Annotated in this window: 47 protein-coding genes (1 of these 47 cut by a window edge); 31 read left to right on the top strand and 16 right to left on the bottom strand. The window is 57.5% G+C overall.

What is annotated here, in order from left to right; genetic code table 11:
* The first annotated feature begins 136 nt into the window (after nt 1–136).
* Both G5149_RS05335 and G5149_RS05330 read left to right on the top strand, forming a co-directional pair.
* On the top strand, nt 137–286 hold the full coding sequence (locus G5149_RS05335) for a hypothetical protein (protein WP_005347375.1): 150 nt from the start codon (nt 137–139) through the stop codon (nt 284–286).
* A gap of 348 nt (nt 287–634) precedes the next feature.
* On the top strand, nt 635–1,177 hold the full coding sequence (locus tag G5149_RS05330; protein ID WP_236345457.1) for a metal-dependent hydrolase: 543 nt from the start codon (nt 635–637) through the stop codon (nt 1,175–1,177).
* Here the strand turns inward: G5149_RS05330 and G5149_RS05325 are convergent.
* From G5149_RS05325 to G5149_RS05285, 9 genes are all read right to left on the bottom strand, one after another.
* Entirely contained in the window at nt 1,164–1,490 is a 327-nt protein-coding gene (locus G5149_RS05325; RefSeq protein ID WP_236345455.1) for a hypothetical protein, read from the bottom strand. The genes G5149_RS05330 and G5149_RS05325 overlap by 14 nt on opposite strands.
* A gap of 122 nt (nt 1,491–1,612) precedes the next feature.
* Nucleotides 1,613–2,422, bottom strand: coding sequence for a hypothetical protein (locus G5149_RS05320; RefSeq protein WP_236345449.1), 810 nt, complete (start codon nt 2,420–2,422; stop codon nt 1,613–1,615).
* Between the two features lie 128 nt (nt 2,423–2,550).
* Entirely contained in the window at nt 2,551–3,762 is a 1,212-nt protein-coding gene (locus tag G5149_RS05315; RefSeq protein ID WP_236345446.1) for a hypothetical protein, read from the bottom strand.
* Between the two features lie 695 nt (nt 3,763–4,457).
* A complete protein-coding gene (gene trpA, locus G5149_RS05310; protein WP_236345444.1) occupies nt 4,458–5,264 on the bottom strand; it encodes a tryptophan synthase subunit alpha in 807 nt (268 codons plus the stop codon).
* Nucleotides 5,261–6,454 carry a tryptophan synthase subunit beta gene (gene trpB, locus G5149_RS05305; protein WP_236345434.1) on the bottom strand — a complete coding sequence of 398 codons (1,194 nt, stop codon included), beginning with the start codon at nt 6,452–6,454 and terminating at the stop codon, nt 5,261–5,263. Before trpB ends, trpA begins: the two co-directional genes overlap by 4 nt.
* Nucleotides 6,455–6,501: 47 nt before the next feature.
* Nucleotides 6,502–8,010 carry a bifunctional indole-3-glycerol-phosphate synthase TrpC/phosphoribosylanthranilate isomerase TrpF gene (gene trpCF / locus G5149_RS05300; RefSeq protein WP_421211915.1) on the bottom strand — a complete coding sequence of 503 codons (1,509 nt, stop codon included), beginning with the start codon at nt 8,008–8,010 and terminating at the stop codon, nt 6,502–6,504.
* A complete protein-coding gene (gene trpD / locus G5149_RS05295) occupies nt 8,010–9,038 on the bottom strand; it encodes an anthranilate phosphoribosyltransferase (protein WP_236345428.1) in 1,029 nt (342 codons plus the stop codon). Before trpD ends, trpCF begins: the two co-directional genes overlap by 1 nt.
* 10 nt (nt 9,039–9,048) lie before the next feature.
* Nucleotides 9,049–9,648 (bottom strand): aminodeoxychorismate/anthranilate synthase component II, encoded by a 600-nt coding sequence (locus G5149_RS05290; RefSeq protein ID WP_005347355.1) that lies wholly within the window; start codon nt 9,646–9,648, stop codon nt 9,049–9,051.
* Nucleotides 9,641–11,275 (bottom strand): anthranilate synthase component 1, encoded by a 1,635-nt coding sequence (locus G5149_RS05285; RefSeq protein ID WP_005347353.1) that lies wholly within the window; start codon nt 11,273–11,275, stop codon nt 9,641–9,643. Before G5149_RS05285 ends, G5149_RS05290 begins: the two co-directional genes overlap by 8 nt.
* 436 nt (nt 11,276–11,711) lie before the next feature.
* Between G5149_RS05285 and rnm the strand changes: the two genes are divergently transcribed.
* From rnm to rluB, 5 genes are all read left to right on the top strand, one after another.
* A complete protein-coding gene (gene rnm, locus G5149_RS05280) occupies nt 11,712–12,593 on the top strand; it encodes an RNase RNM (RefSeq protein ID WP_421211912.1) in 882 nt (293 codons plus the stop codon).
* A gap of 106 nt (nt 12,594–12,699) precedes the next feature.
* Nucleotides 12,700–13,320, top strand: coding sequence for an L-threonylcarbamoyladenylate synthase (locus G5149_RS05275; protein ID WP_005338129.1), 621 nt, complete (start codon nt 12,700–12,702; stop codon nt 13,318–13,320).
* Nucleotides 13,313–14,182 carry a segregation and condensation protein A gene (locus G5149_RS05270; protein ID WP_005347349.1) on the top strand — a complete coding sequence of 290 codons (870 nt, stop codon included), beginning with the start codon at nt 13,313–13,315 and terminating at the stop codon, nt 14,180–14,182. Before G5149_RS05275 ends, G5149_RS05270 begins: the two co-directional genes overlap by 8 nt.
* A complete protein-coding gene (gene scpB / locus G5149_RS05265; RefSeq protein WP_005350230.1) occupies nt 14,166–14,738 on the top strand; it encodes an SMC-Scp complex subunit ScpB in 573 nt (190 codons plus the stop codon). Before G5149_RS05270 ends, scpB begins: the two co-directional genes overlap by 17 nt.
* Before the next feature lie 134 nt (nt 14,739–14,872).
* On the top strand, nt 14,873–15,796 hold the full coding sequence (gene rluB / locus G5149_RS05260; RefSeq protein WP_005347347.1) for a 23S rRNA pseudouridine(2605) synthase RluB: 924 nt from the start codon (nt 14,873–14,875) through the stop codon (nt 15,794–15,796).
* Nucleotides 15,797–15,906: 110 nt separating this feature from the next.
* On the opposite strand, the gene G5149_RS05255 is transcribed toward rluB, so the two are convergent.
* From G5149_RS05255 to G5149_RS05240, 4 genes are read right to left on the bottom strand one after another with little or no spacing between them, the layout of a single operon-like run.
* Nucleotides 15,907–16,533: a bifunctional 4-hydroxy-2-oxoglutarate aldolase/2-dehydro-3-deoxy-phosphogluconate aldolase gene (locus tag G5149_RS05255; protein ID WP_216978359.1), complete on the bottom strand. Its 627-nt coding sequence runs from the start codon at nt 16,531–16,533 to the stop codon at nt 15,907–15,909.
* 14 nt (nt 16,534–16,547) lie between these two features.
* Nucleotides 16,548–17,510 carry a sugar kinase gene (locus tag G5149_RS05250; RefSeq protein ID WP_421211910.1) on the bottom strand — a complete coding sequence of 321 codons (963 nt, stop codon included), beginning with the start codon at nt 17,508–17,510 and terminating at the stop codon, nt 16,548–16,550.
* The gene (uxaC, locus tag G5149_RS05245; RefSeq protein WP_236345402.1) at nt 17,507–18,931 is read right to left on the bottom strand and encodes a glucuronate isomerase; all 1,425 of its coding nucleotides are present in this window, start codon (nt 18,929–18,931) and stop codon (nt 17,507–17,509) included. Before uxaC ends, G5149_RS05250 begins: the two co-directional genes overlap by 4 nt.
* A gap of 41 nt (nt 18,932–18,972) precedes the next feature.
* Nucleotides 18,973–20,421 carry a fructuronate reductase gene (locus G5149_RS05240; RefSeq protein ID WP_236345391.1) on the bottom strand — a complete coding sequence of 483 codons (1,449 nt, stop codon included), beginning with the start codon at nt 20,419–20,421 and terminating at the stop codon, nt 18,973–18,975.
* A gap of 316 nt (nt 20,422–20,737) precedes the next feature.
* Between G5149_RS05240 and G5149_RS05235 the strand changes: the two genes are divergently transcribed.
* From G5149_RS05235 to tesB, 4 genes are all read left to right on the top strand, one after another.
* On the top strand, nt 20,738–22,054 hold the full coding sequence (locus tag G5149_RS05235; protein ID WP_005347334.1) for an MFS transporter: 1,317 nt from the start codon (nt 20,738–20,740) through the stop codon (nt 22,052–22,054).
* A gap of 116 nt (nt 22,055–22,170) precedes the next feature.
* Nucleotides 22,171–22,914, top strand: a complete 744-nt coding sequence (locus tag G5149_RS05230) for an FCD domain-containing protein (RefSeq protein ID WP_005347333.1) — start codon at nt 22,171–22,173, stop codon at nt 22,912–22,914.
* Between the two features lie 27 nt (nt 22,915–22,941).
* Nucleotides 22,942–24,129 (top strand): mannonate dehydratase, encoded by a 1,188-nt coding sequence (gene uxuA, locus G5149_RS05225; RefSeq protein WP_421211907.1) that lies wholly within the window; start codon nt 22,942–22,944, stop codon nt 24,127–24,129.
* A 142-nt stretch (nt 24,130–24,271) separates the two neighbouring features.
* Nucleotides 24,272–25,138, top strand: coding sequence for an acyl-CoA thioesterase II (tesB, locus tag G5149_RS05220; RefSeq protein ID WP_019445657.1), 867 nt, complete (start codon nt 24,272–24,274; stop codon nt 25,136–25,138).
* A gap of 79 nt (nt 25,139–25,217) precedes the next feature.
* Here tesB and aceK read toward each other — a convergent pair whose 3' ends face one another.
* Nucleotides 25,218–26,945, bottom strand: coding sequence for a bifunctional isocitrate dehydrogenase kinase/phosphatase (aceK, locus tag G5149_RS05215; protein WP_421211905.1), 1,728 nt, complete (start codon nt 26,943–26,945; stop codon nt 25,218–25,220).
* 206 nt (nt 26,946–27,151) lie between these two features.
* Between aceK and G5149_RS05210 the strand changes: the two genes are divergently transcribed.
* The 4 genes from G5149_RS05210 (at nt 27,152) to thrC (ending at nt 32,853) form a co-directional block, all read left to right on the top strand.
* Entirely contained in the window at nt 27,152–27,859 is a 708-nt protein-coding gene (locus G5149_RS05210; protein ID WP_421211903.1) for a tRNA/rRNA methyltransferase, read from the top strand.
* A 250-nt stretch (nt 27,860–28,109) separates the two neighbouring features.
* Nucleotides 28,110–30,587, top strand: a complete 2,478-nt coding sequence (gene thrA, locus G5149_RS05205; protein ID WP_421211901.1) for a bifunctional aspartate kinase/homoserine dehydrogenase I — start codon at nt 28,110–28,112, stop codon at nt 30,585–30,587.
* A gap of 2 nt (nt 30,588–30,589) precedes the next feature.
* Nucleotides 30,590–31,582, top strand: coding sequence for a homoserine kinase (gene thrB / locus G5149_RS05200; protein WP_421211899.1), 993 nt, complete (start codon nt 30,590–30,592; stop codon nt 31,580–31,582).
* Nucleotides 31,579–32,853: a threonine synthase gene (thrC, locus tag G5149_RS05195; RefSeq protein ID WP_421211897.1), complete on the top strand. Its 1,275-nt coding sequence runs from the start codon at nt 31,579–31,581 to the stop codon at nt 32,851–32,853. Before thrB ends, thrC begins: the two co-directional genes overlap by 4 nt.
* 412 nt (nt 32,854–33,265) lie before the next feature.
* On the opposite strand, the gene G5149_RS05190 is transcribed toward thrC, so the two are convergent.
* On the bottom strand, nt 33,266–34,708 hold the full coding sequence (locus G5149_RS05190; protein WP_337072833.1) for a metallophosphoesterase: 1,443 nt from the start codon (nt 34,706–34,708) through the stop codon (nt 33,266–33,268).
* Nucleotides 34,690–35,622, bottom strand: coding sequence for a hypothetical protein (locus G5149_RS05185; RefSeq protein ID WP_421211895.1), 933 nt, complete (start codon nt 35,620–35,622; stop codon nt 34,690–34,692). The genes G5149_RS05190 and G5149_RS05185 overlap by 19 nt, the downstream gene beginning before the upstream one ends.
* 545 nt (nt 35,623–36,167) lie before the next feature.
* On the opposite strand from G5149_RS05185, the gene G5149_RS05180 reads away from it, so the two are divergent.
* The 16 genes from G5149_RS05180 to G5149_RS05105 all read left to right on the top strand — a co-directional run.
* A complete protein-coding gene (locus G5149_RS05180) occupies nt 36,168–36,506 on the top strand; it encodes a hypothetical protein (RefSeq protein ID WP_421211893.1) in 339 nt (112 codons plus the stop codon).
* Nucleotides 36,507–37,475: 969 nt separating this feature from the next.
* Nucleotides 37,476–37,979 (top strand): type VI secretion system contractile sheath small subunit, encoded by a 504-nt coding sequence (gene tssB / locus G5149_RS05175; protein ID WP_005347310.1) that lies wholly within the window; start codon nt 37,476–37,478, stop codon nt 37,977–37,979.
* A gap of 37 nt (nt 37,980–38,016) precedes the next feature.
* A complete protein-coding gene (gene tssC / locus G5149_RS05170; protein WP_005347309.1) occupies nt 38,017–39,498 on the top strand; it encodes a type VI secretion system contractile sheath large subunit in 1,482 nt (493 codons plus the stop codon).
* Nucleotides 39,499–39,504: 6 nt separating this feature from the next.
* Entirely contained in the window at nt 39,505–39,936 is a 432-nt protein-coding gene (gene tssE / locus G5149_RS05165; protein ID WP_005347308.1) for a type VI secretion system baseplate subunit TssE, read from the top strand.
* 3 nt (nt 39,937–39,939) lie between these two features.
* Nucleotides 39,940–41,706 (top strand): type VI secretion system baseplate subunit TssF, encoded by a 1,767-nt coding sequence (gene tssF, locus G5149_RS05160; RefSeq protein ID WP_216978371.1) that lies wholly within the window; start codon nt 39,940–39,942, stop codon nt 41,704–41,706.
* A complete protein-coding gene (gene tssG / locus G5149_RS05155; RefSeq protein WP_005347306.1) occupies nt 41,670–42,668 on the top strand; it encodes a type VI secretion system baseplate subunit TssG in 999 nt (332 codons plus the stop codon). Before tssF ends, tssG begins: the two co-directional genes overlap by 37 nt.
* A 39-nt stretch (nt 42,669–42,707) precedes the next feature.
* Complete coding sequence (tagH, locus tag G5149_RS05150) at nt 42,708–43,943, top strand: type VI secretion system-associated FHA domain protein TagH (RefSeq protein ID WP_005347305.1); 1,236 nt, start codon at nt 42,708–42,710, stop codon at nt 43,941–43,943.
* On the top strand, nt 43,943–44,458 hold the full coding sequence (gene tssJ, locus G5149_RS05145; RefSeq protein ID WP_236345367.1) for a type VI secretion system lipoprotein TssJ: 516 nt from the start codon (nt 43,943–43,945) through the stop codon (nt 44,456–44,458). Before tagH ends, tssJ begins: the two co-directional genes overlap by 1 nt.
* A gap of 2 nt (nt 44,459–44,460) precedes the next feature.
* Complete coding sequence (gene tssK, locus G5149_RS05140) at nt 44,461–45,795, top strand: type VI secretion system baseplate subunit TssK (protein ID WP_005347303.1); 1,335 nt, start codon at nt 44,461–44,463, stop codon at nt 45,793–45,795.
* Between the two features lie 23 nt (nt 45,796–45,818).
* Nucleotides 45,819–46,598 (top strand): type IVB secretion system protein IcmH/DotU, encoded by a 780-nt coding sequence (gene icmH, locus G5149_RS05135; protein WP_005347302.1) that lies wholly within the window; start codon nt 45,819–45,821, stop codon nt 46,596–46,598.
* Nucleotides 46,599–46,618: 20 nt separating this feature from the next.
* The gene (tssH, locus tag G5149_RS05130; protein WP_337072829.1) at nt 46,619–49,261 is read left to right on the top strand and encodes a type VI secretion system ATPase TssH; all 2,643 of its coding nucleotides are present in this window, start codon (nt 46,619–46,621) and stop codon (nt 49,259–49,261) included.
* A 2-nt stretch (nt 49,262–49,263) separates the two neighbouring features.
* Nucleotides 49,264–50,802, top strand: a complete 1,539-nt coding sequence (locus G5149_RS05125) for a sigma-54 interaction domain-containing protein (RefSeq protein WP_005347300.1) — start codon at nt 49,264–49,266, stop codon at nt 50,800–50,802.
* On the top strand, nt 50,802–51,407 hold the full coding sequence (gene vasI, locus G5149_RS05120; protein ID WP_005347299.1) for a type VI secretion system-associated protein VasI: 606 nt from the start codon (nt 50,802–50,804) through the stop codon (nt 51,405–51,407). Before G5149_RS05125 ends, vasI begins: the two co-directional genes overlap by 1 nt.
* A gap of 10 nt (nt 51,408–51,417) precedes the next feature.
* Nucleotides 51,418–52,845 carry a type VI secretion system protein TssA gene (gene tssA / locus G5149_RS05115; RefSeq protein WP_337072828.1) on the top strand — a complete coding sequence of 476 codons (1,428 nt, stop codon included), beginning with the start codon at nt 51,418–51,420 and terminating at the stop codon, nt 52,843–52,845.
* 41 nt (nt 52,846–52,886) lie between these two features.
* Nucleotides 52,887–56,378: a type VI secretion system membrane subunit TssM gene (tssM, locus tag G5149_RS05110; RefSeq protein ID WP_421211886.1), complete on the top strand. Its 3,492-nt coding sequence runs from the start codon at nt 52,887–52,889 to the stop codon at nt 56,376–56,378.
* Between the two features lie 44 nt (nt 56,379–56,422).
* A protein-coding gene (locus G5149_RS05105) for a VasL domain-containing protein (RefSeq protein WP_216978378.1) crosses the window boundary here: on the top strand, nt 56,423–57,671 show its 5' portion. The gene runs 182 nt beyond the window's last position; 1,249 of the gene's 1,431 nt are visible here — the first part of the coding sequence; the start codon lies at nt 56,423–56,425; the stop codon falls past the right edge of the window.

The raw sequence follows: 57,671 nt of genomic DNA, 5'->3' as shown, positions 1-57,671 counted from the left end.
TTTTAGATTGAATATTGCATATTCAATCGATTATTTAGTTGGGCGTTTGGGGGATGAGTGGTGTCTGAATAGGGGAGCAGGTTGGCCAATGCGCCGTCAGCCAGTCTTTAAGCGGTCATACAAAGGAGACACTCTGATGGAAACACTTGACCTTAACATCGACACCATGCGCGAAGAGTTCCAGCTTCAGGAGCGCAAAAAAGCCCAAGAGAAGTGGCAAGCCCGAGTCGATGAGCTGCAACAGTTGCGGGGTGGGGAGAGACAACCGGAGGAGCAGGAAGAGTAGTGCTCGCTCCCGGGCGAAAGTTGAGGTAGCGAACGCTTCGTATCGGCTACCCGTTATCTACCACCGATAAAAACCACCGACCTTTTGCAGGTCGGTGGTTTTTTATGGGTAGCCGCTGATTGGATGTCGTGGAGATGATCGGAGAGGGGGCCCCGTCTGGCTGTGCTCATCATCGAACAGGGATGCAATACCGGAGCTGCCATCCTTTGGGGAGTGGCCATGCAGTGGCTTGCCTGCACAGACCGGTTTTCTGATTTCCTTTTAAAGATCCATGTTACAGAGCACTTCACCTTCACTTCACCGAGCTGAGGTAGGGTTGCCTCACGTTTTCAGTTGGAGCTTTATCCTATGCCAACCATCGTCACTCACGCCGCCGTCCCTCTCTGCCTTGGGCTCGGGCTTGGCTGCCGGATTATCCCGCCGCGCCTGCTGTTGGCGGGGGTCGCCATCGCCATGCTGCCCGATGCCGACGTGCTCGCCTTTAAACTGGGGGTCGCCTACGGCCATGTCTTTGGCCATCGCGGTTTTACCCACTCATTGCTGTTTGCCTTTGTCCTGCCCACGCTGGCCATGCTGTTTCACCGCCAATATCGGGCCAGCGCCGCCACCGTCTGGTCGTTTCTGCTGGTCTCTCTGCTTTCCCACAGCCTGCTCGATTCGCTCACCACCGGCGGCAAGGGGGTTGGCTGGCTCTGGCCGTGGCGTGACGAGCGCTTCTTTGCCCCCTGGCAGGTGATCCGGGTTGCCCCTTTCAAGCTGCAGGCTTATCTCACCGCCCGAGGCGAAGCGGTGATCCTCTCCGAGCTCTACTGGGTCTGGCTGCCGGGGGTTGTAGTGATGCTGGTATTGATGGGGTGGCGGGTGTGGTGCAGGGGCCCTAGGGGATGCTGAGACTGGCGGCCAGGTGATGAAGATAGTCATAGCTGTGCCACTGGATGGCGCAGAGGGCGAGCAGGGCTGAGGCCTCCAATGCAACTCGATCCCGGTTCTGGAGTAATATCCACAAGGCATGCAGTATGCAGAGACCCAGACTCCCCAGATAAATGAGGGCTAACGCCACTTCAATCAAATCCGATATACCGTAGGGGTCATTCGGATTGTGATAAAGCTGGTCATAGCCAAAGGCGCGAAATCCGAGTCTTAACAGAAACAGGGAAAAGCAGATGATGGCCAGTCGTTTTGTTTTTCGGCTGATTTTTGTCATGCAACTTATTAAATATTCCAGTTTTTACTTATGGAGGAAGGCACAGTGCTATTCCTCTATCGTTTGTTGGAAACACGGAAACATCCACCATTATATGCTTTAATGAATTACAAAGTGTTCTGTTAGTTGAGAATCTCCTTACAGTAAATAAAAAATGTTAACAGTATGAAGAGGATAAAGCTGGCGACATCTCTGTATTCCTCCATGTTTTTTATTTTATTATTGTAGTTTTCAGCGCAACGGGTGTAAACAGTGTGAAGATCATCGAAAAGAGCAAGAAACTGATTAATTTCTTGTAATGCTTCAGTATTATCTTTTCTCACTGAAAGATACGGGTCTTGCATCAAATCTCGAATAATTTCTATTCTTTCAATTAGTCCATCGGCATTATAGTTTCCATGTTCATCTTTCATCGGCATTACATTATATATTCTCTGGTGTATCTTAATGATAGCTTCAGGCCTTTGATTTAATCTCTCTATTAGAGACGGATATTCATTGATTAAATTGTCAAAGGTTTTATTGGAGTTGTCAACCATTATGCATTGGTCTGAATTAGTATACTTGATTGATATTGCAATGTTTTCGTTCATCTTGTTAATTGACATTGCAACAGGCTTGGAAAGTATCATCCTATAAAGTTCCAGCATCTGTGCATGGTATTCTCGCAAAGTGAACATATAGGTGTCATCAACAGATTTTTGTCCGGTTTCAATACTTAACTGAGAGATTAAGTTTTTGTCATGTATATAGATATTCATATCCCTAAGATTTTTTTCTAGGTCACTTTTAGGTTGATAAAATTCAATGTCTTTATCCATCATCGGTTTTGGGATGTTAAAAAAGAATCGGTCTGTCATGAATTGTGCTATGCAGAGTGCAGCAATCCAACTAAGAAGCTTAATGCGTGATTTTTTCTTACTTCTTTCCATTTTTACAAGATGCTTTTTATATATGTCATGTATATGTCTAAAAGCAAAGTTGGATACCCACCCTTTTGTTGGCAGGTTACACCGCGTTTTGCTTAGAAAGATGGGGGGACCTGATTTATCTATCCCACTTATTCTTCTGGGCTATCATCATTTGTGCCCTTATCTTCGGGCACTACAGACACCCCAAAATCAACAACATTGTCAGGAAAAAGAACCCCGAGGCGATTGTTAGCCTTATTCCAGCCCAAATCGCGCTTCGCCATGAAGATCTCTACTTGCTCTCGGATTTTCGGCTCAATGCAAGATAATACATACTCAATGAAACCCTCTACAATTGAAATGTCATGGGATACTTTGTGAACGCCAGAGTGTTCAATAGATACCCCTACAGACTGCGCCCACATTGAACGATACTCTTTGAAAACAGGTACCTTACCGTTGAAGAAGACTTCATTGAACTTCAACTTACCAACCGCGAAATTGCCATGCAGTAAATCGTTTCGTTCATTAACAATGGAGTTGTATTTAGCACACTCTGGCGAAGACCAGTTGACCTCCGAGGTAAATCCTATGCAGTTGATATGAAGAGATTGAATCTTTACATCAATATTTGAGCGGACAAAGTTGTCGTAAAGACGTGAGTTATTTTTTATGTCGGGTCGGCAAAGTACGAAGATCAGTAAATTGATGAATGACTCAGCCAGCACCGGTACCATAAACCGAAGAGCCATGGATAGCCCTGTCCCGCGATCATAACGAGCTACTAGGCTGGCAAATTTTTCGTTGTAGGCCTGAAATTCGTCTGGTGACTTGGGGTCTGGCAGATTTTCCTGCTTGGGGTCTAACGCAAGCAAATCGAGCTCACCTTTTAGAGAGTCAATGGATTCTCTAAGGTTCTTGAAAGGGTTAACAAACATCTCCCAGTCTTCAAGAACCTCTTTGCGGATTCGTGACATCTCCTTCCCGTGTGATGCTAAGTCAGATTTAATTTCTTCAACAAAATCTTCAAGAGAGTAATTCCCCTTAACTGTCCACTCACCAATCAGATGCACCTCTGACCTGAGATTAAGTCCGAGAATCATTACCAATCCATGCTCACTTGCAAGGGTCCAATCCCAGTGAATAAGATTATCTGAATCGTCTGATCGAAAGAAATTCTGCAGCCCGTTCGGGGGCCCAAATTTGGCGTACAAGTAGCAGTACAAGTCCGATGGCTTGAGTTCATTTCCCAAGCGCCAGATAGCGCTGCCACCTCTTGGCAGTAGTCCTCCTGAAAGTATCTTGGCAATACATGCAGGGGCTATAGCTTCGCTGCCCTCAATAATTCTGTAATTTTTCAACGATAGCTCCTTAACCGCTAACAGTTATTAGATAGAAGGTAGTGCTAATCCGATAGCAGAGCCTTCCGTATAACTCTGCTCTGTCTTGATATCACGTATATTGGGCTAAGAATCGTAGGTTGGTGCTGAACGAAGTGAAGCCAAACGTTTACCGATAATATATCTGTAAATCGGTTTTACGGAGCTGCCATATCCATATTTATCCCGCTCTGATGGTGGCAATAAGGCTCGTCTGTTGGGCTTCGCTACGCTAGGTGCTAACCTGCAAAAACCACGCTACCGCCCCTGAGTGACAGCTCCCGGAATGCTGTTGTTAACCTGCGAGATAGCAACAATCGTTGTCATGGCGACCTTCCGAGAGGTTGATTGTCATTCGGGTATCATAAGGGGGTGGGGGGGACGTTGAGAAGCGTGTTTTGGCGGGAATCTGTGTTGGATCAATAAATTAGTTATTAAGGCGTGCGCAGTGTGAACAACCAGCTTGGCTGGGGGGGCACAATTCCCCTCACCCCAGCCCTCTCCCGGAGGGAGACGGAGCAAATGCCGCGAGCTGCAAACGGGTGCAAGCGAGATAAAAAGAAAGGGAGCCGGTCAGGCTCCCTTTGATGCAGTGATTGCAGCTATATCGCCATACGTGGTGTTGATACGCAAGCTGGACCATCAGGGCCACAGGCAGCTGACCCCATTATCCGACCTTATCGATTGGTCGCGGCCTTCATCCCTTCCACAAACTCTTTCAAACGAGTGAGCATATGCTCCGGGTTCTGGTGGTGGGTCTCGATGATCTTCACCACGGCGGAGCCGGAGATGGCTCCGGCGGCGCCAGCTGCAATCGCTTCACGCACCTGAGCCGGTTCGCTGATGCCAAAGCCGAGCAGGGCAGGGGGAGCATTGAACTCGCGCAGGGTGTTGATGAGACCTTCCACCGGCATGCCGGCCTTGGTCTCGGCACCGGTCACGCCGGCGCGGCTCACCAGATAGGTGTAACCGGAGCCCAGCTCCGCCACCTGTTTCAGGGTCTCGGCGTCGCCATTGGGCGGGGCGATAAAGATGCTGTCGATGCCGAACTTGTCGGCGGCCGCCTTGTAGGGGGCGCACATCTGCACCGGCACGTCGGCGACCAGCACCGAATCCACGCCAGCCTGCTGGCACTTCTCGTAGAAGCCGTCGATTTTGCGCACATAGACCAGGTTGGCGTAGACCAGCAGGCCAATGGGCAGCTGCGGGTACTTGGCGCGGATGCGGCCAAGCAGCTCGAAGCAGTCGTCCGGGGTGGTGTGGCTGGCAAAAGCGCGCAGAGCGGCGCCCTGAATGGTGGGGCCGTCCGCTACCGGATCGGAGAAGGGAATGCCGAGTTCGAGGGCATCGGCGCCCCCTGCGACCAGCGCATCGACGATGGCCAGTGACAATTCGGGGGAGGGGTCACCCAGCATCACGAACGGCACAAAGGCGCCCTGATTGGCCTCGTCCAGACGGGAGAAGAGTTGTGCGTAGCGATTCATGACAAGGTTCCTTCTTTTTCAAAGATGTCGGCAACGGTGAAGATATCTTTGTCGCCACGGCCGGAGAGGTTGACGATGAGCACCTGCTCTTTTTCCGGTTCACTGCGGGCCATCTTGAGGGCGTGGGCCAGCGCGTGGGAGGACTCCAGCGCGGGTATGATGCCTTCGGATTTGGCCAGCTCCTGGAAGGCGTCCAGCGCCTCCTTGTCGGTCACCGAGGGGTACTCGGCGCGGCCGATGGCGGCCAGGTGGGCGTGCTGCGGGCCAACGGAGGGGAAGTCGAGCCCCGCCGAGACGGAGTAGGACTCCTGAATCTGGCCCTGAGTGTCCTGCATCAGGTAGGAGTGCATGCCAAAGAAGACCCCCTTGCTGCCGTGACCGAGCGGTGCGCCGTGCTCGCCACTCTCGATACCGTGACCACCCGGCTCGACGCCGATGAGACGCACGGAAGGCTCATCGATAAAGTCGGCAAACATGCCGATGGCATTCGAGCCGCCACCGACGCAGGCGATCACCGCATCGGGCAAGCGTTCTTCTTTCTCGAAGCACTGGGCCTTGGCCTCTTCCCCGATCATCTTCTGGAACTCCCGCACGATGGTGGGGAAGGGGTGGGGGCCGGCGGCGGTGCCGAGCAGGTAGTGGGCGGTTTCATAGTTGGCAGCCCAGTCGCGCAGCGCCTCGTTGCAGGCATCTTTCAGGGTGCTGGAGCCGGAGTGCACCGGAATGACGGTGGCGCCCATCAGCTTCATGCGAAAGACATTGGGCTTCTGGCGCTCGCAATCCTTGGCGCCCATGTAGACCCGGCACTTGAGGCCGAGCAGGGCGCAGGCCAGCGCGGTGGCCACACCATGCTGACCGGCGCCGGTCTCGGCGATGATCTCTTTCTTGCCCATGCGCTTGGCCAGCAGCGCCTGACCCAGCACCTGGTTGGTCTTGTGGGCGCCGCCGTGCAGCAGATCTTCACGCTTCAGATAGAGGCGGGTCTTGGTGCCCTTGGTCAGGTTGCGGGTCAGGGTGAGCGGGGTCGGGCGACCGGCATACTCGGTCAGCAGGGTCTGAAACTCGGCGATAAAGGTCGGATCATCCTTGGCATCGACAAAGGCTTTCTCCAGCTGGAGCAGGGCCGGGATAAGGATCTGGGGCACATACATGCCGCCAAATTCACCAAAAAACGGGTTGAGCAGGGTCATGGCTTCTTCCTTGTATTAGCTAAATCGAAATATCGAAAAGGGTTGCGTTACAGGTCGCGCAGGGCGGCAAAGGCGGCCGCCAGCTTGTGCGCATCCTTCTGGCCCGGGGCATTCTCCACCCCGGAGTTGAAATCAAGGCCGAGGCAGCCCACTTGCGCCGCCTGCAGGGCGTTGTCGGGGTTAAGGCCGCCCGCCAGCATCAGTTTGCTCTTGTCGAGGGTGGCCAGCATGGCCCAGTCGAACGCCTGACCGGTGCCGCCGCTCTGGCTACCCACTTTGGTATCGAGCAGCAGGCGATCGGCTGGGTAGTCTAGGGCGGGCAGCGGCTCGCCGCTTTCTTTGCCGAGAGAGACGCCTACGGCCTTCCAGATCTGGCAGCCAGCTGGCAGCAGTGCGCGCAGCCCCTCGATATAGGCGGCATCTTCATCCCCGTGCAGCTGGACTGCCGCCAAGTTCAGAGCCTCCACCGTCTTGACGATGGTGGCGGGCTGGGCGTTGCGAAATACCCCCACATAGGCGAGCGGCGCGCCCGCCATTACGGCGCGTGCGGCGGGAATGTCCACATAGCGCGGGCTTTTCGCCACAAAAATCAGACCGCCAAACACCGCACCCGCCTGATGGGCGGCGGCGGCATCCTCGGCGCGGGTGAGGCCGCACACCTTGTTCTGGCCCAGTACCAGCTTGCGCACCGCAGCCTCCAGATCCGGCTCGGCCATGAGCGATGAGCCCACCAGAAAGCCCTTGGCGTGGTGGCGCAGATCCGCCACTTGGGCGCGCTGGTTGATGCCGGACTCGCTGATCACTACCCGATCGCTTGGAATGTCTTTGGCCAGCTGTTTTGTGCGGGCGAGATCGACGCTCAAATCGCGCAGGTCCCGGTTGTTGATGCCGATCACCGGCGCGCCAAGGGCGATGGCGCGGGTCAGCTCTTCTTCGTTGCTCACCTCGGTGAGCACGCCAAGGCCCAGATCCTTGGCGACCGCGAACAGGGCGCGATAGCCCTCGTCGGTGAGCACCGAGAGCATCAAGAGGATGGCGTCCGCCTGATAGTGGCGGGCCAGATAGACCTGATAGGGGTCAATCATGAAATCCTTGCAGAGCACCGGCTGCGATACGCGACCGCGTACCCGTGGCAGGAAGGCGAAATCCCCCTGAAAGAACTTCTCGTCGGTCAGCACCGAGATGGCGGTGGCGTATTTGCCATAGATGTCGGCGATCGCCTCCGGGCTGAAATCATCGCGGATCAAGCCCTTGGAGGGGGAGGCCTTCTTGCACTCCAGAATAAAGCGGGTGGAGCCCGCCTTGAGTGCCCCGACGAAATCCCGATCGCTGGGGGTCAGCGCGCGCTGGAAGCGCTCCAGCGGTTGGGCCAGTTTGCGGGCGGCAACCCACTCCTGCTTGGCCGCCACGATCTTGCCGAGAATGGTCTGGCTGATGGAGGCCATGTTCAGAAATGCATGGGGGGCAATAAGGTCTGACATCTCGTTATCCTTGCGAAACTGGCTCTTGCCCTGCGGGCGTTCTGAATGACTGCTGTGCAATGTGGTGGCTGACATCATGCCTCCTGATGGCCCGCATCCTGATGGCTTAAAGTGGCGAGCCTAGCGGCGAGATCCGCCGTCTTGCCGCTCGCCAGCACCGCCAGCACCTCGGCCGCCGCGCTCTTGAGATCTTTCGCCTTACCCGCCATCAGCAGCAACGGCGCCACATTGGCGGCGATGGCGGCGTTGTGGGCCGGGGTGCCACGCCCTTCCAGAATGGCGGCGGTGATGGCGCGGTTCTCTTCAGGCTCACCCCCCTGAATGGCGCTGACTGGATAGGTCTCCAGGCCAAAGTCAGCCGGGGTGAGCAGAAACTCGCGGATCTCGCCGTCACGGATCTGGGCCACCTGGGTCGGGCCGTGGATGGCGATTTCATCCAGCCCGGCACCGTGCACCACCATACCGGTTTTCAGCCCCAGTGCCAGCAGGGTTTCTGCGATGGGGCGCACCAGCTCGGGGGCATAGACTCCCATCAGCTGATAGGTGGGGCGAGCGGGGTTGATAAGCGGCCCCAGCACATTGAACAGGGTGCGGGTCTTGAGGGCCTGACGTACCGGCATGGCGTGGCGCACGCCAGCGTGGTACTGGGGGGCAAACAGGAAGCAGATGCCGAGTTCATCCAGACAGCGACGCGCCTGCGCCGGGCTCATGTCGAGCTTGATGCCCATCTTGTCGAGCAGATCGCTCGAACCAGACTTGCTCGAGACCGAGCGGTTGCCGTGCTTGGCCACTTTCAGGCCGCAGGCGGCGGCGACCAGCGCCGAGGTGGTGGAGACGTTGATGGTGTTGAGGCCATCGCCACCGGTGCCGACGATGTCGCAGAACTCATAATCCGGACGCGGGAAGTCGCGCGCTTCAGCCAAGAGAGCCTCGGCGGCGCCGGCGATCTCCTCCGGGGTCTCCCCCTTGATCTTGAGGGCAGTCAGCAGGCTTGCGAGAACTATGGGGTCCACTTCGCCACGTACCACCTGACCGAAGGCGTCGCGGGTACTTTCACGGCTCAGAGACTGACCCTGATAGAGGGTGTTGAGATGTTGATGCATGTTGGTCTCCTTACCGCACACTGCTAACTGGACGGGTGATGTGGGCGAGCGCCTGAGTCAGCAGGCGGGCCCCTTCCGAGGTCATGATGGATTCCGGGTGGAACTGGAAGCCCAGTACCCGCTCATCCTGCTGCTCGATGGCCATGGGCATGCCCTGATAGTGGGCAATCACCGTCAGCTCTTCCGGTACATAGGTGGCGACCAGCGAATGGTAGCGGGCCACCGGCAGCGGGCTCGGCAGACCGGCGAAGGCGCCGTGGCCGTTGTGCTCAATCAACGAACGCTTGCCGTGGACGATCTCGCCCGCTGCGCCGACGGTGCCGCCGTAGGCTTCGCACAGGGCCTGATGGCCGAGGCAGATGCCGAGGATGGGCACCTGACCACGTGCCAGCTTGATGAGGTCGATGAGGCAACCCGCCTCGTGGGGGGCACCCGGGCCCGGCGAGAGTACCAGCACGGCGTCCCCTTCGCAGGCGGCGATCTCGCTCATGATGCGGCTCGCCGGCAGGCTGTTGCGGTAGATCCGCACCGGATAACCGAGGGAGCGGAACTGATCGACGAGGTTGTAGGTAAATGAATCGAAGTTGTCGAGCAGGAAGATATTAGTCATGGCTCACGTCCTTATGTTGCTCCTGCTGGGCGCTCAGGGCTTGCAGGGAGGTGCCATGGCTGGCGGCGATGGCGGCCAGCACGGCGGCCGCCTTGGCGCGGGTTTCGTCCGCTTCGGCCTGGGGCTTGGAGTCATAGACCACCCCGGCACCGGCTTGCACATGGGCCACGCCATCTTTGACAAACGCCGAGCGAATGACGATGCAGGTATCCATCTCGCCTGCGCCGTTGATGTAGCCAACCGCACCGCCGTAGCTGCCGCGGCGCTTGCCTTCCACCATGCGAATAAGCTCGCTGGCGCGGATCTTGGGGGCGCCGGTGAGGGTGCCCATGTTCATGCAGGCCTGATAGGCGTGCAGGGCGTCAAGGTCTGAGCGCAGGGTGCCGACCACCTTGGAGACCAGGTGCATCACGTGGCTGTAGCGATCCACTTTCAGCAGCTCCTTGACGTAACGGGTACCCGGTTCCGAGATGCGGGCGATGTCGTTGCGGCCCAGATCCACCAGCATCAGGTGCTCGGCCACCTCTTTCTCGTCCTGACGCAGCTCCAGCTCGATGCGGCCATCGAGATCCCGGTTGATGCTGCCATCGGGGTTGAAACCGCGGCGGCGGGTACCGGCGATGGGGTACATCTCCACATCGCGGCTGGCGGCGCAGAATTTCACCGCGCTCTCCGGCGAGGCGCCAAACAGGGTGAAGCCCTCATCCTGCACGTAGAACATGTAGGGGCTGGGATTGGTCTGCTTGAGGCGGCGATAGGCGGCCAGGGGGCTAGGGCAGGGCAGGGAGAAGCAGCGGGACGGCACCACCTGGAAGATGTCGCCACGGCGGATAAAGCCCTTGAGCTTCTCCACCTCGGCGCAGAACTGCTTGTCGCTCTTGTCCACGCTCATGCCACCGGTCAGGGGCTTGGTGGTCAGCTCGGCGCAGAGGGGTTGCTGGCAAATCTGTTTGAAGTCGGTGAGCCGTTCGGTCAGGCGGGTGTATCTGTCTTCCACCTGGCTCTCGTCGCTGTCGCCGCCAAAGATGCAGGCGAGCAGTTGAGTGGTGCGTTCGATATGATCGATGGTGATCAGGGTTTCGGCCACATAGAAGCAGTAGTCGGGGCAGTCGTTGCTCCCTTCCGGCACGTCGGGCAGATCTTCAAATGAGGCGATCAGGTCGTAGGCAAAGCTGCCCGCCATAAAGAGCGCCTCTTTACCCAACTGGCAATCAAGCTCCCGCTGCAGGGTGCGCAGCACGTCCAGCACGCTGCTCCCCTTGAGGCGGGAATCTTCGTCTTGCTCCCGATCGGAGGCAGGGAAGTCGAGTTGCAGCTCGCCATCGACCAGCGAGCGGGCCACCACCGCAGGCAGCCGTTCGGCCAGCAGGCTTTGCAACTGGGCGCCGTTGTCGTTCAGGCTGCGAACCCGCACGGTGCGACCACGGCACTCGATGCGCAGGCAGGCATCCACCAGCAGCAGGCTCTGTTTGCCTGCCTTGGAGTCGATCTCCACCGATTCCAGCAGCAGGTTGTTGGGGCGGCCCTGACAGAGGCGGGTATAGAGCGCCAGCGGGTCGGCCACATAGGGGGCGTTGAGCTTGAGGGTATCGAATTCACCCAGAGGAAGGCGATGTGTGGCTGTCATAGTGCGTTCCCTTGCGTGTGATGCGTGTTACCGATGTTCATGACGTTGAATTCCTTAGAAATTTAATTGGTCCGGGGTGGCTGGTTCAGGGGCGCCATCGCCAGGTCAGCTTGCTTGTCTGAATTCTCGGTTTCATCACAGGTCCATTTGCCGGATAATAAAAAAGCCCGCTGGGGTCAGCGGGCTTTTTCTTTGGGTTCTTAATTTGCTGTCAGTTTACAGGTACAGCAACGACCACACGCCCGCATGTCAGGGAGTGTGCCACCACCAGATGGTCAGGATGGAAGTCGTTTGCATGATAAAGTCCTGTAAAAAGATGTTTGCAATGAAGTGCCTACAGAAAACGATAAAGCCGCGGCCAAGTCAAGTCGCTTTTTAGCCTTCTTTCACCGATTTGCCATGAATGGTGACCTGACCACGAGAGCGGAATAACCTGATGAGATTCGATCTTCACTGCCATACCACTGCCTCCGACGGGGTGCTGAGCCCAGCCGAACTGGTGCGCCGCGCTGCCGAAAAACAGGTCGAGGTGTTAGCGGTTACTGACCACGATACCCTCGCCGGGCTTGATGAGGTGCGCCGCACCATCGCAGCCGAGCAACTGCCGCTGCGGCTGGTCAGCGGGGTGGAAATTTCCACTGGCTGGGAGCATCACGAAATTCATATCGTGGCGCTGGGAGTGGATGAAAAAAATGTGCAGCTGACCGATTTTCTGGCCGGTCAGCTGGCACGTCGCGAAGCGCGTGCGCTGGAAATCGGGCGTCGTCTGGAGAAGTGCCTCATCCCCGGTACCTATGAAGAGGCCAAGGCGCTCGCCGGTGACGCCGCCGTGACCCGCGCCCACTTTGCCCGGGTGCTGGTGGCGCGCGGGGTAGCCGACAACATGCAGAAGGTATTCAAAAAGTACCTGAGCCGTGGCAATAAAGGCTATGCCCCGGCCGAGTGGCCCGAGATGAGCGAAGCCATCGCGGCTATTCACGGCGCCGGTGGGCTGGCGGTGCTGGCTCACCCCAGCCGTTACGATCTCACCGCCAAGTGGATCAAGCGGCTGCTGGTGGCCTTCAAGGCGGCCGGTGGCGATGCCATGGAGGTCTCATTGCCCCAGCAGAGCCCGCAGGAGCGGGCCAATCTGGGCCAGTGGGCCAAGGATCACGACCTCTATATCTCGGTGGGATCGGATTTTCACTTTCCGTCCAACTGGACCGAGCTGGGTCGCCACCTATGGTTGCCAAAAGAGGGCATGCCGGTCTGGTTGGCCTATCCCGGTCACTTTGGGCTCACCCCCGAACAGCATGCCGAGCTGCTGGCGAGTCGCTAACGGCACCAGCGAAGCGACCACAAACAGGTTAAGGTAGTGTCATGGGTCTTTGACCCGTGACCATACGAGCGGGCAGGTATTGCTGCCCCCATTGCGAGAACAAGCCATGAGTCAGCATTTTTACGTACATCCGGAAAACCCCCAGGCCCGTCTGATCGGTCAGGCGGTACAGATCATCCAGAATGGCGGCGTCATCGTCTATCCGACCGACTCCGGTTATGCGCTGGGTTGCCAGATGGGTGACAAAGGCGCGCTGGAGCGCATCTGCCGCATCCGTCGCCTCGACGCCAACCACGACTTCACCCTGGTGTGCCGCGATCTCTCCGAGATCTCCACCTACGCCAAGGTCGACAACAGCGCATTTCGCCTGATCAAGAACAACACCCCGGGTGCCTACACCTTCATCTTCAAGGCGACCAAAGAGGTGCCGCGCCGCCTGATGAACGAGAAGAAGAAGAGCATCGGTATCCGGGTGCCGGACAACAAGATTGCTCAGGCGCTCTTGGAAGCCCTCGGCGAGCCGTTGCTCTCCACCACATTGATCCTGCCGGACTCCGAGATGGCCGAGTTTGACCCGGAAGAGATCTTCGACAAGCTGGGCAAGCAGATCGATCTGGTGGTCAACGGCGGTTATCTGGGCGAGCAGCCCACCACAGTGGTCGATTTCTCTGACGACGAGCCGGTATTGCGTCGTCGCGGCGCCGGAGACCCGACCCCGTTTGAGTGATGTCGCTGAACCGGTGACAGTTCCTTCCGCCGAGACGGGGACTGGCGCCGCGCTACCCATCGCGAAAGTCTTGGGGCAGCCCTATCACGAGCTGCCCCAGGACCTGTTCATCCCGCCCGATGCGCTGGAGGTGTTCCTCGATACCTTCGAGGGGCCGCTCGATCTGCTGCTCTATCTCATCCGGCGCCAGCAGCTCGATATCCTCAACCTGCCGATCCTGCAGATCACAGCCCAGTACATGGAGTACGTGGAGCTGATGCAGGGGCTCAACCTTGAGCTGGCGGCTGAGTATCTGCTGATGGCAGCCTGGCTGGCGGAGATCAAATCCCGCCTGCTGCTGCCCAAGGCGCCGGAGCTGGAGGATGAAGATGAGGGAGAAGACCCGCGGGTGACCCTGATCCGCCGCCTGCAGGAGTACGAGCGCTACAAGGTAGGGGCGGAGAGGGTCAATGAGCTGCCACGGGTGGAGCGGGAGATTTATATCGCAGCCGCCTTGCCCCCCGATTTTGGCGCCCTCAAGCCACTGGCGCCCGATGTTTCGCTGGTTGAGCTCGCCCTTTACATGCAAAGTGTGGTAAAACGCGCGACTCATTTCGAACATCACCAGATCCGCCGTGAACAGATCCCGACCCGGGTGCGCATGGCGGAGATCCTTGCCATGCTCACGCTGGGGCAGACCCTGCGCCTTGAGCAGGTGCTGCGTGCCGAAGAGGGGCGCATGGGGGTACTGGTGACGTTTCTGGCCCTGCTGGAGCTGTGCAAGGAGCAACTGATCTGGATCCTGCAGGCTGAACCACTCGGCCCAATCCATTTCGCATTGGCCGAGCAGAGCGAGGAGGGCAACCGTGGCGCTGCCCACTGAACGACTCAAGACCTTGATCGAAGCGGCATTGTTTGTGGCCGGTCGTCCGCTCAATGTCAGCGAACTGAAAAGCAGCGTGCTGGCCGATTATCCCGTGACCAGCCGCTATGTTCAGCTGCTGTTGGCCGAGATCAGGCAAGATTACAGCTCGCGAGGTGTCGAACTCAAAGAGGTCGCCTCCGGCTGGCGCTTTCAGGCGCGTCAGGAGTATGCCGAAGAACTCTCGCGGCTCTGGAGCGAGCGGGCGCCGCGCTATTCCCGCGCCGTGATGGAGACGCTGACCCTGATCGCCTATCGCCAACCCATCACCCGGGCCGAGATCGAAGCGATCCGCGGGGTGGCGGTGTCGAGCCAGATAGTGAATACCCTGAAAGAGCGTGGCTGGGTGCGCAGCATTGGCCACAAAGAGGTGGCGGGTCGCCCCGAGCTGCTCGCCACCACCAGAGAGTTTCTGGATTACTTTAATCTGCAGAGTCTGGAGCAGCTCCCCGAGCTGGATCCGGAGCTGCAACCCTTGTTGCCCTCTGCGGTGGACGGGGAGAGCGATGCCCGGTGAATGGCGCCCAAGCGTGCCGATGTCACCGAGATATACATTTTTCAACTGTGGCGAGTGCTCCAACCGGCGTTTGTTACAGTTAACCCCGTTGCCCCTTTTACCAGTGGGCAGCGATCAACAATCAGGTAACCCCGATGAGTGAAAAACTGCAAAAAGTGTTGGCCCGCGCGGGTCACGGCTCCCGTCGTGAGATGGAGGCCCTGATCACCGCAGGTCGGGTCAGTGTGGATGGCAAGGTCGCCACGCTGGGGGATCGCGTCGAAGTGAACGCCGTGATCCGGGTTGATGGTCACCAGGTCAAGACCCGTGCCGCAGAGGAAGTGATCTGCCGCGTACTGGCTTACCACAAGCCGGAAGGGGAGATGTGTACCCGTCACGATCCGGAAGGTCGTCCCACCGTGTTTGATCGTCTGCCCAAGATGGAAGGTGCCCGCTGGATCGCCGTCGGTCGCCTCGACGTCAACACCTCCGGTCTGTTGCTGTTCACCACCGACGGTGAACTGGCCAACCGACTGATGCACCCGAGCCACGAAGTGGAGCGGGAATACGCGGTACGTGTCTTTGGCGAGATCACCGAAGCCATGCTGCAGCGTCTGCGCAAGGGCGTGCAGCTGGAAGATGGCACCGCCAAGTTCAACAAGATCAAACCGGCTGGCGGTGAGGGTCTGAACCAGTGGTTCAACGTCACCCTGACCGAAGGACGCAACCGTGAAGTGCGCCGCCTGTGGGAATCCCAGGAAGTGCAGGTGAGCCGCCTGATGCGGATCCGCTACGGCGACGTCAAGCTGGACCGCGGCATCCCGCGCGGCGGCTGGCAAGAGCTGAAACTGCCGGAAGTGAACTACCTGCGCGGTCTGGTCAACCTGCCGCCGGAGACCGAATCCAAGGTCGATCTGCAGCAGGATGGCAAAACCAGCCGCCACAAGCAGGCCGCCCAGATCCGTCGCGCCGTGCAGCGTCACAAAGAGATGCAGGGCAAAGAGCCGCGCGCTCGCGCCACCACCGCCCGTCGCAAGCCGCAAGCCTCTACCCGCAACTCAGGTACCGGCAGCAAGTAAGCCGACAACCCGTTGCGAACTGCGTGCCGTTCAAGTGCGCCGTCGGCCAAATAAAAGGCCCGCACCATCTGGTGCGGGCTTTTTTGTCAGCGCGTTGCCTGGCGGCAATATTATTGGACCTGTGCCACCGCTTCACGAGTGAGTCGGCCGATCTCTTCCCACTGTTTCTCTGCGATCAGTTTCTTGTCGACCATCCAGGAACCACCACACGCAATGACCCGCGGGATCGCCAGATATTCATTGATATTGTGAGTCGAGATCCCGCCGGTGGGCATCAGCGTGATCTGGGTATAAGGTGCCAGCAGCGCCTTGATCATCGCGCTACCACCTGATGCTTCGGCCGGGAAGAACTTCAGCGTCGTCAGCCCCATCTCCAGCGCCGCTTCAATGGTGCTGGGATTATTGACTCCAGGGATGATCGGGATGTTCAGCTCCTGACAGGCCTTGACGGTGTTCGGGTTAAAGCCGGGGGAGACGATAAAGGTGGCCCCTGCCTCTTTGGCTGCGATCACCTGCTCGCGGTTGAGCACAGTGCCCGCGCCAATCAGCATCTCAGGTTGGCTCTGGCGCAGCAGCCGGATCGCCTCGACCGCGGCAGCGGAGCGGAAGGTGATCTCGGCAACCGGCAGGCCGTTATTGGCCAGTGCCGCCCCCAGTGGAATGATATCTTCAGCCTGCTCGATGGCGATCACCGGGATCACTTTCAGGGCTTGCAGTTGTTCAGTAATGGATGACATTTGGTTGACCTCGTTTAGTGTGATGCCGGTTTGATGAAGCTGTCGGTGACACTGCGGGTTGCACTTTCCGGAATAATTGCCCCCTTGTGCTGAATGACTATCCCCGCCAGTCGGTGGCCCATGCGGGCGCACTCGTCGATCGCCCGTCCTTGCAGGTAGCCAGCCAGAAAACCGGCATTGAAGGAGTCACCGGCCGAGGTGGTATCCACCACCTTGCTGACCGCTTGGGTAGGGATAGTGATGGCAGGTTCCCCGGTTTGCAGGGCCTGGTAACAGCAGCCAGCCGCCCCCTGTTTGACTACCGCCTGCTGCACCCCGGCCGCCTTGAGGCGCTGCAGGGTCCGGGTCACATCCTCGTCCCCCCACAGGGCCTGCTCATCGTCGTCGGTGACCAGAGCCAGCGTAGTGATGGCTAGCAGTTGCTGGTAACAGGCCCGGGCGTCGGCCGGACTCTGCCACAGGGCGGGGCGATAGTTGCTGTCAAAGATGATCGCCACGTCCGCCCGGTGCAGTTCAGCCAGCCACAGCAGCAGCGCCTGCCGATCTGCCGCGGGCAGGATCGCCAGCGAAATACCGCTGAGATAGAGCGCATCCACGTCGCTGACGGCCTGCTTGAGCCGTGGCAACTGCGGATGCTGCATCAGGTAACGGGCAGCCGAATCGTTGCGCCAGTAGAGGAAGGTGCGCTCGCCGTGCTCATCAAGCTGGATAAGATAGAGGCCGGGATGGCGCTGTTGGTCGATGAGCACCGCGCTGGTGTCGATCCCGGCCTGTTGCCAGCGCACGATGATTTGCTGGCTGAGAGGATCCTGGCCCATGGCGGTCAGATAACTCACCTGGATATCGGTGGGTTGGGAGGCACGCGCGAGATAGATGGCGGTATTGAGGGTATCGCCCCCGAATGATTGCTGCATGTCGCCAAAAGGCGTGCCATTGAGCTCAATCATGCACTCCCCGAGCAGGGCAATCCGTTTCATCCCCGGGCTCCTGGCAGTTGAAAGTAGCGGGCTGCATTGTGATAGCAGATATTCTGGATCATTTTCCCGGACAGCTGCAGATCACTGGGGATTTCGCCCTGCTCGATCCAGCGCCCCACCATGTCGCACAAAATACGGCGGAAATACTCGTGGCGAGTGTAGGAGAGGAAGCTGCGGGAGTCGGTCAACATGCCGACAAACTGGCTGAGCAGGCCGAGTTGAGAGAGCTGCTCCAGCTGGCGCTGCATACCATCTTTCTGATCGTTGAACCACCAGCCAGAGCCGAACTGGATCTTGCCTGCAATACCTCCCCCCTGGAAGTTGCCCGCCATGGTTGCCAGCACCTCGTTATCACGAGGGTTAAGGCAATAGAGGATGGTCTTGGGCAGCTCATCGGTTTGATCCATCTCATCCAGCAGATGAGCAAGCTCCCAGGCAAACGGCTTGTCTCCGATAGAATCAAAGCCACAGTCTGCGCCAAGCAGAGTGAACATGCGGCTGTTGTTATTACGTTGAGCGCCCAGATGCAACTGCATCACCCAGCCTCGCTTGGCGTATTGACGGCCGAGCCATACCTGAACGGCAGTGGAGAAGGCTGCAATCTGCGATCCGTCCAGCACCTCTCCGGCCAGTCGGCGCTGGAGCAGTTGAGTCAGGGTCGCATCGGAGGGAACTGGTGCATAACGCACTACTTCGATACCGTGATCCGCTGCCCGGCAACCATGTCGGGCGAAGTGTTCAAGGCGCCGTTCCAGCGCGGTCAGCAAGTCGGCAAAGGTAGTAATGTCGACATCGGCGGCGGCACCCAATGCCCCAATGTAGTCAGCAAAACCGGCTTGCTCGATCTTGAATACCTTGTCGGGGCGCCAGCTGGGGAGCACCTCGATAGCAAAACCGGGGTCCTCGGCAATCTGGCGATGATAGATAAGTGAATCCACCGGATCATCTGTGGTACCGACCATGCGGACATTCATCTGCTGCATCAACCCGCGGGCGGAAAATGCCGGGGTGGCGAGCAGTTCGTTGCAGTGATCCCATACCTTGTCGGCGGTGTTTGGCGCCAGGGTGATACCCTCCAGACCGAAGGGGCGGCGCAGTTCGAGATGGGTCCAGTGATAGAGAGGGTTACCCAGCGTTTGCGGGACTGTCTGTGCCCACGCATTGAACTTGTCACGACTGCTGCTGTTTTTTCCGGTGATCAGAGCCTCCGGGATACCGGCGCTGCGCATGGCTCGCCATTTGTAATGGTCCCCCTCCAGCCAGATCTGGCCCAGATCATCGAATCGGCGATCTTCGGCAATCTCCCGTGGATTGAGATGGCAGTGGTAGTCATAGATAGGCATATCAGCGGCATAGTCATGGTAGAGATGACGTGCCGCATCGCTGTTCAACAGAAAATCCTTACACAGGAAAGACTTCATATTCATTTCTCCCTTGGCCCTGTCATTGCCAGATATGGTGATTAGAGCGCAGCGACGCAGTGACGGGCGCCGTGGTCAAGCAGTCCTTGATAAGCCCGAGTGACCGCATCGACAAAAGCACCCTGTTGCGGCAGTTCCGGGCCAAAGATGGCCTCAATGGCCAGCAACGGTTTGACCACGTTGCAACTGAGGCCGTGCTCTGCATAGATCGCCTGGAAGCGGGGTAGCAGGGGATCCCTGACATCGATCTCCTCACCGTTTTCTCCCTCACCGCTGACATAACGCATCCATCCGGCGATGCCCAATGCCAGATGCCGGTAATCACTGCCGTTCTTCAGATGGAAGAGGACGGAGTCGACCATGCGTTGTGGCAGCTTTTGACTGCCATCCATGGCGATTTGCCAGGTCTGGTGTTTGAGCGAGGGGTTGGTGAAACGGGCGATCAGTTGTTGGGCATAGCCCTCGAGATCAGTTCCAACAGGCATGTTCAGGGTTGGCGCCTGTTCATTGAGCATCAGATCAAGTGCTGCCTGGCGGTAGGCCGGATTGGTCATGGTGTCTGCGATATGGGCATAGCCGCCGAGGTAGCCGAGATAGGCGAGAAATGAGTGGCTGCCGTTCAGCATGCGCAATTTCATCTCTTCAAAGGGCACGACATTGCTGACAAATTCGGCACCGGCCAGATCCCAGTCCGGTCGGCCATTGACGAAATTATCTTCAATCACCCATTGTCGGAATGGCTCGCAGGCAATACCACAGGGGTCAGCCACACCAATGGCTTGCTCAATCTCGGCCAGTGTCTCCGGGGTGGCTGCAGGTACGATGCGGTCGACCATGGTGCAAGGAAAGGTGACCTGCTCACGGATCCAGGATGCCAGCTCTCCATCGAGCAGTTCGGCAAATCCCAGAATGGACTGACGTGCAACATGACCATTTTCCTGCACGTTGTCGCAAGACATGACAGTAAAGGGAGGGAGGCAACGCTCTTTGCGCAGGCGCAGGGCGGCAACGATGCAGCCGATGGCGGAAGTGGGGGCATCAGGGTGCAGCAAGTCGTGCTGGATCAACGGATTCTGCGGGTTGAACTGCCCGGTGGCAGGGTCTGCACAATAGCCTTTTTCAGTGATCGTCATGGATACAATGGCGACTTGCGGTTCTGCCATCTTCTCTAGGATGGCGGACATGCCATCAAAGGTGGGATGCAGTGACTCCACCACAGAACCAATCACTTTGGGGTGTACGCTCTCGGCCCCCTTCTCCAGCACGGTGTAGAGGTGGTCTTGTGCTCTGAGCGAACGGATCAGCTCCTCTCCACCGAACAGGTTGACCTCGCAGATCCCCCAGTCACCTCCGCCAGCTGCGAGCGTCTCATGGGTAATCAAGGCTTGGTGGGCTCGATGAAACGCGCCGAAGCCGATATGAACTATCCGGTTTCGCAGTGCTGCTCGCGGATAGGGGCTCAACATCAATTCACTCAGCTTGTTCTTCATCTTTTCTTGCCTCGATTTATAAATTTTTGCACATCACCAGAGTCGCTGGTTGGCGCCACAGACGTCAGCCAACCGTTGCGTGTCGTGACATGACTTGTATGGGTAACTGGGATATCAGCCTCTGCATGCTATCTCCAGGTCAGCCATAAGTCTATTTTGGTTGACCAAATAGATCTTTTTTTGAGATCGAGATCAACCAAATGAGTTAAGTTGGTTGATCTATGGCTGTCACCTCAAGATGATGGCCGCACATCGCAGTAGTCAATATGCCTTGATGTGGCCTGACTCATTTAAATTGGTGGTTGAAGGATTCATTATGAGCATCAAAGTTAAAAACTTGAGGTGGTATATCATCGCCTTGGTTTGTCTTGGCACAATAGTCAACTATTTATCCCGCAGCTCATTGAGTGTTGCCGCACCTCAAGTAATGAGTGAGCTGAATTTTACAGAAAAAGAATATTCATGGATCGTAAGTGCATTTCAGATATGTTACACAATTGCACAGCCGATTGCTGGTTATATAATCGATATGATTGGTTTGAAAGTAGGCTTTTTTATTTTTGCAGTCGCTTGGTCTCTATTTAATATGGCGCATGCATTTGCTGGCGGCTGGATTAGTTTGGCGGTATTGCGTGGCGGCATGGGGTTGACGGAGGCTGCGGCTATTCCAGCAGGGATGAAAGCCAGTGCCGAATGGTTTCCAGCCAAGGAGCGTGGCATTGCCGGTGGATTGTTTAACGCTGGCACCTCAGTCGGAGCCATGCTTGCTCCTCCGTTGGTAGTCTGGGCAATGCTAACCTTTGAAAGCAGTGGGTTAGGCACTGAAATGGCATTCATAATCACCGGAGGTGTGGGGATCCTCTTTGCGATCACCTGGTTTCTTGTATATCGCTCCCCCAGAAAACATAAATGGATTTCCCAGAACGAGCTGACATATATAGAAGAGGGGCAAGAGAAACATCTCACAGCCAATGAGGGTAAGCCTGAAATAAAAGAAATTATCAAACAGCGTAATTTTTGGGGCTTGGCAATAGCAAGGTTTCTAGCAGACCCAGCTTGGGGAACGCTCAGTTTTTGGATGCCTCTATACTTGACTTCGGTAATGCATCTTCCTCTTAAAGAAATTGCCATGTTTGCCTGGTTACCATTTCTTGCTGCTGATTTCGGATGTATTGCGGGTGGATTTATTGCAAAGTTTTTCATGGAAAAACTTAATATGACAACACTGAATGCGCGGCGAGCTACTTTCACCATTGGGGCGATACTTATGTTGGCAATTGGCTTTGTCAGTATTATTAAGGATCCCTACGTGGCGATTGCCTTGATGAGTATCGGTGGATTTGCTCACCAGACGTTGTCAACCGTGGTTATTACCATGTCGGCAGACCTTTTCAAGAAGAATGAAGTGGCGACAGTCGTTGGTCTTGCGGGTTCGGCAGCCTGGATTGGCCAGCTATCGTTCACTCTGGTGATGGGGGCCTTGGTGGCAATTATTGGTTATGGGCCTTTCTTCATTAGCCTCAGTGTCTTTGACTTGGTGGGTGCCGTTGTGCTGTGGGTATTGCTAAAAGAGCCGGCAGCCCAGAGGTTGACTCATCTTCACATGGAGAAGGCTGCAACAACGCTCTCATAAGCATGTCAGAGGGTTTCCAAGGTGTTGATACTGGATATCATGATTACTTTGGTTGACCAATTGTTGTTGGTTGCTTACCATTTTGGAAAACTACGCTACCAATTTGAGAGCAAGCCATGAGTGTTGAAGTAAAGCGTCAATATCGTGAAGTTGGTGAGTTTATCAAGGAAGAGTTGGCTTCAGGCAAGTACGCCTTGGGCTCCCGTCTTCCTCCTGAGCGCGACATTGCTGAACAGGTGGGAGTGGGGCGCTCTGTGGTGAGAGAGGCTCTCATCATGCTCGAGATTGAAGGTTTTGTAGAAGTGAAGAAGGGGTCCGGTATTTATGTCATTGCGATCCCCTCCGAGCCAAATTTCAGCCCGAATGACACCGTGATGGGACCTTTTGAACTGCTGCAAGCCCGGCAATTGCTGGAGAGCAATATCGCAGAGTTTGCCGCCATTCAGGTGACTCCGTCAGATATACAAAAAATGCGCGCAGCCCTGGAGGCCGAACGTCGTGATGTCGAGAGTGGTGAGGGTGAAGAGGGTGATATGAATTTTCACCTGGCAATAGCCGAAGCGACTCATAACAACATGCTGGTGGCATTGTGGCGCCAGTCTTGGGTTAGTCGAGAAAATAACCCGATGTGGCAGCATTTGCATGACCGGATTGCCACTACTGAATATCGCAAAGAGTGGTTGAATGACCATGTTGCAATCTTGTCTGCAATGCAAAAAAAAGATCCTGCGGCAGCCAAACTGGCGATGTGGACCCATTTAGAGAATGTCAAACAGCGATTGATGGAGTTGTCAGATGTTGATGCTCCCGAGTTTGACGGATTTTTGTTTGGCTCTTATCCAGTCAGATTTTCAAGTTAGCGAACGAATTTAAACCAAGAGGTAGTAATGGAACAAACATGGCGCTGGTATGGGCCTAATGACCCGGTAACCTTGAATGATATCAAACAGGCGGGGGCAACTGGTATTGTGACTGCCCTGCATCATATACCAAATGGTCAGATCTGGAATAAAGACGAGATACTCGCTCGCAAAGCATTAATTGAAGAAAAAGGTTTAACCTGGTCGGTAGTTGAAAGTGTACCTGTACATGAAGAGATCAAGACACATTCTGGCCAGTATCAGCAATGGATAGAGAACTATAAAGAGTCGATCCGTAATCTGGCTGCATGTGGCATCGACACGATTTGCTATAACTTCATGCCCGTACTGGACTGGACCCGAACCGATCTGGAATACGAGATGCCGGACGGTTCCCGAGCCCTGCGTTTTGACCATATTGCGTTTGCCGCCTTTGAGCTCTACATCCTCAAGCGCCCAGGTGCCTTGCACGAATACTCACCGGAAGAGCAGCAACAGGCATTCAGCTACTTTAATGAAATGAGCCCGGAGCAAATAGAGACACTGACCCGGAATATCATTGCCGGCTTACCTGGTGCTGAAGAGGGTTATACCCTGGAGGCATTTCAGGCGCAGTTGGATAAATACAAGGATATCGACAAAGAGCGTTTGCGGGAGCACCTGGCCTATTTTCTCGATGAAATCGTACCTGTGTGTGAAGAGTCAGGCGTCCGTTTAGCTGTCCATCCGGATGATCCTCCCCGCCCGATCCTAGGGTTGCCGCGTATCGTCTCCACCATTGAGGATATCGCATGGCTGGTTAACCGAATTCCCAGTCAGGCCAATGGTATTACCATGTGTACCGGCTCTTATGGTGTGCGTGGGGATAATGATCTGGTTGATATGATCAAGCGTTATGGGGATCGTATTTACTTCACCCATTTGCGTTCAACCAAGCGGGAAGATAATCCGAAGACATTCCACGAAGCGGCTCACCTTGATGGTGATGTCGACATGTATAATGTGGTGTTGGAAATTGTACGTGAAGAGCAACGGCGACTGAAAGGTGGTGATAATAGACTTATCCCCATGCGGCCAGATCATGGTCATCAGATGATTGATGATCTGAAGAAGAAAACAAATCCCGGATACTCATGTATTGGTCGTCTTAAAGGGCTGGCTGAAGTGAGGGGATTGGAAATGGGTATAACCAAGGCCTTTTTCTCAAATAACTGACCATTATCGTGTCTGGTTGAATAGAAGACAGGAGGCTATCGAGCCTCCTTTCTTCTTTCCGGAAATCCTTGATTGCCAGTCAAAAGATTGCGCCCCGGATCAGCTCTTGTTAGCCTGTGCGGCTCTGACAGAGGAGTGAACGATGAGCAAGGTACTTGATGAGCTGCTGGCGTTGCTGGCGCTGGAAAAAATCGAGGAGGGCCTGTTTCGGGGCCAGAGCCAGGATCTCGGTCTGCGGGCCGTGTTTGGCGGACAGGTAATGGGGCAGGCCTTGTCAGCTGCCAAGCAGACGGTTGAGACCGGTCGTCAGGTTCACAGTTTTCACTCCTACTTCCTGCGTCCGGGGGATGTGACCCGTCCCATCGTCTATGACGTGGAGAATATCCGTGACGGCCAGACCGTCTCCACCCGCCGGGTCAAGGCGATTCAGGGCGGCAAGCCCATCTTCTATCTCAACGCCTCGTTTCAGGTGCCGGCCGATGGTTTCGAGCATCAGGCGCAGATGCCGACCGGCATCACCCCGCCGGAGGAGCTCAAGAGCGAGCTGGAGCTGGTGCGCCCCTACGAGAACCTGATCCCGGCCTCTCTGCGCGACAAGATCCTCTGCGAGCAGCCCATCGAGATGCGCCCGGTGACGCTGGTCGACCCTATTCGCCCGACGGTGCAGGATCCGGTACGCCACGTCTGGTTCAAGGCCAACGGCCAGATGCCGGACGATCTGCGGGTGCACAAATACCTGCTGGCCTACGCCTCCGACTTCAACTTCCTGCTCACCTCGCTGCAGCCGCACGGGGTGTCCTACTGGGAGCCGGATATGCAGGTGGCCACCATCGACCACTCCATGTGGTTCCACCGGGATTTCCGCTTCGACGACTGGCTGCTCTACGTGGTAGACAGCCCGAGCGCCAGCAGCGGTCGTGGTCTGGTGCGCGGTCAGTTCTTTACCCGTGATGGCATGCTGGTGGCGAGCACCATGCAGGAGGGGGTGATCCGCCGTCGCGGCAGTTAAGGCCTCAAAGCGGATAGCAAAACGGGGTGGCTTTGGCCACCCCGTTTTCGTTGCTGCGATGTGCGCGGACTCTGCGGGATCAGCCGCCGCGCTGGTACTTGAAGCGCTTCTTGCGCCGGTAGGGGTAGACATCCTCGAACACCCCCACCTTGATGTTGCTCTGCAGCATCTTCCAGTAGTTGGCGTCGAACATCTCCTTGTGCAACTGCAGCATGATCTCCCGCACCTGCGGCTTTTGCAGCAGGAAGGTGGCGAACTCCTCGGGGAAGATGTCGTTGGGGGCCACCGAGTACCAGGGCTCGGCGCTCCACTCATCCTCGGGGTAGCGCGGCGGCGGGATCTGGCGGAAGTTACACTCCGTCATGTAGCAGATCTCGTCGTAGTCGTAGAAGACCACCCGGCCGTGACGGGTGACGCCAAAGTTCTTGAACAGCATGTCCCCCGGGAAGATGTTGGCCGCCGCCAGCTGCTTGATGGCGTTGCCGTACTCCTCCAGCGCGAGGCGGGTCTGCTGCTCGTCCGCCTTGTCCAGATAGAGGTTGAGGGGGATCATCTTGCGCTCGGTATAGAGGTGCTTGATCACCAGCTTGTCGTCGCTGATGGTGAGTGCCGAGGGCGCCACCGTCTTGAGTTCGGCAAGCAGTTCCGGCGAGATGCGATCCAGCGGAAACTCGAAGTTGGTGAACTCCTGGGTATCGGCCATCCGGCCAACCCTATCGTGCTGTTTAACCAGCCGGTATTTCGCCTTTACCTGCTCGTGGCTCACATCCTTCGGGGGAGTGAACTCGTCTTTTATCACCTTGAACACCACATCGTAGGAGGGGAGGGTAAACACGCTCATCACCATCCCCTTGATGCCGGGGGCGATGATGAACTGATCCCGACTCTGTGCCAGATGGTGGCGGTAGTGGCGATAGAGCTCGGTCTTGCCGTGCTTCTGGCAGCCGATGGCGTTGTAGATCTCGTAATCGGGCTTGTGGGGCATGATTTGACGCAGGAAGGCGACAAACAGCGCCGGTTCGCGGGCATAGACCATAAAGTAGGCGCGGGCGAAGCCAAACACGATGGAGGCGAGATCCGGCTCGAAGATAACTGTATCCACATAGATGCTCTGGCCTGTGCTGAGCAGGGGCAGAATAAAGGGGAAGACCTGATCCCGGGCCCGGATCAGTCCCACCAGATAGGCCCCCTTGTTGCGGTAGAACACCTCTTTGAGCAGCTCGATGGCAAAGGGCTCGTCATGGAGTATTTGCGGGCCGTTCTCCGCAAGATGGCGGTGGATGTCGACAATATCCCGCTGCTTGTCCTCGTAGGGGAGGGTGAAGCTGTAATCCCCCAAAAGCTGGCTCAACGTCTGCGGCAAGTGGGCCAGATCGGTGCGATAGATCCGCAGCAGGGCGCTTAAGTCCGGTTTTTCGCCACGGCTGACAAAGGGGTGGATATAGAGGTTTTCGTCGCGGATATTGCGATGGCGGAAGATCCGGCGATAGACGGAGTTGAAGAAGGATTCCGCCACCTCGAAGTTGTCACAACGGGGCAGCAGATCGCTGAAGGCACTTTTGACCCGCTTGAGCAGCTCCTGGGTGGCGTGGTGCTCCCCCATCATCTGGCGGATGGAGCTGGCGGTGGCCCCTACATGGTGGTCATAGAGGCGAATACGCTCGCGCCCTGCCAGCTGCACCCCCAGCCAGTCGCTGTTCTCGAAGCGGCTCTTGCTGCCGCGGGTGATCTCGAGAAACCGGCTGTAAAACGACTCGAACCGTTGCAAGATGGTCTCGGCGACGGCCTGTTCCAATGGCTGCTGCATCTCTCTCTTCCTTGTGATTCTTCGGGCCGAACGCGCCGGAAAACGGGCGCAAAAAAGGCGTGCGTCAGGCCACTATCGCAACATTCAAACGTCTGTTCAAGTGGCAATTTTCGGGGATAAACGGTAGATTGCGCCCCTGTTTTGGTGATGGTTTAGCGACTGTTTGCTGTCTGTTTGAGAGGCCGTCCGGCCTGTGAGGAAATCCGATGAAGCTCTATTTTGTCCTGGTGGCACCTGCCCGACCTGCGAACGTGGGGGCGGCTGCCCGCGCCATGAAAACCATGGGATTCGATGCCATGCGACTGGTGGCGAGCCGGGTACACGAAGAGGAGGAGGCGAGCTGGGTGGCCCACGGCGCCCAGGAGATCCTGACTCAGGCCGAAGCGTTCGATACCCTGCCCGAGGCGCTGGCCGACATGGATCTGGTGATCGCCACCACCGCCCGCCAGCGTGGTCGCTACCAGCACTACCTCACGCCGGGGGAGATCCGCGAGCAGATCCGCGCCAAGCCTTCCCTCAACAAGGTGGCCATCGTTTTTGGCTGCGAAGAGTCTGGCCTCTCCAACGAGCAGCTGGCCGAGGTCGACCTCATCAGCTATCTGCCCCTCAAGGTGAGCTACCCGTCCCTCAATCTGGGGCAGGCGATCATGCTCTACGCCTACGAGATGAGTCAGCTGATGGATGAGCTGAACGCCGACGGTGCCGCTGCGGTAGCAGAAAATTTTGATAACGCTGGGCAGGTTCGGGTGCTGAAAAGCAAAACAGCAGAATTGCTGGGTGAACTCGGAGTTTCGCAGGATGAAAAACTGCATCAATGGGTGATGGACCGGGTACCCATGCTGCCGCAGCGGGATTTGAACATGCTCCACCTGCTCTGCAAAGACCTTGCGCGCAAACTTGGCAAAGAGGTTTAAGTTGACAGCCCATCGCCCGCCGCGGTATTGCTAAAAGCCAGCTTCGTCAACGAGTGTTCGTCATGCAGTTATTCACCAACGTCATCACCACCACCATTATTACCGGTACCACCACAGGTGGCACTGGGGCCGGTTGATGCGCTGACGAACAAGCACAGAAATCAGAAAAGGCCCGTACCCACCCAGTACGGGCCTTTTTGTTGGATTGGTTTTTAGATTGAATTTCATAGATTTACAGGGAGAGAAAGCGATGAGAGTGTTGAAATTTGGCGGGTCTTCACTGGCCGATGCAGAGCGTTTTTTACGGGTGGCCGATATTGCGGTCAACACCCACGGCCAATCTCAGGTAGCCCTGGTGCTCTCTGCACCTGCCAAGGTGACCAATCATCTGGTGGCGCTGGTGGAACAGACCAGCCGCGGCATGGATGCCAGTTCCACCCTGTTTGAAGTCAACGGCATCTTCTCCCGCCTCTTGGCCGGGTTGAAGGCGGCCTATCCGGCGCTCGATGACAAGGCACTGCTGGCCCGTCTCACCGCCGAGCTGGATCAGGTCGAGCGCCTGATGCAGGGCATTCGTCTGCTGGGCCTCTGCCCGGACAACGTGCAGGCGCGCATCCTGAGTCGTGGCGAAAACCTCTCCATCGCCTTTATGCACGAACTGCTGCGGGTGCGCGGTCTGGATCTGGAGCTGATCGTACCGGAAGAGCTGCTGGTGACCGATGGCGGCTATCTGGAAGCCCACGTCGATATCGAAGCCTCCCGGGTGCGCTTTGCCGCCAGGGGCTTGCGTCCTGTTGTGGCAGAAAAGCAGCAATGCCTCTATCTGATGCCGGGCTTTACCGGTGGCAGCGACAAGGGCGAAACCGTGCTGCTGGGTCGCAACGGCTCCGACTACAGCGCCGCCGTACTGGCTGCCTGCGTCGATGCCGAGTGCTGCGAGATCTGGACTGATGTCGAGGGCTGCTACAGCTGTGACCCGCGTCTGGTGCCGGATGCTTACTTACTGAAAACTCTCTCCTACAAGGAGGCGATGGAGCTCTCCTACTTCGGCGCCAAGGTGTTGCACCCGAAAACCATCGCGCCGGTGGCCCAGTTCCACATTCCCTGCCTTATCAAAAACAGCTTCAACCCGCAGGGGCCGGGCACCCTGATTGGACCCGAGAGCGGCGATGATGACCTGAAAGTGAAGGCCATCTCCGATCTGGCCGGCATGTGCATGTTCAACGTCTCCGGCCCCGGCATGAAGGGGATGGTCGGCATGGCCGGTCGCATCTTCTCAGCCGTCTCCCGCGCCGGGGTCAGTATCGTGCTGATCACCCAATCCTCTTCCGAGTACAGCGTCAGCTTCTGTATCCACAGCTACGACCAGGATAAGACTCGCAAGGTGCTGGAGCGCGAGTTCGAGCTGGAATTCAAAAACCAGCTGCTGGAGCCGCTGGATATCATCAGCGATCTGGCGATCATCTCCCTAATAGGTGACGGCATGCGCACCAGCAAAGGGATGGCGGCCCGCTTCTTCACCTCGCTGGCGCAAGCCTCCATCAATATCGTCGCCATTGCGCAGGGCTCCAGCGAGCGCTCCATTTCGGCGGTGGTGCGGGATCGCAAGGTGGCGGAAGCCATCAAGGCGTGCCACCAGAACTTCTTTGGCAGCCAGCAGTTTATCGATCTCTTTGTGGTCGGGGTCGGCGGCGTCGGCGCCGCGCTGGTGGATCAGATCGCCCGCCAGCAACCGGTGCTGGCCGAGCAGGGCACTGGCCTTCGCGTGGTCGGCATCGCCAACAGCCGCCAGATGGCGGTCAACAAGGATGGCCTGAACCTCGCCAACTGGCGTGAACAGCTGGTGGAAGCCCGCGACAGCTTCTCGCTGGAAGGGGTGAAAAAGCTGGTGGAAGATAGCCATATCATCAACCCGGTGATCGTTGACTGCACCTCCTCCGAGGCAGTTGCCGTCCAGTATGCCGACTTCCTCGCCGCCGGTTTCCATGTGGTGACTCCGAACAAGAAGGCCAACACCGGCTCGCTCGATTACTACAAGGCGCTGCGCCGCACAGCCCGCCAGACTCGCCGCAAGTTCCTGTACGAGACCAACGTCGGCGCCGGTCTGCCGGTTATCGAGAACCTGCAGAACCTTATCAAGGCCGGTGACAAGCTGCGCGCCTTCGACGGCATCCTGTCCGGCTCCCTCTCCTTTATCTTCGGCAAGCTGGATGAGGGGATGGCCTTCTCCGAGGCAACCCAAATCGCTCGCAGCAACGGCTTTACCGAGCCGGATCCCCGCGACGATCTCAACGGCATGGATGTGGCGCGCAAGCTGCTCATTTTGGCTCGCGAGGCGGGCATGGCGCTGGAGCTCTCCGATGTCGAGGTTGAGCAGGCGCTGCCGCCGGGCTTTGACGTCAGTGGCGACGTGGAAGCCTTTATGGCTCGTCTGCCAGAAGCCGATGGCTGGTTCCGCGACCAGTTCGCCGCGGCCCAGCGTGAAGGCAAGGTGCTGCGCTATGTGGGTTCCATCGAGGGTGGCAAGTGCAAGGTCGCCATCAAGGCGGTCGGTGGCGACGAGCCGCTGTTCAAGGTCAAAGACGGGGAGAACGCGCTCGCCTTCTTCTCCACCTACTACCAGCCGATCCCGCTGGTGCTGCGCGGCTATGGCGCCGGTACCGAAGTGACCGCGGCGGGCGTCTTTGCCGACGTTCTGCGCACCCAGAACTGGAAGCAGGAGTTGTAAGCATGAGTTCAGACATGTATCAGAACGGTAGTGTGGTCGCCTACGCGCCCGCCTCCAGCGCCAACCTGAGCGTGGGATTCGATGTACTGGGGGCGGCGCTCGCCCCCGTTGATGGCTCTCTGCTTGGCGATCGGGTGCAGGTGAAAGCCCCTCTCCCAGCAACAGCGGTGCCATTTGCGCTCTCATCCGTGGGCCGCTACGCCCACAAGCTGCCGGACGATCCGAAAAAGAATATCCTCCATGACTGCTGGGTCGCCTATGGCGAGGCGCTGGAGAAGCGCGGCCTTAAACTCAAGCCGCTCGAAATGGTGCTGGAGAAGAACCTGCCGGTGGGCTCGGGTCTGGGTTCCAGCGCCTGCAGCGTGGTGGCGGCCCTTGAAGGGCTCAACGCCTTTCACGGCGAGCCCCTCGACGAGCACGACATGCTGCTGCTGATGGGGGAGATGGAGGGGCGTATCTCCGGCTCCGTTCACTACGACAACGTGGCCCCCTGTTATCTCGGCGGCATGCAGCTGGTGCTGGAAGAGCACGGCGTTATCAGCCAGGGCATTCCGGTGTTCGATCAGTGGTACTGGGTGGTCTGCTATCCGGGTACCGTGGTCTCTACCGCTGCCGCCCGCGCCATTCTGCCGGCCCAATATCGCCGTCAGGATTGCCTCACCTACGGTCGTCGCCTGGCTGCCTTTGTCCACGCCAGCTACACCGGGCAGGAGGGATTGGCGGCGAGCGTCTTGAAAGACGTGATTGCCGAGCCCTACCGCGCGGCGCTGATCGAAGGCTTTGCCGAGGTGCGGGCGCAGGCGGCCCAGAACGGGGCGCTCGCCACCGGCATCTCCGGCTCCGGCCCCACCGTGTTTGTGGTGATGAAGGAGCTGGCGCAGGCCGAGCGGATGAAGGATTGGATGGAAGCACATTTCGTGCAGAACGAAGATGGATTTGCCCGGGTCTGCAAACTGGACATGGCCGGGGCACGGGTAACAGGAAGCGAGCTATGAATCTCTACAACATCAAGGACAACAGCGAACAGGTGAGCTTTGCGCAGGCGGTGCGTCAGGGCTTGGGTCGCGAACAGGGGCTCTTCTTCCCCGAACAACTCGAACCGCTGGCCGATGTGGATGCCCTGCTGGATCTGCCGCTGGCCGAACGCTCTGCCCGCATCCTGAGCCACCTGCTGGGGGACGAAGTGCCCGCCGCCAAGGTGAGCGAGCTGATCAATGCCGCCTTCACCTTCCCGGCGCCGCTGGTCAAATTGAAAGATGGCACCTATGCCCTCGAGCTGTTCCACGGCCCGACCCTGGCGTTCAAGGATTTCGGCGGCCGCTTTATGGCCCAGTGCCTCGCGGCCTTTAGAACCAACGACAAGATTACTATCCTCACCGCCACCTCCGGCGACACCGGCGCCGCCGTGGCCCACGCCTTCTTCGGGCTGGAGGGGATCGAGGTGGTGATCCTCTATCCCAAAGGCAAGATAAGCCCGCTGCAGGAGAAGCTCTTCTGCACCCTCGGCGGCAATATCCGCACCATCGCCATCGACGGTGACTTTGATGCTTGTCAGGCGCTGGTAAAACAGGCCTTTGACGACGAAGCGCTGAAAAAGGCCATTGGCCTCAACTCCGCCAACTCCATCAATATCAGCCGTCTGTTGGCGCAGGTTTGCTACTACTTCGAGGCCGTTGCCCAGTTGCCCAAAGCCTCCCGCGCCAAGGCGGTGATCAGCGTGCCGTCCGGCAACTTTGGCAACCTCACTGCTGGCCTTATCGCCAAGGCGTTGGGGCTGCCGGTGAAGCGCTTTATCGCCGCCACCAACGCCAACGATACCGTGCCACGCTACCTGAAAACCGGTCAATGGGAGCCGCACCAGACAGTGGCAACCCTGTCGAACGCCATGGATGTCAGTCGCCCCAATAACTGGCCGCGGGTAGAAGAGCTCTGCCGTCGCAAGGGCTGGGCGCTGGAGACCCTGGGTTCTGGCATGCGTGACGATGCCCAGACCCGCGATGCGCTGAAACGGCTGCACCAGCTGGATTACCTGTGCGAACCCCACGGCGCCATTGCCTGGGATCTGCTGGGGGAACAGCTGGCCGAGGATGAAGTGGGGGTGTTCCTCTGCACCGCCCATCCCGCCAAGTTCAAGGAGTCGGTGGACGAGACCCTCAATCTCGATGTGCCGCTGCCCGGCCCGCTGGCCAAACACGCCGAGCTGCCGCTGCTCTCCGTTAATTTGCCAGCGGAGTTTGCCCGGTTAAGGGCGTTTTTGGTGGGCTAAGCTGCTTGGCTGAAATAACCGATAGAAATAAAAAATCCCCCGGTAACGGGGGATTTTTATTTCTGTGGGTAAAGCTATTTGCCAACCAGACTTGGGATATAAGTCATTTGGCGATCTTTTTTACAACCAAACCATAACATGGATTTAACGTATGTCATATTTTTCCCAATCCTAGCATCTAATTTTAGGTTATATAATCATGCCATAAGAAATTGTTTGTTATGTAAATGAAAGAACAGTTTGCGGTGTTTGAGCTGGTATTTTTGTACCCTTAGTAATAATGGTAAAAGCTTATCGGCTAGTAACAGTTAGCTATGAAGTGTGAGCTTTTTGGTCTCCTTTATGTATTGTTGACCAAGTTTTTTAATATTTAACTATCGCGAAAATAACGTCAGGTAAAAAGGAGTTGTCATCATATGTAGTTGTCTCTAAAATTATTTATTGTAATTCCTTTGGATGTAGCTCCAGTAATTTCCCTAGCTGTTATTTCCACGTCATCCTCGTTGAATGTCATGACAATATAACAATGGCGTTCATTTTCTACTCTGCGATTTGAGTTAACCCCTATACTTCCATTGGCTAGAATTTTTACAGTTTTTGCTTTTGATGGAGTATGATATCTAGGATATGTTGAATACTCTATAGCATGAAAAAGATGTTGGTGGCCATGTATTATTGTGCTTATATCATGACTGATAGCCGTTTTCAATATATCAACTGCATCAATACTCATTGAGATTCCATTGCTGCTCAATTTCTCAAGGTCATTTATTGGGAGTAGGTGATGGTGTAAAACAGCAAGTCTATATTTTTTTGATGATGAGTCGATGCCATATTGGGCAAGAACATCAAGCCCAGCCTGTCCAACATAGCCATATTCAGTCCATTTTGTTGCTGTTATTGAGCATGAATTCAACACGCATAGATCGATATCTACACCCACTTTAGGCATGAAAAAGTCATGAAGGTAGTTAAGTGGTGATTGTCTGGTTCGACCATTCAAATCTTCCCTAAATATTCTAAAGTTTCTCTCATGTTGAGTATTTTGCTGGTTCAATATTGATTGTTGTTCTATGTCATACTGTGGATCGCTAGGTGAGTATCTGTTTATATCATGATTTCCAGGGCAAACAATAATATTATGGTGTAGTACATTAAGATTGTCTGCTAATGAATGAAGCTCTTTTATTGCTGAATTCATTTGCATATCAGACCAGTCACCGTTAGATGTTATATCACCACTAATAATGATTGAAGCTATATCATTATCTAAGCCTAAGTTTTTTAGGTCATTCTTCAGTATTGATGAAAGATTATTTCTATTAGGCTGGTATTTGTGGGCGTAATCCTTTCCAAAATGAATGTCGGAAATAAACAAAAATGTGCTTTTGTCTAGTTTGGTTCGTTCGGTTTTTTTTGCAAGGCTACTTGATGTCTTCCCAGTGTATATAATGAAAGTTGGATTTTCATTGTCTGAGAATAAATTATCAATAGTATCACTGTATTTTTTCTCTGTAATAGAAGAGATTAAAAGCCATGCATATACGTTGTCACTGTTCCCCCTATAATATGAAGGAACTCTCGAACTTGTTTTTTGTTCTGATTCTGCAGTGTTTAATTCAACTCTGTCAACATGTGCTGTGTATAGCTTTTTATTTTCTCGGTTGACTAAGCTAACATCTCCACTGAATTTAGATATTAATTCGACAATGTTATCATCAATGTGTTCATGATCTTTTTTCCACCACCCCCACCAGACAGCACGATCCTTATTAATTATTTTTTGATGCTCAGTGATAGTGTCTATTCCATCTTGTGAATTACGAAATCTAAAAGCTAGTTTCTTTGGTTCCATTTTATAATTCTTTTGTATGGTGGGAGAGGTATATTCCAGTTAATTAATTCGCCGAGTGTACTTCTATCTTCTTCATAAAAACCAGATTCAATTGCTTTGTCTAATAGTGAAATTAGGTTTTGAGTGTTGTTTACAATCCCTACCTCATTATTAGAGCTCCATATATTTATATTTTCCCTTCCTATAGCTCTCTTGCTTACTGATGGCCAAATCCAATCTTTCATACCATTGATGAATTGTACTTCAATCTTTTCATTGCTTTCCGAAGATGTGCTATCTGTTACTCGGATTGCTAATTGATAATTGTCGAACACATATCTTACCCATGTGTCATTATTTACGATTGGGTCAAATAATGGTGGGCTAGAATGAAATGTAAATACAACTAAATCTGCTACTCTAGGATTCGGTTTTGTATTGCTTTTTACATTGCTTAGTATTTCAAAGTATGGCGTGTCATATGATATGAAGTTTCTCGACAAACTATATTCACCCCATATACTCAACCAATCGAAAAGTTGCTTTTTCTCATTAATTGCATCTGGTCTAGTTTCATCTGGCCAAATTGGAAAGAGAATTTTTGTATTTGGTTTTACAGAATTGCATGCCCAAGAGATCCAACGAAAATATATATCTAGATACCATGGAGGGTCCATTATCACATAATCAGAGTTTGTTATTATTGGGGAGTGTTGATTAATATTGACGCGCAGATGGTTTTCAACAGTTTGGAACGGATGCCAATCAACTAATATGTAGTTATCTCCAGACAATTTAGTTGATACTGATGGTGTACCTAAACATAATACATTTGTATTACCAGAAAATAGATCAATTATTCTTTTGGTACTTTCTTCATCAAATCTCCAGTCAAAATCTAAAGGGTGTGGGTCAGGTCTATCTAAAATACTCATGATCCATCCTTATATATGGATACCAAACATAGATACGTAAAACTATAAATCCACGCTACCGCCCATGGATTACAGCTTCCAAAATGCTCCATTAACCAGCGAGGGCAGCTGCCCATCGAAGATGAATAGGCACCGGATGGCTATCATAAGCCTCGTCGATCGGGATGTGCCAGTCAGAAGATGACGTAACTATCGGAAAATTCACGTTTTATGCGCCAGCTCAAAAAATAGCAGCGGCACGATACAGGATTCCCATGGCCCTTGGTTTTATTGGGGTTGGCGAGTGTGACGGGGAAGAGAGGGATGGCTTGCCGCTGAGGAGGGGCTGGCTGGGGGCAGCCCCGCTCCGGCAATCGGCGCTATAGTGCGGGCGATGGTTGCCCTGTGTTCCGCTCCCAAGCTGGCGAGGCGGGGGATCTGCGGCAACAATCAGCTGTTGCAATCACAGCCATTTGCAACACATCGTCATGCCAATATGACCATGCAAACAGATCACCAGATAGAGAGGAGATCACCCATGAAGCGTACCATCCTTCTGCGGCAGCGTGCTGCTGGCCAATCCGGTCTTTGCCAACGACACAGCCCAGTTGCAGTGCGAGGCGCAGGCCGCAGCCAAAAAGCTTAACGGCGCCGCCAAGACCAGCTTTGTCGGCAAGTGCGTGAAAGATGCCGCGGGCGCCGCGACCGGCGAGTGCGAGAAGGCGGCCGCCGACAAGAAGCTGGCCGGTGCGGCTAAGAACAGCTTTATCCAGAAATGCGTGAAGACGGGCGCGGCGATGGATCCGGCGGCCAAGTGCGAGAAGGCGGCAGCCGACAAGAAGCTGGCTGGCGCGGCCAAGAACAGCTTTGTCCAGAAGTGCGTGAAGGATAGCGCCGCCAAGTAAGGCATTTTCTCATCCGGTGTGTTTGCGGGGGCCATCAGGCCCCCGTGCTTTTTGGCGCACTGAACGACGCCTCTTGTGGAGTAAGGTGCACTTCTCTATGTAGCAAAAGAGCGGTATCTGGTTGTGCCTCTTATTACGCCCCATCTCCCCAGCGAGGGATCCCTGCTCCGGTGGCTCGAGCGAACGGTTCGGCTCTCTGATCAAGGCTCATATTTATTCCCGGAGCCATACCATGCGCTTGGTGAATGATGGTGACATCCCTCTGCCTCTGCTGACCGGGCGCAGCGTCAAAACAGACGCAGGTGCTTGGGGGCTGATTTCCACTGCCCATTCCGTTCCAGATTGACTCCAGTGTTAGCAGGGAGTGCTCCCATTGACGGTGTTATGGCTTGCTCTCAAATAAATTTAATCAGGGATATAAACGCATCACTGTTTTTTAATGGCGTAATTTTTACTTATCTGTTTCTGCCATTTTTGACCTCCTGTTTTATGTCAGATTATTCCGATTGTCAGGTTGTCATTTCCGGTTACAATTTTGTTCAAGACCATGCCATCCAGCACATATCACATTCCCTTGATTCATATATGTCAGAATTTGTCGTATATGGATGTGCCGAGAACGATAATGTGCCGAACAAGATGTCACTAAAGCTTCTGGCGCTGAAAACCTTTGTGAAATGAACGCATGTTTATGATTTTGTTGTGTTTTGTTTTTATTTTTATGATGCAAAGCAACGAGGTAGCGTTGACGGTATCAAAAGAAATAAATATGAGGACAAGAGGGTGGGTGCCGTGTGGGTCGCGCCGTGACGGCTTATTGATATGTCACAAAATATTAAAGTTATTACTCGGAATTTTCCCTGTTTAATATGGCCATTGCTTCAACTGTAATTTATTACAGTTGAGGCTGGCTATATTGAATATAAGCTCAGCCCCTCTTGATAAAACCTCAAAATCGGGTACTAGAGCATGGGAAAAGGAATTGATGGCGCCACAGTAGCGCCCAAAGAACGTATAAATATCAAGTATGTACCGTCGACTGGTGGTCAACAGGGAGAAGTAGAACTTCCCCTGACCATGATGGTGGTCGGCAACATGAAAGGACGCACCGAAGATACCCCCATCGAGGAGCGTCAGACTGTCTCCATCGACAAGAATAATTTCTCATCTGTCATGAAAGAATCGGCATTGGAACTGAACTTCACCGTTCCAAATCGTCTGGAAGAGAACAGCCAGGACGAGCTGCCGGTTTCGATCAAAATCCAGTCCCTGGAAGACTTCACTCCTGACAATGTGGCCCAGCAAGTGCCCGAACTGCGCAAGCTGCTGGAACTGCGTGAGGCGCTGGTTGCCCTGAAGGGGCCGCTCGGCAATATCCCTGCCTTCCGCAATCGTTTGCAGGATCTGCTGTCCAGTGATGAGGCTCGTGAGCAGTTGCTCAAAGAGCTGGATTTGATCAAGCCAGCCGAGTGATCGGCGGGTTGTATTGACTGAACGAGAAGGAACAAACATGTCTTTGGTCGAAGAACAGGTTCAAGCGGGGGCGAATGCCGCCTCCTCGTCCTCTTTGCTGGACGAAATCATGGCACAAGCGCGCATCACCCCGGTTGATGAGGGTTACAGCGTCGCCAAGCAGGGGGTCGCAGCCCTGATCGCCAACATTCTGGATAGCGGTACTGCCAGCAGTCCGGTCAACAAGGCACTGGTGGACAGCATGATTGTCGAGCTCGACAAGAAGCTCGGCAAGCAGATGGACGTCATCCTCCATGCCAAGCCGCTGCAGGAGATGGAGTCCTCCTGGCGCTCTCTGAAGTTGCTGGTGGATCGCACCGATTTTCGCGAGAACATCAAGGTCCAGGTGCTGCACGCCACCAAGGAAGAGCTGCTGGAAGATTTCGAGTTTTCCCCCGAAATCACCCAGTCCGGTCTCTACAAGCATGTCTACTCCAGTGGTTATGGACAGTTTGGTGGTCAGCCGGTGGGCGCCGTGATCGGTGATTACGCCTTCACCCACAGCGGACCCGATATCAAGCTGATGCAGTATGTCAGTGCGGTCGGCGCCATGGCTCATGCCCCCTTCATCTCTTCCGTTGCACCGACCTTTTTTGGTGTAGACAGCTTTACCGATCTGCCCTCCATCAAGGATCTGAAATCGGTATTCGAAGGGCCGTCCTACACCAAGTGGCGAGCCTTGCGCGAGTCGGAAGATGCCCGTTATCTGGGACTGACTGCACCGCGCTTCCTGGCCCGTCTGCCGTATGATCCGACTGAAAACCCCATCAAGGGCTTCAACTATCAGGAAGATATCAGCTCGGATCACAATCACTATCTGTGGGGCAACACCGCCTATCTGATGGGCACCTCCCTGACTGACAGTTTCGCCAAGTACCGCTGGTGCCCGAACATCATAGGCCCGCAGAGCGGTGGTGCGATCCACGATCTGCCGGTACACGTCTATGAAGCCATGGGTCAGCTGCAGGCGAAGATCCCGACCGAAGTGCTGATCACTGACCGTCGTGAATACGAGCTGTCGGAAGAGGGTTTCATCACCCTGACCATGCGCAAGGACAGCGACAACGCCGCCTTCTTCTCTGCCAACTCGGTGCAAAAGCCCAAGGTGTTCCCGAACACCAAGGAAGGACGCGAGGCCGAAACCAACTACAAGCTAGGCACCCAGCTGCCCTACATGTTCATCATCAACCGCCTGGCGCACTACATCAAAGTGCTGCAGCGCGAGCAGATCGGCTCCTGGAAGGAGCGTCAGGATCTGGAACGTGAGTTGAACAGCTGGATCCGGCAGTTTGTGGCCGATCAGGAAAATCCGCCGGCAGAGGTCCGCAGCCGTCGTCCGCTGCGCGCCGCCCAGATCAAGGTGCTGGATGTGGAAGGGGAGCCGGGCTGGTATCAGGTTGCCATGTCAGTACGCCCGCACTTCAAGTACATGGGGGCGAGCTTCGAGCTCTCTCTGGTAGGTCGACTGGACAAGGAATAAGGCCCGATGCCGTATCTCTCTTCCTGGGATAGAGGAAATGCGGCCAGCCTGTTCGATCGCATACGGGGGGAGGGGCTGAGCCCTTCTCCCCGTTCGGAGGTTGAGGAGTTGGTTGATTCTGTCAAGCGGCAGCTCGAACAGATCCTCAACACCCGTCCCGGCAATTGCCGCAGTGCTCCCGAGCTTGGCGTCATCGATCTCAATGACGCCACTCAGGGCAGTGCGGATATCAAGGGGCGGATCCGCGAAGCGATCCGGCAATGCATCCGTCGTTATGAACCGCGGATTGTGCATGTGGATGTCCGTTCACCCGACTATCAGGCGAGTCCACTCGAGATGTCGTTTCAGGTGACGGCCCACGTGCGGCTGGAGCATATCGAGCAAGTTACCTCGTTCAACGTCCATATGGACAGTCACCGTCACTACCGCATGGTCTGATCAATGTCGCTGGAACATTACTTCAGGGATGAGTTGGCTTTTTTGCGCCTGCAAGGGCGCGAATTTGCCGATAGCTATCCCGAACTCACCCGTTTTTTGTCGGAGCAGAATACCGACCCGGATGTGGAACGCCTGCTGGAAGGCTTTGCGTTTCTCACGGGCAACCTGCGCGCAAAAATTGAAGACGAGTTTCCCGAGCTGACCCACGGTCTGCTCAATATGCTCTGGCCAAACTACCTGCGTCCCGTCCCCAGCATGACCATCATGCAGTTTTCGGTTATTCCGGGGGCCATCGCCCAGCCCGCGCTGGTGAAGCAGGGCTGCCAACTCGACAGTCTGCCTATTGACGATGTGACCTGTCATTTTCAAACCTGTCACGATGCCTGGGTCTATCCGGCCGAGATGCGCGAGGTGACGGCGCAAAGTGGCAACGATCTTTCGACCATCTCGCTGGATATCGCCCTGCATGCTCCTTTGCTGCTCAGCGAGTTGCAGCTGGACAAGCTGCGCTTCTTCCTGGGTGGCGACAGCTACACCGCGTATGAGCTCTACTTCTGGCTCGCCAACCAGCTCTCCCATATCGAGCTGGAGATCGACGGCAAGCGCTTTCGCCAGGAGGCCAGGGCCCTTAAATCGGTCGGCTTCGAGCGCGACGATGCGCTGTTGCCCTATCCGAACAACGTCTATTCCGGCTACCGGATCCTGCAGGAGTATTTCTGCTTTCCGGAGAGCTTCCTCTTCTTCGAACTCTCCGGTGGCGAGTGGCCCAAACAGCCGCTGCCGGTGAGTGAATTCAAAATTCATTTCTGTTTCGACCGGCCCTTGCCGGCGGAACTCAAGATCCGTCCCGACTCTTTCATGCTCAACTGTGTGCCGGCCATCAACCTGTTCCAGCACGACAGCGAGCCGGTCAATCTCAACGGCCGTCAGGCGGAATATCCGCTCAAGGCGAGCTATCGCTATGCGGACAGTTTCGAAATTTTCTCGGTGGATCAGGTTGAAGGCTGGGTCGAGGGCAATCTGGGGCGCTCTCGCGGCACGCCGCGCATCTATCAGCCGTTCGAAAGTTTTCAGCACCAGATAGAGCGGGCCAAGCAGCGGCTGGCGCTCTATTACCGGGTGCGCGTCAGGGAGTCGGTGAGTGGTGATGGTTTCGAGCACAGCCTCTCGTTTGTGCGGGGCGATGAAACCACCACGGTCGATCTCGATGAATCCATCTCGGTGACGCTTACCTGTACCAACCGCTCCCGCGCCGCCCGCCTCAAGGTCGGCAGCATCTGCGTGCCGACCGGCAGCTCGCCCTCGTTTGCCACCTTCCGCAACCTGATCCGGCCGACCCGGCCGCTGCGCCCGGCACTGGATGGCAGCCTGCACTGGACCCTGATTTCCAACCTGTCGCTCAACTATGTCTCTCTGCTGCGGCGCGATGCCCTGGTGCAGGTGCTGCGTACCTACGACTTTCCCGCTTTGCACGACAAGCAGGCGGAGCAGGCGTCGCGCAAGCGGCTGGCGGGCATCGAGGAGATCGAGACCAAGCCGGTGGACAGGCTGGTGCGCGGCATGCCGGTGCGGGGGCTCAAGTCGGTGCTCTCCATCCGTCAGTCCGCCTTTGGCAGCGAAGGGGAGCTCTATCTGTTCAGTACCGTGCTGGCCCATTTCTTCTCGCTCTATGCCAGCGTCAACGCCTTCCACCTGCTTGAGGTGGTCAATCTCGATAACAAGGAGCGCTATCAGTGGCCAGTCCAGATCGGTCAGCACTCCCTGATGTGAGCGCCGCCAACGAGGCGCCCCGTTTTAATTTCTTCCAGCTGGTCGAGCTGCTCAACCGGCTCGATGGCGCCGATCAGGAGCGTGGTCTCGACCACCTGCCAAGTGACGAGAATATTCGTTTCAAGGCGACCGCATCGCTGGGCTTTCCCACCAGTGACGTGCTGCAGATTGGCCGCGACGAGAAGGGGCGTCACGAGCTGGAAGTGGCCTTTCTGGGTCTGCACGGCAGCCAGTCGCCGATGCCGGGGTACTACCTCGACTCATTGGCGTGGGAGTACGCCCAGGGTGAGCAGAAGCTCGGCCTGTTTCTGGATTTCTTCCACCACCGTCTGCTGACCCTGCTGCACCGGATCTGGCGCAAGTATCGCTACCACGTCCGTTTTCAGGACGACGGTGAGGATGGGTTCTCCCGCCTGATGTTTGCGCTGGTGGGGCTTGGCAACGACGCCGTCTGCCAGAGCCTGCCGGTCAACCGCGCCAAGATGCTCTCCTATGCGGGCATGCTGGCCAGCCCCAGCCGCTCGCCCGAGGTGGTCGCGGGTCTGGTGGCCCACTGCTTCGATCTGGCGGATGTAGAGGTGAGCGCCTGGCAGTGGCGCAAGGTGCCTATCCATGAGGAGCAGCAAAACCGTCTGGGCGGCGCTGGCGTTACCTTGGGGCAGGACTTCGTCATCGGTGACAAGGTCAATGATTGTGCCGGCAAGTTTTTATTGAAAATCAATGATCTGAGTTTTGGCCAGTTTCTCGGATTTCTCCCGAACGGGGAGCATTTCCACGCCCTGGTGACCTTTGTCTCCTTCATCTTGCGCGATCAGCTGGCCTGGGATCTGCGTCTTGGCTTCGGCCAGGAGCAGGCCAAGGGGCTGCGACTTGGTGAAGAGCAGAGTGCCCGTCTGGGGTGGAGTACCTTTCTCGGCCAACCGCCGAGTGACCCGTTCGTGACGATCTGTGTACAGGAATAAGCACAGAAATTCAGTGTAGGAATACGTGCAGGAGTGAATGTGGACGACTTTAACCAGCAACTATCTCTGGTGGTGCTTAACAGCGAGCAGCTCGACGGCAGCCAGCAGGTGCAATATCGCTTCGACGAGATGGGAGGCACCCTGGGCTCCTCCGAACAGGATGACTGGCAACTGCGAGACAGGTTGGGGGCGGTGATGCCGGCCCATGCCCGGGTCGAGCTCAATGACGGTCGTTTCTGCCTGTGCGATCTCAGCGGCCAGACCTACATCAATGGTGCTACCTCGCCCATCGGGCGGGCTCGCAAGGTGCATCTGGAGCAGGGGGACGAGCTGGTGGTCGGCCCGTTCCGGCTGCGCGCCTATCTCGGTGCCATTTCCCCCGAGCAGAGCCTGCAGCAGGTGCTGGGCAACCGTCCAACCGAACAGCTTGACGAGTGGCTGGCCAGCGATCACCACCACACCCAGACCCTGGATGATCCTCGGGCCCTGGCAGTCGACCCCCTGCTGGCATTGCAGCAGGAGCGTGCGGCTCCTGGCCCGCTGATGGATACCCAGCCGCAGGCTCAACCGCATTTTCAACCGGATATGGACACCGTATCCCTCGCTCCATTTTCTGCCGTCGAGAACACCATGAACCAAGAATTTCTGGATATGCCTGCCATCGAGAACCACCCCGACTTCCAGCCACTGGAGGGCGTTGATCACGTCGCCCTGACGCCGCTGATGCGCGGGCTGGGTCAGCCGTTGCAGTTGCAGGACACCCGACAGGCTCACGACATGCTCGAAGAGATGGGCAAGACAGTGCGGGCCATGGTGGAGGGGTTGCTGCAACTGCAAAGCGATCAGGCGGCGCTGGCAGACAAGCACCTGCGCCCCATCGAGGACAACCCTCTGCGCCTTGGCCTCGATTATGACGAGACCCTGGCGGTGCTGTTTGCCGAGCAGAAGAGCCCGGTGCACCTGAGCGCGCCGGCCGCGGTGGCCGAGAGCCTGCACAACGTGCGCATCCACCACGTGGCAAACCAGCAGGCCATCAGTGCGGCGCTCGACAGCATCCTGCAGGCCTTCTCACCGGAAGCCTTGCTCGGCCGTTTCGAGCAATACCGCCGCAGCGGCGCGCCGGGGATGGCTGATGAGGGGTGGGCCTGGAACATGTACCAGCACTACTACCGCGAGCTCACCTCTGCCCGTCAGCAGGGGTTCGACAAGCTGTTCCATCAGGTCTACGCCCAGGCCTATGACCAGGCCGTGCGTCAGCAACAGGGACTGATTTGATGATACGTGCACTGTGGTTTGGGGCCTGTCTGCTGGCCCTGGCCGGTTGTACCACCATGGGCAAGATGGCCGATGTGGTCATGAACCCGGATGTCCAGGTCGGGAGCAACGATGACCAGCCATCCACCCTGGGGCTGAGCCTGCTGGCGGAGCCTGACGTCAACCCCAACGAGAGCGGGGAGGCGGCGCCGATCGAGTTTCAGGTGGTGCTGCTGGCGGAAGATTCCAGGCTGCTCGCCACCGACTACGACCAGGTGACGGCAGATGTGGAGAAGGCCCTTGGCAAGAACTACCTCGACCATCAGGAGTACACCCTGCTGCCGGGCCAGTTCAAATACCTGCCCCCCGTCAAGCTCGACAAGAAGACCCGTTACATCGGCGTGATTGCACGGTACGCCGATCCGGACAGTGCCGAGTGGCGCAAGGTCATCAAGGTCAAGAGCAAGGGCGCGGCTTATCACATCCTGGTGCACCTGCGCCTGGATGAAGTGGAACTACAAAAAGAAGAAGAATAATTATGTCGAGTCGAAATCGGGTTATCTGGCGTGAAGGGCTCTTTATCAAGCCCCAGCACTTCCAGCAACAACAGAGACATTCGGATTATGCGCTGCACGCGCGTTTGAGCGCGCTGTCCGACTATTTCTACGGGCTGCAGTCGCTTGCTATCAACGAGGATTACCTCGGCTTTGGCCGCATCGCGCTGGTGGGGGCCACGGGTATCCTGCCGGACGGCACCGTCTTCAACATACCCAACGACGACGTGCTGCCGACCCCGCTGGAAGTCACCGACGCCTCGGTGGCCAACCAGAAGGTTTATCTGGCGCTGCCGCTCTCGGTGAGCGGCGTCAATGAGGTGGGGCAGGGCGGTCAGGTGGCTACCCGGTTACAGGCCCATCGTCATGATGTGCGCGACCTGCACAGCGAAGGGGGGGATGTGGTCTCCCTCGAAGTGGGTCGGGTCAGCTTGCGATTGATGTTGGAGCGTGAAGATCGCAGCGCCTACGCCTCGCTCGCCATCGCCCGCATTCTGGACAAACGTCCGGACGGCGGTCTGGTGCTGGATCCCAACTTCATGCCCTGCAGCATCAGCGTCTCTGCCATTCCGACCCTCAAGCGCTTCCTCGGCGAATCGGCTGGCCTCGTGGCCGAGCGGGCTCGCAGCCTCTCCCAGCGCATCGCTGCGCCGGGACAGCAGGGGGTGGCCGATGTGGCCGAGTTCATGATGCTGCAACTGCTCAACCGGGCTCAGCCCCAGCTCTCCCATCTGGCGCGTCTTGGCACCCTGCACCCCGAGCGGTTGCACGAGGCACTGGTGCAGCTTTGTGGCGAGTTGATGACCTTTACCGACGAGTCCCGTCTGCCGCCCGAGTTCCCGGCCTATCGTCACGACGATCAGCAGGTGAGCTTCGAGCCGGTGATGCTGGCCCTGCGTCAGGCGCTCAGTACCGTGCTGTCGCCGCGCGCCGTCTCCATCCAGCTGCGCAAGCACCAGTACGGCGTCATGGTAGCCATGGTCAACGAGAGCGAGTTGATTGCCAGCGCCGACTTTGTGCTGGCGGTGCGTGCCCGCATGCCCCAGGAGCAGCTGCGCAAGCAGTTGCTGCAGCAGACCAAGGTGGCCTCCAGCGACAAGATCCGCGAGCTCATCAGCCTGCAGTTGCCCGGTATTCCACTGCTGCCGCTGCCGGTGGCGCCGCGCCAGCTCCCCTATCACGCGGGTTACAGCTACTTCCAGCTCGACCGGCAGAGCCCGGCCTGGCAGATGCTGGCGGTCAGCAACACCCTCGCCTTCCACATTGCCGGCGATTTCCCCGAGCTCGACATGCAGCTCTGGGCCATCCGTAGCCAGTGATCGCATCAAGGAAACAAGCAGAGATGACCACGGACATTATCAAGAACGAGCAACTGAGCGACCTGCTGTTCGATCATGCCGAGCAGCTGGACATGGACTCGGACTACTGGTTTCGCCTGCGCGGCCAGAGCATCAACCCGATGATCGATGCGGTGACCCCCTTGCTGGGGCTGGTGCAGCGGGTACGCCTGCTGTCGCGCTACGACCGGGTGCCCGAGCTCTACCAGCGGGTGGTGACCGAGATCCAGTCCATCGAACAGGAGCTGATGGCGCAGGGCTACGAGAACGGCGTTGTCCTCTCGTTTCGCTACATCCTCTGCACTTTTATCGATGAGGCGGTGATGGGACGTGACTGGGGTAGCCAGAGTGAATGGTCCCAACACTCCCTGCTGGCCCGCTTTCACAACGAGACCTGGGGGGGCGAGAAGGTGTTCGTACTGCTGGCGCGCCTGCAGGAGGACCCGGTGCGCTATCGCGACATTCTGGAGTTCATCTATCTCTGTCTGTGCCTCGGTTTCGAGGGGCGCTACAAGGTGATGAGCCAGGGCCGTGACGAGTTTGAACGGATCGTCAAGCAACTGCACAAGCAGCTGTCACCTGAAAGTGGCGGCGAGGCCCCCAGCGTGTTTCATCTTGATCTCGGTCAGCAGGCATCTCGCTACCAGCTGCGCAAGCAAGTCTCCCTGCGCACCCTGTTTATGGGCGGCGCGCTGATCCTGGCCATCATCTTTGGCCTCTATCACCACCAACTCGATAACCAGACCCAGGACGTACTGCGTCAACTGGGCGAATTATTAAAATAAAATACTAAGGAGAGCACGCCGTGATTCGTATAGAGCTACCGGTACTGGTGGAAAGACTCAACCCCATCTGCCGTCACATGCTGGAGGAGGCCGCAGCCCTCTGCGTCAATCATCAAGGGGCCGAGATCCGCATCGAGCACCTGCTGCTGAAAATGCTGGAGACCCCCCTCTGCGATGTGCGCCAGATCCTCAAACGGGCCGAGGTCGAGGTTGAAGAGTTAAAGAGCCTGCTGCAACCCTCGGCGGCCGATAACGGTTATGGTCAGGGTTATCCCTCCTTCTCGCCGCTATTGGTGGAGTGGCTGCAAGACAGTTGGTTGCTCGCCTCCGCCGAGCTGCAACACGGCCAGCTGCGCAGTGGCGTCATGCTGCTGGTGCTGCTGATGACCCCCCACCGTTACCTGCCGGGCTCGGTGACCCGTCTGCTTGCCAACGTCAATCGCGAACTGCTGCGCCAGCAGTTCGACGACTGGGTCAAAGATTCCGCGGAAACCCAGATTACCGTTGCGGCGAATGGTACTGCCACTCAGGCTGCATTGCCCGCGGACGCCAGCTTGCTGGCCCGCTTTACCGTCAATGTGACAGAACAGGCCCGTCAGGGGGCGCTTGACCCCGTACTCTGCCGGGATCACGAGATCGATCTGATGATCGACATTCTCTCCCGTCGCCGCAAAAACAACCCCATCGTGGTGGGGGAGGCCGGCGTCGGTAAAAGCGCCCTGATCGAGGGGCTGGCGCTGCGTATCGTGGCGGGTCAGGTACCCGAAAAGCTGCGCGGGGTCGAGTTGATGACGCTGGATCTTGGTGCCATGCAGGCGGGCGCTTCGGTCAAGGGGGAGTTCGAGAAGCGTTTCAAGGGGGTGATGCAGGAGGTCAAGGATGCCGTGCGACCTGTCATCCTCTTTATCGATGAGGCTCACACCCTGATTGGTGCGGGCAACCAGGCGGGCGGCATGGATGTCTCCAACCTCATCAAGCCCGCGCTGGCCCGGGGCGAGCTGCGCACCATCGCTGCCACCACCTGGGGCGAGTACAAGAAGTACGTTGAAAAAGATGCCGCCCTGTCGCGCCGCTTCCAGCTGGTGAAAGTGGGTGAACCCAATGCAGATGAAGCCACCGTGATCCTGCGCGGCCTGCGCAGCATCTACGAGAAGGCCCATGGGGTGCTGATTGACGAGGAGGCGCTGCAAGCTGCCGCCCAGCTCTCCGCCCGTTACATCTCCGGCCGTCAGCTGCCGGACAAGGCGATCGACGTACTCGATACCGCCTGTGCCCGGGTGGCCATCAACCTCACCACGCCGCCACGCGCCGTCAGTCACCTGCAAAACGAACTGCGCCAGCGCGAGCTGGAGATCCGTCAGCTGGAGCGCCAGAGCCTGATTGGTCTGGGTGACAACGATGAGCGCCTCGCTGAACTGCAAGCGGCCCAGCAGACCTGTCGTGACAACCTGCGTGAGCAGGAAGCCCGATGGCAGCAACAGCAGGGGCTGGTGCATCGGATTGTCGAACTGCGTGCCGCCCTGCTGGCGGATCAGCAGGATGAGATGCTGGCCAGAGAGGCGCTGGATCTCGCCGATGCGCCGCTCGATCCGCAAGCGGCCGCCGGGCAGCTTGCCGGGCTCGAGCGAGAATTGTCCGAGCTGCAACAGGGTGAGGTGCTGGTCTCTGCCCACGTCGACAAGACTCAGGTCGCCGCGGTGATAGCCGAGTGGACCGGGGTGCCGCTTAATCGCATCTCCCAGGGGGAGCTGGATGTGGTGACCCGTCTGCCGGAGTACCTTGGCGAGCTTATCAAGGGGCAGGATGTGGCGGTGGCTCACCTGCACAAGCACCTGCTGACCGCCCGCGCCGACTTGCGTCGTCCGGGCCGTCCGCTGGGGGCCTTCCTGCTGGTGGGGCCAAGCGGGGTCGGCAAGACCGAAACCGTGCTGCAGATTGCCGAGCTGATGTTTGGCGGTCGCCAGTATCTGACCACCATCAACATGTCCGAATATCAGGAGAAGCACACTGTCTCGCGCCTGATCGGCTCGCCGCCCGGCTATGTCGGTTTTGGCGAGGGGGGCGTGCTGACTGAGGCAATCCGTCAGAAGCCTTATTCCGTGGTGCTGCTGGACGAGGTGGAGAAAGCCCATCCGGACGTGCTCAACCTCTTCTATCAGGCGTTCGACAAGGGCGAGCTGGCGGATGGAGAAGGGCGGATCATCGACTGCAAGAACGTGGTCTTCTTCCTCACTTCCAACCTCGGTTTCCAGACCATCGTCGAGCATGCCGAGCAGCCCGATGTGCTGCTGGATGCCCTCTATCCGGAGCTCGCAGCCTTCTTCAAACCGGCGCTGCTGGCGCGGATGGAGGTGATCCCCTACCTGCCGCTCGGTCACGACACGCTGGTGCAGATCGTCGGTGGCAAACTCAACCGGCTGGTCAAGCTGCTCAAGGAGCGTTTCGGTGCGGAGGTGGTGCTGGAGAGCGAGGTTGCCGAGGAGATCCTGCTGCGGGCCAACCGCAGCGAGAACGGCGCGCGGATGCTCGAATCCGTCATCGATGGCGCCCTGTTGCCGCCGGTCTCCCTGCAACTGTTGCAGCGCCTCTCGGCCGGTGAGCCCATCAACCGGGTGCGCTTCTCGGTGGCCGATCACCAGTTTGTGGCCGAGGTGGAGGGCTGACCATGGAGCAAGCCCTCGCATTCGCCCTCGCGCTCACCTCGCAACGGGATGAACAACATCTCTGCCACTGGTGGAGCTCGACCCTCAATGCCAGCTTCCAGCCCAAAGGCTTGCTGCTTGGCATGCTGGATGTGAGCGGCCGTCAGCTGGAGTGCAAAGGGTGGGTCAAGGGGCAGGAGGTTGCGCTGGCGCTGGCGGTGGATGATTTCTCTCATCCCCTTGCCTATGTGCTGCACAAGGCGCAATCCCGCACCTGGGACTCCCTCCATGGTGGCGCTCGCATCGAGCATGCCGGTTTTCGTGAACTGCTGGCCAACCTTGGCCAGCCGTGCGGCCTGCACGCTTTTCCACTCAATGATGGCAACGGCAAGCCGTTTGCCGTGCTGGCGATGATGGACAGCGGCGATGTGCTGCAGGAGTGGGCGGCCCGCCCCGAGCTGGCCAGTCTGGCCCAGGTCTTTTGCAACCAGCTCACCCTGATCCGCGATCTGGGACGTAGCCGCCGGGATCAGAGCGTGCTGCGCGACTCCCTGCGTCAGATAAAGGGGGAGGGGGAGCGCCAGCGCCAGCATGAGAAGTTGCTGGGCGAGCAGTTGGTTGGCCAGTCGGCGGTGATACGCGGCCTGCGCGAGCAGATCGCCCAGGCGGGCCAGCACAAGCTGACCGTGCTCATTCAGGGGGAGACCGGCAGTGGCAAGGAGGTGGTCGCCCGGCTGGTGCATAAGTGCTCCGATCGCGCCAACAAGCCCTTCGTCGCCATTAACTGCGCCGCCATTCCGGAGAATCTCATCGAGAGCGAGCTGTTCGGTTATCAGAAGGGAGCCTTCTCCGGTGCCCTCTCCAACAAGACCGGGCTGGTGGCGCAGGCCAATGGTGGCACCCTGTTTCTCGATGAAGTGGGCGACATGCCCGCCGCCATGCAGGCCAAGCTGCTGCGGGTGCTGGAAACCCGCAGCTACCGGCCCCTTGGGGCAGAGCAGGAGTATCACTCCGATTTTCGCCTCATCGCGGCCACTCATCAGCCGCTGACCCGCCATGTGGAGGAGGGGCGGTTCCGTGCCGACCTCTACCATCGTCTCTGCCAGTGCCTGCTGCTGATCGCCCCGTTGCGAGAACATATCGAAGATGTGCCGCTGCTGTGCCAGCACTTTATGGCCCAGTTTGCCGCGCAGGATGACAAGGGACTGGCTGGCTTGCAGCGCAAGTTCCTCAAGCAACTGCAAAGTTACGACTTCCCCGGCAACGTGCGCGAGTTGCGCAACCTGCTGGAGGTGGCCTGTGCCCACACCCGTCACGGTGAAGAGGTAGGGCTTGGCGCCTTGCCACCGGAACTGCGGGATCGGGTCTGTGCCGAGCTGCCCGATGCGCTGGATGATTACAACCATATCCGCGATCTGCGCCGGGCCATGCAGCAGTACGAGGCATCGGTGATTGAAGCGCGCCTGCGCTACTTTCAGGGCAATCGCATGCTGGTGGCCGAGAGCCTCAATATTCCCAAGCGCACCCTGGATCACAAGTGCCAGAAACTGGAGGTGAACTGATGATCATCATGGGTTTGTTGCCCCTGCTGCTGGCGACCGGCAACGCAGTCCCCCCCCTCGATATGGCGGGTTGGCAAGCGTGTCGCCGCGAGCCATCCCCGCTGATCCGGCTCGCCTGCTATGACGCCCTTGGCAATGAGGCGACGCCATCAGGCAGCAAGGAGAGCACCAAGTCTCCGTCCTGGCTGGCGATAGCGGAGCAGGAGTTGGCACGAGTGCCCGATAGCCCCCCCTTCCTGTTGCGACAGGATGAGGAGAGCGGCACGGCGGTACTGACCCGTCCGGCCCTGCGCGGTGCCACCCTGGCGATCGGTTGCGTCAACAACATCACCCATATCCGCTTGCGGCTGGATGCGCCGTGGCGCGGGGAGAGTGTCGAGGTCGCGCTGGATGGACAAGCCACTCGCAGCAGTCAGAGCTGGTTTATCCGGGATCAGGGATGGCTGCTCGAATATGGCCGCGGTCTGCCCGCTATAGAGGAGCTCAAACGCTGGATTGGTCATCGTGAATTGCAGGTTCAGGCGGCCAACGGTGCCTTGCTGCGGGTCGATCTCGGCGGCCTGAAAGAGGCGCTGATACCGGTGCGCCAACAGTGTCGCTGGTAGGGGGGGGCAAATGAGCTATCAACACCCCTGGTGTAGCCGTCTGCTCACCAGCTTGCCGGATGCACAGATCAAAGGGGCTGTGCTGGCCGATGAACCGCGCTGGGACTATGTGGAGACCGAGCTGGTCAAGTTGGGCTCCCTTGCCCACAGCCAGGTCGATCTCAATGCGGTGGCCGAAGCCTGTCTGGGGTTGCTGGAGAGTCGCACCAAGGATATGCGGGTGTTGGCCCAGCTGTTGCGCTGCCTGCAACATCCGGCCAAAGCGACCCCGATGGGAGCGGCATTGAGTTTGCTGGAAGCCTGGATCAAGGCTTACTGGCTGTTGGCCTGGCCCGGGAATGCGGCTCAGAAGCAGCGATTGATGGTGCAGATCATCAAGCGCTTCGAGGGGGCCCTGCCGAGGGTGAGCGAGAGCGCTTCGGCGGCCGAGCTGGCTCAGTTGCTGGCGCAGGCTGAACAGCTGGAGGCCGTCTGGCTGGCCCAGTGCCCCGACAAGAGCGAGCTGCTGGATCCCCTGATGATGGGGTTGAAGCGGGCGCAGCGACAACAGGTTGTCCAGGCTCAGGCTGATGCCGGAACTCAACCTGCAAGCAGCGCTGTTGCAGCCACCGCCAGCGCGAGCAGCATGGCGAGCGCTATGGTGCTCAGTGGCAGCAGCAAGGGCTCCGGCATCGAGATTGACAGCTCCAACGATCGGGCATGGCGACAGACCCAGCTCAAGGTGGCGGAGCTGCTGATTGAGCGCCAGCCGGAGGCTGCGATCGGTTATCGGCTGCGTCGTCACGCCATCTGGGCCGGCATCACCACCCCGCCGATGACGGCGCAGGGGAACAAAACCCAGCTGGCCTCCATGTCGGTGGACATGGTGGATGAGTATCGCGCCGCCATGGGCACGCCAGATCTGGCGCTCTGGCAGCGCATCGAGCAGAGCCTGACGCTGGCCCCTTACTGGTTCGAGGGGCACAGGCTCTCGGCCGAGGTGGCCCAGAAGCTGGGATATGGCGCGGTGGCGCAGGCCATCATGGCGGAGCTGGATGCGTTTTTGCTGCGTCTTCCCGCGCTGCGGGATCTCACCTTCAGCGATGGTTCTCCGTTTCTCTCCTCCGAGTGCAGTCGCTGGTTGCAGCATGCCAAGAGTGGTGGAGGCGGCAGCGGACAGGTCGAGTTGGCCGAGGAGGTTGCCTTGCGTCATGGGGAGCAGGGGATTGCCGCCGCGCTCGCCCTGCTTGATGAGCGGATGGCACAGATGAAAGAGCCAAGAGCCCGCTTCCATGCCTTGCTGGTGCAGGCGGAGTTGTTGGAGCAGGAAGGCATGGAGGCGCTTGCGCGCCAGCAATATCAACACTTGTGGCAAGAGGCGAATCGCCTCGGGTTGTCGCAGTGGGAGCCGGGGCTGGTCAGCCGCCTGGCCCCCTATGGCGCTCATTTGCCGAACTAAGTGCCGAAATGAGTCATTGAGTCGGAGTTGGATCACATTTTATGTTCAAAACCATTTTTACCTTGTCGAGGCAACAGCTGCCGAAACTGAAACCCTCCTGGCCCCTGCTCGGTGCTGTGCTGTGGGTTGTCGCCCTGATCCTGGTGTGGTGGCTGGGGCCTCGCATCGAGATCCGTGATGCCAGGCCATTCGAGGCCTTGTGGGGGCGGGTGGTATTCACCCTGCTCTGGCTCTGGTTGCTGCTGGGGGTACTCTCCTGGCGGGTATGGCGCAAGATGAAACAGCTCAAGGCCGAGCGCCGGCATGAGGTGCTGCTGGAGCAGGATCCGGTCAAAGGGCTCATCGACAAACAGGCGCTGTTCCTCGATCGCTGGTTGCAAGCTCTGAATGAACACCTTGGCAAGGGGGCGCTCTACGCCATGCCATGGTATCTGGTGTTGGGGCTGCCCGGCAGCGGCAAGAGCAGCCTGATCCACCGTGCCAACCCGGCCAACAAACTCAATCCCAGGCTCGATACCGAACTGCGGGACGTGGCGCAAGGCCAGCTGGTCGATTGCTGGCTGGGGGAGCAAGCGGTGATGCTGGATCCGGCCGGTGTGCTGTTGTCCCAGACCGAGCAGGAGCCGGAGTCTCGCAAACATGAGCGGCTCTGGCTGCATCTGCTGAACTGGCTCAACGAGCATCGTCGTCGCCAGCCCCTCAATGGTCTGGTATTGACTGTTGATTTGGCGTGGTTGTCTGCGGCCAGCGTGGCCGAGCGCAAGGCCTATGCCCAGCTGATGCGTGCCCGGTTGCAAGAGGTGTCGGCCACCATGAATACCCGGCTGCCGCTCTATGTCACCTTCACCAAGCTCGATCTGCTGCGCGGCTTTGATGTGGTCTATGAACAGCTGGATAAAGAGGCCCGTGACGCCGTGCTGGGGGTGACCTTCAACCCCGGCAGCAGTCAGGGCAAATCCTGGCAGCAGGATCTGGCGCTGTTCTGGGATCAGTGGGTCGACAACCTCAACCGCAATCTGCCCGAGATGATGCTGGCCCGGCTCGATGCCGCCCAGCGCAACGCCCTCTTCTCGTTTGTCCGTCAATTGGCGGGTCTCAAGGATTATGTGACCAGCCTGCTCGATGAAACCCTGACCATTGAAGAGAGCAAGCCACTGCTGGTGCGCGGCGTCTATATCAGCTCCGTTTATCAGCAAGGTGTCCCGTTCGATGCCTTTGCCCAGGCCGCTTCCCGGCGTTACAGCTTGCCCGAGCCGATCCACTCCGCCCTGCGCGGGGAGTCCAACACCTATTTCGTGCGCAAGCTCTTCTCCTCGATCATCTTCCCGGAGGCCCATCTGGCCGGAGAAAACCGGCTGCATACCCTCTATCGCCGCCGCCGGATGACCATTGGCCTCGGCTGTTTGTCGCTCTTCTCTGCCGCCCTGATCGGTGGCTGGCACTACTTTTACCGGGTCAACGAGGAGGCGGGTCGCAATGTACTGACCAAGGCGCAGGCCTTTATGGAGACGAATGAGGTGGCCGATGCCCACGCCTTCGGGGTGAGCCAGTTGCCGCGTCTCAACCTTATTCGCGAGGCGACCCTCTCTTTTGGCAACTACCGGGAACGCATGCCGCTGGTGGCGGATCTCGGCCTCTATCAGGGGGACGAAATTGGCCCCTATGTGGAGGGATCCTATCTGCAACTGCTGAGTCTGAGCTTTCTGCCGGCCCAGATGCAGGGGCTGCTGGACGATCTCGACCAGGCGCCGGCTGGTAGCGAGGAGAAGCTCGCCATTCTGCGGGTGATGCGGATGCTGGATGATGCCTCTGGTCGCAACAAGGAGCTGGTGGAGCAGTACATGGCCAACCGCTGGCAAAAAGCGTTCCCGGGGCAGGGGGCAGTGCAGGAGCAGCTGATGGGGCATCTTGACTATGCCCTCGATCATACCGACTGGCATGGCGCTCGCGCCGCTCGTGATCAGGCCGCCATCACGGCATTTTTGCCGTTCAAGGAGCCGGTGTATGGCGCCCAGCGGGAGCTCGGTAAGCTGCCCATGTATCAGCGGGTCTATCAGAATCTGGTGGTGAAGGCGGGCGATGTGCTGCCGCCTGCTCTCAACGTGCGTGACGAGGTGGGCCCCGCCTTTGATACCGTCTTTGCCCTGCGCAACGAGAGTGCCGGTCAGGTGCCGCGTCTGCTGACCTGGCCCGGTTTCAGCGATTTCTTCCTCAAGCAGGACAAGGCGCTGCTAGACCTGACCGCCATGGATGCCTGGGTACTGGGCCAGCGCAAGCTGAGCCAGTTGAGCGAGGCCGATCGCAAGGATATCACCCGTCAGGTCAACGATCGTTACGTCACCGATTACGTCAACCAATGGCAGACGTTGCTGACTAACCTTGACATCCAGCCTCTCTCCAGCCCCGAGCAGGCGCTGGATGTGCTCTCCACCATTACCGGTAATGACCAGCCGTTCCTGCGGGTGCTGGCCGCACTGGATGATAACACCCGTATTCGCAAACTGTCCGATGTGGAAGGGGATCCGGCACAGGCACTCACGGCGCGTATCGGTCGACCCTTTATGGCCACCAACGGTGTCTTGACCAGCCGTGGCGAGCAGGGGCCGCTGATTTCGGAAGTGAACCAGAAGCTGATTGAGCTGCAGCATTATATGGAGCTCATCGTCAATGCCACCGAGCCGGGACAGTCAGCCCTCAAGGTGGTGCAGTTGCGTCTGGCCAACAAGTATGCCGACCCGGTCTTTGCTCTGCAGCAGTATGCCCGTGGCCTGCCAGACCCACTCAATCGCTGGGTGGGGCAGCTGGCGGATCAAAGCTCGCAACTGGTGGTCGATCTGGCGATGTCATCCCTCAATCAGGAGTGGCAGGAGAAGGTGTTGGCACCGTTCAACAGCCAACTGGCAGATCGTTATCCGTTTAACCCGGGCTCAGCCAAGGATGTGCCGCTCTCAGAGATGGAACGTTTCTTTGCCCCCGGCGGCACGCTGGACAGCTTCTATCAGGTCAACCTCAAGCCGATGGTTGAAGGCGGGCTGATGGAGGGTGAACTGAGCTCACCCATTCAGGCCGAGCTGGTCAAGCAGCTGGATCGCGCGGCGCGCATCCGCCAGACCTTCTTCAGTCAGCAGGGCAATCTGGAGGTGCAATTTGCCCTCGAGCCCATCGAGCTCACCGCCAACAAGCGGCGTAGCGTGCTCAATCTGGATGGCCAGTTGCTGGAGTATGCCCACGGTCGTCGCAACAAGATCCCGCTGGTGTGGCCAAACACCATGCGCGACGGGGCCGAGAGCAAGATCACCCTGGTACCGGCTGCTCGTGAACGGTCGCCGCGCAGCGAAGGCTTTGTCGGACCCTGGGCCATGTTCCGCCTGATGGACAAGGGGGAGCTGACCCGGGTCAACGACGCCACCTTTGATGTCCGTTTTCCAGTGGATCACGGCGCCATGACCTATCGGGTCTATACCGACAGTGCCCAGAACCCCTTTACCGGCGGCCTGTTCAGCCAGTTCAGATTGCCTGAATCCCTCTATTGATCATGCAGGGGGGCATACGAGCCCCTCTCATCTTGGAAGCCGATATGTCACAGAATCAACAAGGCCAGCAGGCATTGAAGGTGGGGCGAGACCCCAGAATGTTGCCGGAATACGAGGCGCTGCGCGCCGAGATCAACAAGCTCAGTCACGCCTCCCGCCCCGAGGTGGATTGGGTCCGGATCCATCAGCTCGCCAGTCAAATCTTTGAAAAGCACGGGGTGGATCTGCAGACCGCCATCTACTTCACCCTGGCACGATCCCGGCTGCAGGGATTGAGTGGCTTTACCGAAGGGTGCGAGTTTCTCGCCAATCTGATCGTCACCCAGTGGGAGAGTGTCTGGCCGCCGTTACACCAGGAGCGGGCCCGTATCGAGATGCTCGACTGGTTTATCGCCCGCATCAGCGACGTGATCCGCCAGTACCAGATCAGCCACGAGGACAAGCGGCTGATCTACCGCTGCGAGCGTGCACTGCAACTCATCAGCGAGAAGTTGCACAACGTCGGCCTCAGTCGCATTCCCCGGGTCGAGAATCTGGTGCACTTCATCGAGGGGTACACCCATCTGTTTGACGAGACAGAGATCGTCATCGTCTCCGATGAGCCGGGACTCAAGGAGGAGCTGCAGATCCCGCCGATGGTCTTTTTCAAGCCGGATATTGAGCAGAGCCACGGCAGCGTGGCTTCGGCATCGACCCCGCACCTGCCTCAGGGCAGCATTCTGGTGGGGCGCGAGAAGGGACAGGTCAAGCCGACTGTGCTCAAGATCGAGCCGCATCGAAAACAGCGGCCCGCCTGGTTCTGGTTTGGTTGTGGCCTGCTCAGCTGCGCTTTGCCCATGATGGGGTGGTTTGGGTGGCAACATCAGCAGCAGGAGAAGGCTATCGCGGCGCAACGGCTGCAACAACCCGCCGCAGCGCTGCCACAGGCCCTCAGTTATGACGATATTCGCCAGGCACGTATCGTACTGGGGGAGCAGACCCTGCAGGGGATGGAGAACGAGTTGGTGTCACGTTATCAGGCCCAGTTGGACCGACTGGAGCGGGCCTCTCCCCTCTACTGGTACCGTTATGGCGATGGGCTGCGCAATTCGCTGCAGATGCTCTATCCCGACTCGCTGGCGGTCAAGGCCCTCGACAAACAGTGGCAGACCGCGCTGGCTGGCCAGCAGGGTGACCTCAACCGGGTGCCAACCTATCTCGAGGCCCGCGCCGGGGTCGATGCCCTGATCGCTCAACTGCTGGAGCTGGAGCGTCAGCGCAAGACAGTCACGATTTCCTACCTCAAATCCCAGC

It is taken from the genome of Aeromonas sp. 600479, from assembly GCF_049175515.1.
In the GTDB taxonomy this organism is placed as follows: Bacteria; Pseudomonadota; Gammaproteobacteria; order Enterobacterales; family Aeromonadaceae; genus Aeromonas; species Aeromonas veronii_A.
Note: the sequence above shows the minus strand (reverse complement) of the source record. Positions and strands in the feature narration are given on the sequence as shown.

Coding starts and splice junctions, on each gene's coding strand:
- icmH (WP_005347302.1), top strand. CDS start 45,819: ATGACCACGGACATTATCAAGAACGAGCAACTGAGCGACCTGCTGTTC.
- G5149_RS05330 (WP_236345457.1), top strand. CDS start 635: ATGCCAACCATCGTCACTCACGCCGCCGTCCCTCTCTGCCTTGGGCTC.
- G5149_RS05185 (WP_421211895.1), bottom strand. CDS start 35,622: ATGAGTATTTTAGATAGACCTGACCCACACCCTTTAGATTTTGACTGG.
- aceK (WP_421211905.1), bottom strand. CDS start 26,945: ATGCAGCAGCCATTGGAACAGGCCGTCGCCGAGACCATCTTGCAACGG.
- trpB (WP_236345434.1), bottom strand. CDS start 6,454: ATGACCCTGCTCAACCCGTTTTTTGGTGAATTTGGCGGCATGTATGTG.
- thrA (WP_421211901.1), top strand. CDS start 28,110: ATGAGAGTGTTGAAATTTGGCGGGTCTTCACTGGCCGATGCAGAGCGT.
- trpA (WP_236345444.1), bottom strand. CDS start 5,264: ATGAATCGCTACGCACAACTCTTCTCCCGTCTGGACGAGGCCAATCAG.
- trpCF (WP_421211915.1), bottom strand. CDS start 8,010: ATGTCAGCCACCACATTGCACAGCAGTCATTCAGAACGCCCGCAGGGC.
- thrB (WP_421211899.1), top strand. CDS start 30,590: ATGAGTTCAGACATGTATCAGAACGGTAGTGTGGTCGCCTACGCGCCC.
- tssJ (WP_236345367.1), top strand. CDS start 43,943: ATGATACGTGCACTGTGGTTTGGGGCCTGTCTGCTGGCCCTGGCCGGT.
- G5149_RS05190 (WP_337072833.1), bottom strand. CDS start 34,708: ATGGAACCAAAGAAACTAGCTTTTAGATTTCGTAATTCACAAGATGGA.
- G5149_RS05255 (WP_216978359.1), bottom strand. CDS start 16,533: ATGTCATCCATTACTGAACAACTGCAAGCCCTGAAAGTGATCCCGGTG.
- trpD (WP_236345428.1), bottom strand. CDS start 9,038: ATGCATCAACATCTCAACACCCTCTATCAGGGTCAGTCTCTGAGCCGT.
- G5149_RS05325 (WP_236345455.1), bottom strand. CDS start 1,490: ATGACAAAAATCAGCCGAAAAACAAAACGACTGGCCATCATCTGCTTT.
- tssC (WP_005347309.1), top strand. CDS start 38,017: ATGTCTTTGGTCGAAGAACAGGTTCAAGCGGGGGCGAATGCCGCCTCC.
- rnm (WP_421211912.1), top strand. CDS start 11,712: ATGAGATTCGATCTTCACTGCCATACCACTGCCTCCGACGGGGTGCTG.
- G5149_RS05290 (WP_005347355.1), bottom strand. CDS start 9,648: ATGACTAATATCTTCCTGCTCGACAACTTCGATTCATTTACCTACAAC.
- G5149_RS05250 (WP_421211910.1), bottom strand. CDS start 17,510: ATGAAACGGATTGCCCTGCTCGGGGAGTGCATGATTGAGCTCAATGGC.
- G5149_RS05125 (WP_005347300.1), top strand. CDS start 49,264: ATGGAGCAAGCCCTCGCATTCGCCCTCGCGCTCACCTCGCAACGGGAT.
- tssA (WP_337072828.1), top strand. CDS start 51,418: ATGAGCTATCAACACCCCTGGTGTAGCCGTCTGCTCACCAGCTTGCCG.
- tssM (WP_421211886.1), top strand. CDS start 52,887: ATGTTCAAAACCATTTTTACCTTGTCGAGGCAACAGCTGCCGAAACTG.
- G5149_RS05320 (WP_236345449.1), bottom strand. CDS start 2,422: ATGGAAAGAAGTAAGAAAAAATCACGCATTAAGCTTCTTAGTTGGATT.
- rluB (WP_005347347.1), top strand. CDS start 14,873: ATGAGTGAAAAACTGCAAAAAGTGTTGGCCCGCGCGGGTCACGGCTCC.
- G5149_RS05230 (WP_005347333.1), top strand. CDS start 22,171: ATGAGTGTTGAAGTAAAGCGTCAATATCGTGAAGTTGGTGAGTTTATC.
- G5149_RS05285 (WP_005347353.1), bottom strand. CDS start 11,275: ATGACAGCCACACATCGCCTTCCTCTGGGTGAATTCGATACCCTCAAG.
- tssF (WP_216978371.1), top strand. CDS start 39,940: ATGTCGCTGGAACATTACTTCAGGGATGAGTTGGCTTTTTTGCGCCTG.
- tssK (WP_005347303.1), top strand. CDS start 44,461: ATGTCGAGTCGAAATCGGGTTATCTGGCGTGAAGGGCTCTTTATCAAG.
- G5149_RS05210 (WP_421211903.1), top strand. CDS start 27,152: ATGAAGCTCTATTTTGTCCTGGTGGCACCTGCCCGACCTGCGAACGTG.
- uxuA (WP_421211907.1), top strand. CDS start 22,942: ATGGAACAAACATGGCGCTGGTATGGGCCTAATGACCCGGTAACCTTG.
- uxaC (WP_236345402.1), bottom strand. CDS start 18,931: ATGAAGTCTTTCCTGTGTAAGGATTTTCTGTTGAACAGCGATGCGGCA.
- G5149_RS05275 (WP_005338129.1), top strand. CDS start 12,700: ATGAGTCAGCATTTTTACGTACATCCGGAAAACCCCCAGGCCCGTCTG.
- tssE (WP_005347308.1), top strand. CDS start 39,505: ATGCCGTATCTCTCTTCCTGGGATAGAGGAAATGCGGCCAGCCTGTTC.
- vasI (WP_005347299.1), top strand. CDS start 50,802: ATGATCATCATGGGTTTGTTGCCCCTGCTGCTGGCGACCGGCAACGCA.
- tssB (WP_005347310.1), top strand. CDS start 37,476: ATGGGAAAAGGAATTGATGGCGCCACAGTAGCGCCCAAAGAACGTATA.
- G5149_RS05235 (WP_005347334.1), top strand. CDS start 20,738: ATGAGCATCAAAGTTAAAAACTTGAGGTGGTATATCATCGCCTTGGTT.
- tesB (WP_019445657.1), top strand. CDS start 24,272: ATGAGCAAGGTACTTGATGAGCTGCTGGCGTTGCTGGCGCTGGAAAAA.
- G5149_RS05240 (WP_236345391.1), bottom strand. CDS start 20,421: ATGAAGAACAAGCTGAGTGAATTGATGTTGAGCCCCTATCCGCGAGCA.
- G5149_RS05335 (WP_005347375.1), top strand. CDS start 137: ATGGAAACACTTGACCTTAACATCGACACCATGCGCGAAGAGTTCCAG.
- thrC (WP_421211897.1), top strand. CDS start 31,579: ATGAATCTCTACAACATCAAGGACAACAGCGAACAGGTGAGCTTTGCG.